Consider the following 57,671-nt stretch of genomic DNA (forward strand, 5'->3'; position numbering starts at 1 on the left):
TGTCGGCTCATCACATCCTGGGGCTGGAGCAGGTCCCAAGGGTTCGGCTGTTCGCCGATTAAAGTGGTACGTGAGCTGGGTTTAGAACGTCGTGAGACAGTTCGGTCCCTATCTGCCGTGGGTGTAAGAGACTTGAGAGGATTTGTCCCTAGTACGAGAGGACCGGGATGAACGAACCTCTGGTGCACCGGTTGTCACGCCAGTGGCACAGCCGGGTAGCTAAGTTCGGAATGGATAACCGCTGAAAGCATCTAAGCGGGAAACCAGCCTTAAAACAAGGTCTCATAGAGCCGTCCAAGACCAGGACGTTGATAGGTCAGGTGTGTAAGTGTGGTAACATGCTGAGCTAACTGATCCTAATCGCTCATATCTCTCACACATCAAAACACATGCACAGTCATCTTTTACTCAAAAACACACTAACAACTTCTCCTCAGACCTAACTTTGTTAGGGTGAGCGGGAAGACCTGGTGGCTATGGCAAGGGGATTAGACCCGATCCCATCCCGAACTCGGCCGTAAAAACCCTTAGCGCCTATGATACTGCACCTTAAGGTGCGGAAAAGTCGGTCGCCGCCAGGTCCCCTCGCTCACCCAACTCTTTACCCACCCCCGCGGGGTGGAGCAGCCCGGTAGCTCGTCAGGCTCATAACCTGAAGGTCGTAGGTTCAAATCCTACCCCCGCATCCAATAGCTCTGACAGATTCCTATCTCATATCTATATGATCTGTTACTCTCTCTCTTATTATCAATCTATATATACTTCCAATAAAATACTTCCGTATAAAAATATAAAAATTACACAATACCTCCCATAGCACATATCACTAAAATTATATCTCCGGGTTGGGATTGTAATTAAAAAAATAATTTCCTTACTACCGTTTCATTATATAGTTACGTTCCATTTTCGAGGTCAACGCGCCTCTAAAGCTCTGATCCTTTTTAGAAAAATAAGTCCCTAAATTTATTGTTTGCATTAAAGCTGCTTATCTCAAGATCACCATGGCGCTCTGTTGCTCTTTTTTAAAGACTTCTCTTTAAAACATTTTTCCTGTTAGTTTTAATTATAACCAATTGCCTAAATGAGTGATCTTTATAAGCTGGAAAAGCGGCTGTGTTACGTTAAATAATGTAATTTAAAGGTCCCCCACTCGTCCTCTTAATATAAGAGACTGCCCAACTGCTTTACGCGCTTTATCAATGGGCTAAAACTTACCAACCAAGTTGGTATTTTGCTTTTGAGGTTTTTCTTGGGAGCTCTATTAAAGCAGATTACGTCCCTGAAGATCCGAGACAGAAAAATGCTTTTAAATCATATAAAAATAAGCGTGTTGATTTTCTTTTAATTAATTGCCGCAGTGAGCTGGTGTTGGCAATAGAATATTACGGCTCAGGCCTTAATCTCTCGTCTGATGCTAATGATCGAATGAAAGTTAAAAGGTTAGTTTTACAGAAAGCACAAATATCACTTCTTGAGATTCCTGAAAAAGCAAAAAAGGCTAAAATCATGGAATCTATTTAGTATATTTTAATATTTAGCAGCATCGAAAATCTATTTATATGAGAAGATACAAATAGATCTTCATTATATCTTCTCATATTTTTTAATTTAAATTATTGAGTTGGACCTTTTACAGAGTGCCCACTATGCCATACTTCAACGATATTATTCACATCACTGATGTTTTTGCTTGGGTCGCCTGATACGACAAGTAAATCTGCACGTTTTCCAGGCGCTAAAACGCCCCTGTCTTTTAAGTCCAGAAGTGCAGCCGCATTTTCGGTTGCTATATGAATAATAGATAATGGCGGTAAGCCGGCTTCTTTATATAATGCCAGCTCTCGATGCTCAGCAACACCAGGAATTCTTAAAGGTTGAGCGCCGCTATCTGTCCCAAATCCTAAATTGACGTGTGCTTCATATAAACGTTTTAGATTCTGAAGGTTTATATATAAGGATTTCCGAGCAAAAGCAGCTTCTTTCCCTTTTTTATGTGCATTTCTCCATGCCGGGTCATTAATTTGTTCTAGAAACTCCTTACTTAATCCTGCTTTGTAAAAAGCTTGGTTAGTCCATGTCTGCTCTTCTGCCCAGGCTGTTGTGGCTTCATCAAGCTGTAGGGTGGGGATATACCAAATATGACGTGCTTTCATTTTCGCAATTACGTCATTGGGGATTAATTGATCACGCACACCGTGAGCTATAATATCAGCGCCGTCATTAATAACTTCTTTTGCGTCGGCTAAATCATGAATATGCGCGGCCACACGGATATTATGCCTATGTGCCTCTGCAATGGTGGCTTCTATGACTGAAGGGGACATCTTTTGTGGGACTGACCCATTAAAATCATCCACCCAAATCTTTACTAAATCGGTTCCTTCCTCTGCCATTTTATCAACGGCTTCTTTAGCTTCTTCGGGGGTAGCAGGGCGGAAAATTTGTTGAGTGCCTATTTTAAGGGGAGGGGCGCCATCAGGCACGCCTATTCCCTGCTCCACGCCAAAAAGATCGGCGGGAAGTTTTCCTTCATGGGCTTCTTTGCGTATTGGATTAAAAACAGCAGGCTTATTAAGTCCCAAAGCCATAACTGTGGTAACGCCATAGCGCTGATATTGAGAAAGGGCAGCTTTGATATTATCTTTAGTGTAATATTCTGGCCCTGTCTGTATATTTTTCATTAAGCCAATATGTGAATGGTCAGAAATTAAACCAGGTAATACGGAATCCCCTGACCGATCTAGAATTTTGGTATGGGGAGGTAAATCGATATTATTACCGATGGCAATGATCTTGTCTTTGTCGAATAACAAAGTGTCGTCTTCTACAGGAAGATTTCCTGTACCATCAATAACGCGAATATGGGTTAAGGCGATAAAATTATGAGTTTCGGCAAAGGCCGTGCCTGACAGCAAAATTGAAGCTGCTGTAAAAATGCCAAATAGTTTTTTGTTTTGATTTTTCATTAGTACAGCCTTTTATTTAAGTAGTGAAATTAAAAAAGGCTCCTTGTTAGATGGGAGCCCTTTAAAGTTTTAATGAAAAAATTATGCGCTTTTTGAGCCAAAATCGATGACCATTCGACCCCGGATTTTCCCTTGTTCCATCTCCTCGAAAATATCATTAATATCTTCAATAGGGCGCATGGTAGTTTTGGGCACAACCTTTCCCTCAGCTCCAAATTGGAACGCTTCGGCAAGGTCCTCTCTTGTGCCTACCAATGAGCCAATGACCTTAATTCCATCAAATACAAGGCGAGGGATACTTAAATTCATTGCTTCAGGTGGAAGACCTACAGCAACAACACAACCTCCGGCACGTACGGCATCGACAGCTGAATTAAAAGCGACTTTTTGAACGGCTGTAACAACGGCAGCATGGGCGCCACCGCACTTTTCCTGTATGATTTTAGCAGCATCTTGCTCACGGGAGTTTATAACCATGTCCGCTCCCATTTCTTTTGCAAGAGCGAGTGCGCCGTCATTAACATCTATAATAATTGTTTTGGCATTGAACACATTTTTAGCATATTGCATGGCCAGATTGCCGAGGCCACCTGCTCCATAGATAGCAATCCATTGACCAGCTTTTACGCCAGAAACTTTAATAGCCTTATATGTTGTAACGCCCGCGCAACTAATACTGCTTGCTGCTGCAGAATCTAATCCATCAGGTACTTTCACAGAATATTTAGCGGTGACGATGCATTCTTCTGCCATAGCACCATCTACCGTATAGCCAGCATTTTTTACGCTACGGCACAATGTTTCATTGCCTGAAATGCAATATTCGCAATGACCACATCCTTCAAAGAACCAGGCCACACTGGCTCTGTCACCAACTTTTAACGAGTTTACACCGGGTCCAACTTCTTTGACAATTCCTATGCCTTCATGGCCTAAAACAACGCCGGTTTTGTCACCGTAATCACCATTTTTAACATGAAGGTCGGTGTGGCAAACGCCGCAACATTCAATGCTTAAAAGGGCCTCTCCATATTGCAAAGGACGAAGCTTTTTATCAACAACCTCTACCTTATGGTCTTTTCTAGTAATGGCAGCTTTCATAGGAATTTCTCCCAATATCGAGATATAGAATCTTAGATTACAAATTAAAATTGTAATTTCTTATTATCATAAATATAATATATTAATTCTAATTATCACAGTAATTTGTTCTTTAATAAAATTTGAGTGATTATCTTACAAGTAATCACTCAAATATGTGTGTATTAATTCTTGGCTAAGCTTATTGTTGTTTTTATATTATTTCTAGTGGCATGAGCGTAAGGGCAAACTTTTTCAGTTTTTTGTAATAGCGAATCAGCCTGACTGTGATCCATACCGGGTAACGATACTTCGAGAGAGACTTCAATACCGAAACCGCCATCTGAGCGAGGACCTAGCCCAACAGTTGCCTGGACACTGGTTTCTTGCGGTAAAGATAATTTTTGTTCATTTGCAACGTATTTCATCGCACCAAGAAAACAGGCAGCGTATCCTGCGGCAAAAAGTTGTTCAGGGTTGTTGCCACGGTCATCTCCGCCAAGCTCTTTGGGCACGCCCAAGTCGACTTTGAATCGACCATCCAGGGTTTCAGCGTGGCCATCACGCCCCCCTACAGCACGAGCAGTTGTACGATATAAGACATTTACAGACATAATAGACTCCATCGCCTTGGCAAAAGATCTGCATGAAAGACTCTATTAAAGACCTTATTTATTGTAAATTCCTTAATAAAAAGGCCGTTCTCAGGAGAAGGAACGGCCTCAATAACTTTTCTATAGCGAAAAGCGTTAATCGTTTTTAAGTGAAGACATATCAATTACAAAGCGATAATGAACATCACCACGTTCAAGCCGTTCATATGCTTCGTTGATGTCTTCTATTTTGATAATTTCACAGTCAGGAAGAATATTTTTCTCTCCGCAAAGATTTAGCATCTCCTGTGTTTCAGCAATACCACCAATAAGTGATCCTGCAACGCGACGGCGTCCCATCACGAGAGGCACAGAAGAGGTCTCAGCTAAAGGACCAATTTGACCAACAATGACTAAGCTCCCATCCACATCTAAAAGTGGAAGATAAGGATCTAAGTCGTGCTTGTAAGGTACTGTATCAATTATCACGTCAAAGTGGTTAGCAGCTTTCTGCATTGCGCTTTCGTCACTTGAGACAAGATATTTGTGGGCTTTAAGCTCTTCAGCGTCAGTTCTTTTTTTGTCTGAACGGCTAATGATAGTGACTTCAGCACCCATCCCGACAGCAAGTTTTACAGCCATATGGCCGAGGCCGCCCAGGCCAATAACACCAACTTTTTTTCCAGGTCCTACATTCCAGGCTCGTAAGGGAGAATAAGTAGTAATACCAGCACAAAGAAGAGGGGCCGCACGTGAAAGATCAAGGTTTTTTGGCACATGAAGCACGAACTCTTCCCGCGCGATCATATGCTTTGAATAGCCACCATAGGTGTTTTGTCCATCAATTCTGTCGGGGCTATTATAGGTTTGAGTATTACCTTCCCGGCAATATTGCTCATTCCCCTTATCGCATTGATCGCAATGTTGGCATGAATCGACCATGCAGCCAATGGCAACGATATCGCCTTGCTTAAAGTGTTTTACATCTGGACCTGTTTCAGTAACGCGTCCAATAATTTCATGACCGGGGACGATAGGGTATACAGAACCTCCCCAATCATTGCGGGCCTGATGAAGATCTGAGTGACATACGCCGCAGTAAAGTACTTCCATAGCAACGTCATTATGGCGTAAAGCGCGACGTTCAAAAGAAAAGGGTTTTAAAGGTGCGTCACAAGACGTGGCCGCATATCCAATAGTTTTCATAATATGACTCCGAAGAATAATGATTAGCTCTTCTGTCCAAAATTATAGAGCATCTTAGCCCATGAGGAAGAGATAAGGGGTCGAGAAACAAGAAAAGTGATTTCTGCCCAGAGCAAAAGAGGGGTTTTTCCATAAAGTATTAACCGCCCTATTGGTTTTACTCATGATGAGTGAAAGCCAACAGGGAGCTTTTTTACTTTCGTTTTAAGAAAGAGGCTTTTCGGTTATGTACGTCATGGCATCAGGACAAGCTAGGACAGCAGCTTTTTCCTGAGTTGTTAAATTATCAAGAGCCGCCTGCAAAGAAGGGCTTTCCTGTAATTTGATCATTCCGGTCAGTAAAGGGATGTTGATTGGTTCACCTGGTTTGCGAGGTGGTGGCAAAGCACGTTTGTGCGCCTCTTTTAATTCAGGGTCGTTATGCATGGCCTCGAAAGCTTCTATTGCTTCATTACTTAATAGAGGTTTTGATTCCTCATCAACAAGTTTAAGCACTTCAGGAGGGTGCGTTTCTTCTGGAATTAAAAGGAACTTTGCCTGACGTGTCTTTTCTCCTGCAACGCGGCTCGCCGTGAAGGCCACTAAAGGAATGGCAAGCACAAGTCCTACCAAAACAGGTAACATCCACAAAAATAGCGAGGTTGATACAGACCAGGCTGCTATGCTCAAAATGACGCCGAAAGCTGTATAAATCCAGTAACGATGAGTGACTTCCTTGATAGAAACGCGGCCATCAACGCGATTTTGCGTTTTCCAGCCTGAATCACGACCAAGCAAAATAGACAAAATTGCCGAGGTCTGGATTAACATAGCAATGGGAGCGATGAAGCCACCAATAAGAGTTTCAATTAAAACCGAAATACAAAGCCGAAAACGGCCACCAACCTTAGAAATTGTTTCAGAATCAAAACAGGTTGCGATAAGAGCAAGCAATTTCGGCGCTAAAAGAATAAACATAGTGCCGATAAACACATTCCGGGCCTGAATAGGGTCAACATGTGGCCAGTGGGGGTATAATGTGCGCTCTGTGCTAAAATATTCAGGGTGATAGAAATGTGATTGTAATGAGATCAATATACCGCAAAGTAAAAAGAGCAACCATAAAGGCGACATGACATAGGCGCCCATCCCTACAAGCATGTGGGAACGGCTAACCCAATGAAGTCCTTTAGAAAAAAGGATACGGCCATGTTGCAAGTTTCCCTGGCACCAGCGGCGGTCACGAATAGCAATATCAGTAAGTGACGGTGGGCTTTCTTCATATGATCCAGCAAGGCCTGGGACCATATGAATAGCCCATCCACCACGGCGCATTAGAGCGGCTTCTATAAAATCATGGCTTAGAATATGACCGCCAAATGGGGGCCTTCCGGGTAAATGTGGCAAGCCAGCTTGCTCAGCAAAGGCCTTAGTGCGGATAATGGCGTTATGGCCCCAATAATTTCCTTCAGAGCCGTGCCACCATGCTACGCCATGAGCAATGAGAGGCCCATAAATTCGGCCAGCAAATTGTTGCATCCGTGCAAAAAGCGTATGGCCTCCGACGATCGTAGGGAGACTTTGAATGAGGCCAATGCCAGGGTGAGCTTCCATCGCAGCTGTAAGACGAACAATAAGCGCGCCATCCATGACACTGTCAGCATCGAGAGTCAGCATATGGTCATAGCCGCCTCCGAAATGCTGTACCCAATCACCAATATTACCTGCTTTACGATCCGTATTTTTAAAGCGCCGGCGGTAAAAAACGCGATTTTGGGCGTAAGGCTGTTTTCGAAGAGATAAAAAAGTGCGTTCTTCTTGCACCCAAACGTCGGGGTTGGTTGTATCAGACAGGATAAACACGTCAAATGATGAAGCTTGTCCAGTTTCCTGTAAGCTTTTGAGTATGGCGCGTAAATTAGTAACGACCGTTTCAGGAGGCTCGTTATAGGTCGGCATTAAAATAGCGGTGCGCTTTGTCAGCTTGGGAAGAGGGCCTTCCCGTTTAATGCCTAAACCAAGCCCTCCGTGTTTTAAAAGTGATACAAACCCGCCTAGAGAAGAAATGAATGAAAGACAGATCCAAAAGCTCAAAATTGAGAAAAGGAAGAGGATAAGAATTCCTAAGGTTGAATAGCCAAAGGAATTAAAAACCCTGTTGATTTTCTCTACACTGTAAAATGTAAGAAGCAGAGAACCACCGAAAACAAAAAGTCGTCTTAGCCATAACCACGAAGGCGTTGTTGGCAAAGACCAAAAAGGACGCCCATGACGCTCCGCCTTTTGGCGGAGGTTCTGTGTGGGCATCACTAAGGGTGATTCAGGCGGTAAAAAATCGGAAGCTGAATTAACAGAAGATGGGCCGCTCATGGTGTCCAACGATAGAGCCATGTTTCAGAAATAGGTCCTTGATCAGTGGCAAGTTGCACCTGGAGTTCACTCAATTTTGCATCGCCGGGTACAAGCTCAAATGTTGTACGCACACCCTGAATATAGGGATTGCGTTCAATTACGATATTTCGAATCGCCCCTGGTTTAGCTTCGGCAATGAGATGAAAGTTCGTGTCTTTGGGAAGAGACTGGAAAGGCTCTCCATTGAAATCAATAACAAAGAGGCGTGCTTCTGGATGATCGACAACGGCGCCTACACGTGTGGCTACAACACGCGCTAAATGTGTCGGCCAGGGTGTATCCCATCCCCAATACATCCGATATGTGAAATTATAGCTTTTGCCTGCCTGTAATGGCTGTTTTGGGTGCCAAAAAGAGACAATGTTATCATTAACTTCACTAGGGCTAGGAATTTCGACCAATTCAACTTCGCCATCTCCCCAGTTTCCTACAGGTTCTATCCAAAGAGAGGGGCGCTGTTCGTAGTGCAGAGCTATATCTTCGTAATCGCTGAAGGATCTTTTGCGCTGCATTAGTCCATAACCATAAGGACCATTATCGCTAAAGCCAGAAATTTGTAAGTCGGTTGGGTTATTGAGAGGACGATAAAGCTGCTGTTTGGTGCCAGTCCATACTTGTAAAGCTTCGCTATCATGTGCCGCAGGGCGCCAGTCATCAACGTGATCATGGTTATTGGCATCAAAATAGAACATTCCTGTTAAAGGAGCGATCCCACCATTAGCGATATCCTGTCGAGGGAAGATTGTTGATTGTACGTCAAAAAGAGTGGTTTCACCTGGGCGGATTGTGAAACGGAAAGCCCCCGTAAGAGAAGGGCTATCCATGAGAGCATGTACAACAAGTGAATCAGACCCGGCTTGAGGTTTTTCAAGCCAGAAAGAGCGGAAGAATGGAAATTCTTCTCCCTTGAGAGACCCTGTATCTTTAGCAAAACCACGGGCAGATAGGCCGTAAATTTGCCCTTTGGCAAAAGCGCGGAAGTAAGATGCCCCTAGAAAAACGGCGCATTCTTCCATGACACCAGGTGTGTTAAGGGCGTAGCGTATACGCAGTCCAGAAAAGCCAATATCGCCCGAAACCTTTAGGGAAGGATCAGCATAGTGATAAGAGTCAGGGTCATAGGCGATAGCTGTGGCTTTGCCACCAATCACCTCATACATGTCTACCCGTGGTTTATAGAGATAGCCACGTGGAAAGAATTCAACGTCGAAGGCGAGTTTATCACTGTGCCAGAGGGTTTTTTCTGGATCATAAGTAATAGAGCTAAACTGGTCGAAATCCATATTGGCTAAAACAGCAGGCAGCTCATGTGAGGGGGCTGAGAAAGCTTTGCGTGATAGATTTCGGGCAAGGGTTCTAACAGTGCTTTCGTCAAAGGGACGAGAAGCATGAGAAGAGGAACGAGCGCTTGCTTTGGGTGTTTTGAGACCCAGAGCAGAAAGTCCAACCCCAGCACTGAGACTGGCTTTCATAAGATCGCGTCGGAGTATCTTCATAAGAACCTTCAATCCTCATTTATGAAAACAATTTAAGTCAGCCCACTGCACTTTTGGAAATATGAAAAAGTGCCCTCGTGACATACTAAAACCAGGTCTAATTTTCTTTTAAAAGCTTTGTAGCGAAAATTCGGCACTTCTTCCATAGCTAAGACGGTCTAAAGGTGGCACTAAGTGTGCCAGCTCTGAAATTAAGGCCGGTTCTAGCGTGTTGTAAGAAGGTAGGTGAAAAAGGCAGCTCGTTTTGCCGATATGTTCGATAACATGCCGGTTTTCAGGATTATCACCTTCATTAAAAACAAAGCCCAAAACGGCAATATTACGGCGTGAAAGGGCATCAATGCTCAAAAGAGTGTGATTAAGAGTGCCTAAATGAGGCCGTGCTACAAGCACAACGGGCAATTTTAACTGAGCGATAAGGTCAATCATGAGGAAGTCGGGTGTAATAGGCACCATCAAACCTCCAGCCCCTTCAATGATTAAAGGTGATTTTACATCAGGCAGAGTGAACTGCTTAATATTGATTGTAACGTTCTCTTTTTGTGCGGCCATAAGGGGGATAAGGGAGCTTTTAAGGCGTAATAAGGGGGGATGATGCGATCTGGAGATAACTCTGCCAGATGCTGTACCGTTGCCGTATCGCCCTGTTCTTCAGCTAGACCTGTTTGTAATGGTTTCCAGTAACAACCCTGCCATGCTTTTGTGAGAACAGCACTGATAAGAGTTTTCCCTACCCCTGTATCTGTTCCCGTAATGAAAACACCTTTAATGGGCATTATAATCTATCCTTGCGAAAAACGCCGAAAGCAATTTCATAGGTTATTTCGGTATGGTTCCTGTCAAAAAGAGTCATCGCACGTTGTAGAGCCGTAATTGAAACAGGCTTATGTTCTGGATGGGGTAGCGAGGCGCCAATATGCTTTAAATTGCGCAAAAATGCCAATGCCGAGGGCACTGGCTCTCTAATGGTACAAAGCGTCCATTTTCCTACACCATTGCCAGGCCAATCATTTTCTAGAACTGCAAGGCTGGGATAATCAGGAATACCACATGCAGCATTAGCGTCGGTACAACTTTCCTGCCATTCTTTAAAGCTACCCTGGGCAATGGTTGACATAATAAGCAGTCCAGAGGGAGATAAAAGTCCCGATAAGCGCTTTAAGGCGGCGGGCCGGTCAGTGAACCACTGAATACATAAATTAGAGGCAATCAGGTCAAATTTTTCTTTTGAAGGAGGGGGAGGATCCAGTTTTTCTCCATCCATGAGGTGGAATTTGATTTTTAAGGATAAATCCTCTTCCTGTTTTATCTTACATTCAGCTCGCTGGAGCATTTGGGGAGCAAGATCGGAGAGAATAAAAGAAGATTCAGGATAAAGCTTTATAAGTTTTTGACTTAGATGTCCCGTACCACATCCTATTTCCAGAATTGAATGAGGCTTATGGTCTGCACTCTGTCCATTAATGAGCAGGGCTAGATGGTGAGCGCTTTCTCTCTGTAAATAGGAGGCTGAGTCATAATGGTCAGCTTTATTAAAATGTTGGGTGATAATCTTTTTACGTGAGGGCCTCATAGGTCATTGGCTATATCACGAATGAGCCTTGCAGCTCTAGTGCTATGGGTTTGGGGTAATAAATGTCCGCCCTGCCAAATTTCCTGCAAGGAGCAGGGGTGTTGAAGTCCCTTCTGAGAAGGGAGCAAAGGGTCAGTGCTTCCTACGATATTAACGAGTAATTTATCCCAGCCCAGTAGCGATAAACGGGCATCTTCATCTATAAGATGCTGTAAGCCTGCTATTAGGCGTTCCTGGTTAAAATGGGCTGGTAATGCAGGTGGGTCTTCTCCGCAAAGGCGACGAAAAGAGGAGATTACATCCTCTGGATTTTGTGAGAGTTTGGTCATCATACGCTCTAAAACGCGTGCGGTAATTCCTTCAGGATAAGAAATATCGCTGCTAAAGCGTGCAAATCCATTAAAAGAAATAAGCCCTACGCAGCGTGATAAATCTCTTTTTAAAAGGTTCATGACCCCCGCGGAGTGGCCTATGGCAATATAGGGACTTTGGGGCAGCTTACAGGAAGGGGAGGCCCCAAAATATCCTGCTTCTTCATAATGGCAGGAAAATTCTGCTAGATTTTTTATAACTGGCTGCCAGAAGGATTGGTCATAACTCCAACCATGAGCAAAATATAGCAATGGTCTGGTCATGATATATTATTTTCCAAAGATATTTTAAGCGCTTTTATAAAATGGGTTACGTCCTGCTGCGTATGGTCGGCATTAAGAGTTACGCGTAATCTGGATGTGTTTTGTGGGACTGTCGGAGGGCGGATAGCACCACAAAAGAAACCTTGCTCTTTCAATGATTGTGCAACAATAAGAGTTTTTTCGGCACTGCCAATATGAATAGGAATGATTTGAGTTGAAGATGGTTCTGTTACAAAACCAAGTTTAGCTATTTCTTTTCGTAGGAATGAAGCTTTTTCCTGAATGGCTGCGCGTTCTGGCTCCATGTCTGGCATTAAATCCAGAGCAGCATCAAGAGCGCCCAGAACAGGAGGGGGAAGAGCGGTACTATAAATAAAACCAGACGCAAAATTTACCAAAAAATCACATAATTTTTGTGATCCCGTGATAAAAGCACCCATACCCCCTAGTGCCTTACTCGCCGTGCTCATGGTAATATCAGCCAAGCCTTGGCTTAAGCCTCTGCCTTCCTTTCCTAAGATACCGGTTGCGTGGGCTTCATCAATATAAAGGGCGGCATCAAATTTATCTGCTAAATAACGCAAAGCAGGAATATCGGCACGATCTCCATCCATTGAAAAGACACTTTCAGTGACAATAAATTTCAGGCCAGCCTGATGAGAGTGCCGCTTTAAGAGCGTTTCAAGGTGGGCAAGGTCATTATGCCGATAACGATTTTGTCTTATGCCTGCGGCAGCACACCCTATATGCAAGCTCGCATGATTGAGTTTATCCGTAAAAAACAAGGCATCTTGGCCTGTTTCTTGCTGGGATAGAAGATTTAAGGCGGGAATGAGTGAGGCATTTGCCTGCCAACCACTCGCAAATAACAAGGCTGCTTCACTATATTTAAAGCGGGCTAATTTTTCTTCTACAAGCTTATGAAGCTCTAATGTTCCATTAACCAGGCGAGAAGCACAACTTCCTGTGCCATATTTTTCTGCCCAGGATGCTGCTCTTGTGCGTAATAAGGGGTGATGTGACAAAGCTAAATAATCATTAGAAGCAAAATCTAATATCCATTGGCCATTATGGAAAAGCTTGCCCTCTTGCCTCTGAATAGCATGTAACTGGCGAAAATTATGATTGGATCGTCGTTTATTTAGAGCTTTTTCTAAGATTGTCTCTAATCGAGATTGTGACGTCATAGTAAATTTGTTTCAAGAACATCATAAATAGCTGAAGTAAGCATAGAGAGTTCGTCTGTTTTAATTGTAAAGGCTGGCGTGAGGTAAATAATGTTGCGAAACGGACGAATCCAGACATTTTTTTCTATAAAAGCCTTATTGAGGCGTGCACTATCCTTAATGGCGTCAAGTTCTACAACGCCTATGGCACCTTTTACACGCACATCCTTTACGTGCGGGAGAGCTCGGCACGGCTCAAGCTCTTTTAGAAGCTGTTTTTCAATGTGCTGGACCTGCTGAAGGCGAGGTTCTTTTTCAAACAGATCAAGAGAAGCGTTAGCAACAGCGCAGGCTAATGGATTGGCCATAAAGGTTGGACCATGCATCAAAGCATGGTTAGGATTGTCTGATAGAAAAGTCTGATAAACATGTTCCCGTGCTATAGTCGCTGCCAGGGGCATGGTTCCACCTGTAAGGGCTTTTGACAGGGCAATAATATCAGGCACAATATTAGCTTGTTCATATGCAAACATTGTTCCTGTGCGGCCAAAGCCTGTAAAAACTTCATCTAAAATAAGTAAAATGCCAAACTCATCGCATAAATTGCGCAAGTTTTTTAAAATTTCTGCATCATGAAAGATCATGCCGCCTGCACCTTGCACCAAAGGTTCTATAATCATGGCAGCAATCTGAGTAGAGTCTTTTTCTAACAACATTCTCAAATTTTTAAGGTCGGCAGAGGTTTTAGGAATATCAGCCAAAACCTGCTTCGGTAAAGTTTGCCCAAAAAGAGAATGCATACCTTCTTCGGGATCACAAATAGACATCATCATTAATGTGTCTCCATGATACCCACCCCTGAAAGAAAGGAGCTTAGAGCGTGTTTTTTCTCCCCTGTTTAAATGAAATTGCAAGGCAATCTTGGCCGCGACTTCCATGGCGACAGAACCAGAGTCAGTGAAAAAAACGTGGTTCAGATCACCTGGTAAAATTTGTGAAAGTCGTTCTGATAATCGTGCCGCTGGCTCATGGATCATCCCTCCGAACATAATGTGCGGCATTTTTTGCGCTTGTTCGATGAGGGCGGCCTGTAAGTGGGGGTGGTTATAGCCATGACAGGCTGTCCACCACGAAGCTATGCCGTCGATTAGTTTTTGACTGTTAGAAAGTGTAATAGTACTGTCTTTTGTAGATACTGCCTCAGCCGGATAAGGAGCTGTTTTCATCTGGCAGTAAGGAAGCCATAAATGAGGTAAAGAAGCCGCTTTGAGCCGTGAGGAAGGAGGTGCAGTAAAAGACATAATTGTTATTTACGCGTATTCATTCACGTTCTGCAAGGCTGGCTATATTAACAAAATGCTTTCTAAATCATGACAAAATATATAATTGCCTTTTTATGCTTCGACATTATGTCTCTGACTTAATAATGGCCCTGCTTAGAAAGGTTCAGGAAGTAAGGTTGATAGGGCCTTTGCGAGTCATGTCGTATCTATAATCAAACGGTGTAGTTGCCGTGATAGGGGTTAAAAGATGACTAAGAAAATTGGGTTTGCAGCGTTCGGCTTGACATCTTTGCTGGCTTTGGCTGCCTGTCAGACACCAGGTGTAGAGTCACGCCCTGATGTTTATGGCCAATCACAAGTAAATACTGTGCAACGTGGACGTGTTGTCACAATTATTTCTGTTTCGCCAACACGCATTAACGTTGACAATAGCGCTAGCAAGAAAACCGCACAAATCGCCGGTGGCATTTTGGGAGCTGCTCTCGGTAGTGGGCTTGCTTCTGGTGTTGGTGGCTCAGGCTGGGGTGGCGGACTTGCAGCAGGTGCAGGCGGTGCCGCCGGGGGTGCACTCCTTGGAGGTGCAATTGCCGGTAATAATACTCTTGTCAATGGCGTAACCGTTGCTTATCAGGACCGCGCTGGTGGCGAAGCTCTCATGAGCACACAAGTTGGCCGTGTTTGTGAATATAAAACTGGTTCAGCTTTGTTAGTGACTACAGCCAATAATGAGACACGTGTGCAGCCTAATGCAACTTGTTCCAAAAAATAATATTTTTTCGTTAAGGAGCATATAAAGAGTGTTAAAGAAAATTGGCTTTAATTCGCTTTTGGCTGGATGCTTCTGTGGAGCTGTTCTGTGGGAAGGGCAAGCCCTTCCCGCTTTTGCTCAAACAGCAGATGATCAAATAGAAGCTTTAGGCCATGTGCAGGATGCTCAAGATGCTCAGCGTCTAGCGGTACAGCGTGCTCAGCAAGAAGCACATGCAAAATCTCAAGCTCGGATAGCCGCGCGCCAGCGTGCTGCACAGCAGGCAGCTAGAGCGCGTGCTGCTGCCAGAGAGAAGCAGGCTCGGGTGGCTGAGCAAGAAAAAACGCTGGATCGCCAGGCTAAGCGCGAATATGAACAGGCGTTACGTGAAATAGAAATTGAAAAAAAACGTGCTCATCTTGAGCTGGATATAGCTAAAGCAAAACACTCCGAAGATTACGTTAAAGCCGATTTAGACAAAAAGCGTTCTGAAACTGATTCTGTCTCTGCTCGAAGTGAGGCAGTGCGAAGTTTATCTTCTGGCGGACAGCATTTATTAGAAGATGCCGGGAAGGCCACAAAAATGAGCCAGCGTCATTGGTGGGAATCAAAAGATTAAGTGCCTCGATGGATTAATTCTAACATTTTTTTTAAATTTGTGTTAGAAGATAGCTGATAGATTATAAGAGCATCTTACAAATAAGGGCATACGTTAGCGTTGTCCTTATTTTTGCCAAAAATGTCTCTTATTTTATTGCTAGAGTATTTTATTCACAGTTTTTAAACTTCCATTGTCGTGTGAGGGAATTGGTGCGTTCTTTTACTGCAAATCAATCTTTTGCCGAGAAAGTTGATAGCTCTACTGCTTTTGTAGAGAAGAAACTTTTAGGGATTAGAGTTAAAAATAGATGTGCCAATATTCTTTCTGCCTTTTTATTAGGCGGGACGTCTCTGGTTGCTGTCGGCGGTGCATCTTCTGCTATTGCAGCAGATAATGACCCAGCTGATGGCAGTCAGGCCCCTTTGTACTTTTATGTACCTAAGGGTGAAACAGGGTCTACAGAAGAAGAAATGCGTACTCCTTCTGCTTTCGTGAAAGATGGTGAAGGTAATTTTGTTGTCTATTCAAATGTTAGACTGCAAGCATTAGATCCTAACGCAGTTTTCCCGGTTAATCCCAATGATAATCCTTCGCCTGGTGCTGCTTCCATTCAGGGAGGTACATTAACCATCGATGGTAGTCGTAATGTCGAGAATGGGGGAACAGGGAATATTGTCGCCGCAAACGGATACGTTGTGGTCGGGCGTGGTGAAGGGTCTGACGGTACTCTGGTCATTAAAGAACAAGCCAAACTTGTTGCCGGTTCTGCCCAGGCGAGTGATAAAGTGCCCAGTAGTGTGGGTATTGCTCAAGGTGGTGGCAGTAAAGGTAATATCAAAGTTGCTGGCGATGGTTCTGTTTTGCTGGCATATGGTCAAAATGGCGTTATTACTGTCGGTAACGGGGACCAGCAATATGGTCAGGGCACGGCAAACGGCCAGTTAAATGTCAGTGAAGGTGGCTTTGTTTATTCTGATCGTGTCGTAGCTGGTAACTATAGGCAGGGAACAGGTGTCATTAATGTTTCCGGCAAGGGTTCCATTTTAGCTGCAGGTGGATATACCATGCAGACACCTTCTGGACAGGCTACTCGTTTAACATCGAATTCTGGTTTGTGGGTTAATTCTGGTGGTAACGGGACCGTAAATGTCAGTGATAACGGCGTTTTAGTTGTTCAGGGTCGCATACATTTTGGTGAAGAAGGTAAGAAAGATACAAATAAAGGGCGTGGTGAGCTCAATGTTAACGATAATGGTATTCTTTTTGTAGGTGACTTTGCTCTTCCTAAAACGGGTGATGCTTCTAAAGATGCGTCCTCTAAGGGATACCTTAATGGCATTGTTAGTGACGAGAAGGATTATGCCTTTAATGTGAATGGCGGTGTAATAGTTGTTTCAGGTCCGCAACTGACAACTGACGTTGATATGAACTTGTCCAAAAAAGCGACAATAGATACAAATACTGGAAATGCCTATTTCTCCGGTGTGTTAAAGGGTGATGGTACTCTTGTTAAGACAGGCAAGGGGACGTTAGTTTTAAGTAATGCTAACACCTATAAAGGCGACACAAAGGTTTACCAGGGGGAGCTCCAACTTAATGATGGAGGTTCTATCAATAATAGTAAAAATATTTATCTGGGATCATCTAATAAGCCGCAGGATAAGTACACATCATCAATTCCAGGCCATGAACCTAATGACGGATCTAAACCAGCAAAAACTGGTCCAGTCCTAAAAGGGACATTAGTTCTTAATAAAAAAGAGAACGCAGTTTTAGATCAGACCATTTCGCACCTTAATGACTCTTATGATGATACCGATGGCGGTATTATTCAGCAGGGAACGGGCACGATCGTTCTGACGGGTAATAATAGCTATCATGGTGATACCTTAGTCAATAACGGCACCCTCCGTATTGATGGTGATCAAACAAAAGCGACAGGAAATACTAACGTTGCCGGAGGGGCGACATTAGCAGGTAATGGCACACTGGGCGGTAATGTTACCGTTGCTGATAAAGCTGTTCTTGCCCCTGGGGCATCACCTACCGATAAAATGAACGGTAAGCAGAGCAATTTAAAAATTAAAGGTAATTTGGCATTAAATAGTGGCTCAACGCTCCATATTAATGCTGGCCAGGGAAATACAACATTAGACGTTATCGGTAAAAACGGTCAAAAGACAGGCCAGAAATATCAGCAAAGTGACAGCGTTACAGTTAACGGAAATGCTTCTATGCAAAATGGAAGCAAAGTTAACGTTGATATTGAGAGAGGTTCAAAGCTCCGTATTGGCCAGGCTTATCGCTTAATTTCGACAGATAAGGGTATTTCTGGTAATTTGGGCGAAGTCCAAACGACTGTAAATAACGGTAACACCCCTTATGTCTTCCTGACGCCAAGCTTCTATTTTGTTGATGGTGCAGGTGTAGGAAGTAATACGGCTTTAGACTTCTCGTTAGAGCGTAATGACGTTAAATTTGAAAGTGTAGCACAAACTCACAATCAACATGAGGTGGGTGGAGCCCTTGATCGCCTACCAATTAGTTCTGATATTATTCAAGCAGTCAGTCAGGTGGCAACTAAGGACGAAGCACGGGCCGCACAAAAAGCCCTATCGGGTGAGTTACATGCGTCACTTCGTACTGCTTTAATTCAGGATAGTTACTACCTTCGCGAAGCGGTAGTAAATCGTCTTGCTCAGTCCTTTTGTGACGATTCTGTAGCCAGCGCTTCAAATATCAGCACCGCTGATTTAAGAACACACAGAAAAACCAATGGCCGCTGCATAAAAGATCGCCCTGTTCTTTGGGGTGAGGCTTATGGGAGCATGGGCAATAATTCCGGTGATGGTAATGCTTCTGGATTACATCACTCCACAGCAGGTTTCATTATGGGGTAGATGCTCCTATTTCTGACAGTGACTGGCGTGTTGGTGGTTTAGTAAGCTATGGCCGTTCCATGTTTAATGTGAAAGGCGATAGTTCATCAGGAAACAGTAACAACATCTCTGTCGGTGTTTACACTGGGACCCATTGGAACAATCTCTTCTTACGTATGGGCGCCGACTATAGCTGGAATTTGATGACAACAAATCGTCGTCTTAATGTTGGCGGTTATGGAAGCCATCTTCACGGCAACTATAATGGCGGCACTGCGCAGGTTTTTGGTGAACTTGCTTACAGATTCCATTTAGATCGTTACTCTCAGATTGAGCCTTTCGCGAATGTTGCTTATGTCAATCTGCATACGAACCATTTCCGTGAAACGGGCGGTTTTGGTGGCCTCGAAGGGCATGGCACAAATACAGGTGTGACCTTTACAACATTTGGTCTGAGAGCTGCCACAAAAGTTATGGTCGGTGATACTATCGTGACGCCTTATGCTATGGTTGCATATCGACATGCCTTTGGCGGTTTACGTTCACGCTTCAAAAATAACTTTATTGAAGGTGGTGGAACGATGGATATTCGTGGTGTTGCACTTTCTGAAGATGCTGCGGTTATGGATATCGGTTTCCGGGCCAAATTGGCGGATCAAATTGATGTAGGGCTCGCCTATATTGGTCAGTACGGCAACAGGTCGAATGATAGCGGTGCAAAAGCCGATATAAGGTTCCACTTCTAAGAACAGACGTTAAAGGCCTCCTTAAAAAGAGGCCTTTAATTTTTGGTGGTAAGCCGTATGGAATTTTCATTAAGTGATGTATGGCAAAATCTGCCAATATAACCGATTGCATTAGTGAGTAGAGACTAATCCTATAGATTAAGTGAAAGAACTGACTCGTAAATGATAACTGAGCCGTTTATTACGATGTCTTAAATAGGTTAAAGGCATCTTTTGGGGTGCAGTGGATGGTATGAGGAGTTATCGTGTCTGTCAGGATTGCTTTTAAACAAGTCTTTAAAGGACTCTTTCTGCTTTCGTCCGTAGGGTCTGCCTTTGCAGGAACCTTACCCAATGGGGCTTCATCAATTAATGAGAGTTACCAAAACTGGCATCTTATCTGCCAAAATACAAAGTCGGGTGTGAAATGTAATATTTTGCAAGAGATTTTGGAGGGGCAAACGCATCAACTATTTTTTCGTATAGAGTTCAAGCCGGCTGAAAGCCAAACTCATGGTGTTATGATAGCGCCATTTGGCCTAAATCTTACTGACGGGATAACTATCGCAACAGAGGGTGAGTCCGTTGGGGATGTCTATCCCTTCAATACATGTTTGCCTGTAGGTTGCCTGGCGCCACTTGACCTAGATGAAGGGCAGTTCAGTAGCTTTTTGAAAAGCAAAAAAGTGAAAGTTTCCTTTACAACCCTAAAAGGTAAGTTACTTAAATTTCAATTGCCAATCAGCGGGCTTGATGAGGCTTTGAACCGTGCACGTGTACTAACTAAATAATTATAAAAACCTCTTTTTTGTGAGATGCTTGAAAGCAGGCATAAGGTGGAACGCGCTTTGAAAAGTCCCGAGCAACGATTTTTGCCGTTATATATTTTGGTATCCATTGTTTCTTGGGCGAGCGCTTATCCAGTTGTGCGGCTGGCAATGAGGGATATTCCTCCCATCCCCCTAGCGTCTTTGCGCTATATGCTTGCGGCTACCTTAGGTTTGTTATGGCTTGCCTGGAAAAGACCAGCCTTACCAAGTCTGAGAGATTGCCCACGTCTTGTTTTATCAGGAATTTTGGGGATTACGCTTTATAATATTTTTTTCAATCTTGGCGAGCAAAGCGTTTCATCAGGTGTGACGAGTCTCATTATTGCTTCTGCACCGATTATGGCTGGCCTCATGGCTGTGGCTTTTACAAAAGAGACATTGTCCTTATTTGGATGGCTGGGTTCGCTTCTTGGTTTTGGTGGTATTGCCCTCATTGTTTCCGGACAAAAAGGGGATTCTCTATAGATTCTGGCGCTGTGTTAGAAGTGTTAGCAGCATTTTGTACAGCAAGTTATGTTGTGCTTCAGCGCCCTCTGTTACATCGTTATGGCGGGCTGACTGTTACAGCATGTGTATTGATTATAGGGGCTATTTTTCTGTCTCCATGGTTGGGAGAGGGGAGTAAAATATTATTGAATGCTCCACCAAGAGCGTGGCTTTGTGTCATTGAGCTTGGGGTTTTTCCTGCTGCAATTGGCTATGCTTCATGGAGCTATGTGATCCATGCCCTAGGTGTAGCGAAAGGCACGATATTTCTTTATTTCTTACCACCTATGACGTTCTTACTCGCCTTTTTTCTTGAAGGGAGCTGGCCTGATTTATATACCATTCTGGGAGGTGCTATCGTTATGATAGGGGTGGCTTTAGCTCACAAGAAAAAGAGGCCTTCTTTGAAGGCCTAAGTCTTATCAAACAAAGCTGAAAACGCATTATGCAAGGGTAAATAAAAGAGTATTTTTCATTTAAGGTCTTTTAAATTCCTTATGATAAATTTTTCTATAATTATGAGCTCTCTAAAAGAAAAATAATAATTTGAACCTTTTTGCTGTATGGAATAGTTTTACGGCTCAACGAAGTCGAAATTATATATCTTAACATTACGATCTTATAAAAAGCTTGAATATGTAGCACGCTTTAGGTTGTAGGGTTACTTAATGGTGTCATTAGAAAACGACGAAGGATAATCTGTGGAGCAGCAATCCTCGCCTGGAGATGAGCATTCTGAGAATGTGAATCCTGTTTATATTCGCTTACGGGCGGTTATAGCGGCAGCGCATTTTCACGGTCTTGATTTAGACATACGCGATTTTGCAGCCGAATCAGGGGAAAAATTTCCTTCTCCCGCTACTCTGGCACGTTGGGTACGCGCTCAGGGTGGTGTAGCAAAAGGCATGCGCCTCCGGTGGAATTATCTCATTCGTTTGGGAAATACGCCCCCTGTTGTGCTGATGTTCCATGATGGTTCAGCCGGGCTAATGGTCGGTACTGATCCTTCACGCGGTGTCGTTTGGTTAAGAGACCCTCTCAAAGGAGAGGGCGAACCGCCAGTTCCCATTGACAGATTACGCCTGGCCCAGGTCTGGAACGGCGATATCCTACTGATAAAGCGGCGGCGTGACGAATCAGAAGGCGAAGCCCGCTTTGACCTGCTTTGGTTTGCAAAGTTGGTTTTGCGCGAGAAGAGAGGGCTACGTGATGTCATATTCTCTTCAATGGTCTTAAGTATCTTACAGATCTTTCCTGCCTTAATTGTTATGCAGGTTATAGACCGTGTGGTGAATTATCACTCAATGGCCACGCTCGTCTCTTTGACGGGCTTTGTCGTCATACTCAGTCTTTACGAAATCTTGCTATCATATGGGCGACAAGAGCTTAGCTTGGTTGTCAGTACGCGTTTGGATGCCCGAATTTCGCTCCATGCCTTTAATCGTTTGCTTGCCTTGCCGCTGGAATTTTATGAAAGACAACAAACGGGTGAGATTTTAGGACGGTTTTCTGCTGTTTTCCGTGTCCGTGACTTTATGACGGGCCAACTTTTAACAACAATGTTAGACTTGTTCGTGCTTTTTGTTGTCATGCCCGTGCTCTTTTATATGAGCCCAACAATGGCGTGGCTTACTTTGGCTTCGGCAGGTTGTATCGGTCTAATCGTTGTGATCATGCTTCCTGCAGTGAGCCGTGTGGCAGGGCAGCAAATCAGGACAGAAATGCGCCGTAATGCGACATTATATGAAACTGTTGCCGGTATCCGCACTGTAAAAACGCTGGCATTGGAAAATACGCGCCGTGAAGAGTGGGATGAACGTACAGCTGATGTTGTGCAATGGCGTTTGGCAGCAGGACGTATGTCCAATTGGGCTAATACCCTCGTCATGCCGCTTAATCTCTTTATCAATCGTGGTATTATTCTAGTCGGCGCTTATTTAATCCTGACGGGCTCTAATAGTATGCAGGGTGGGGCCCTGATGGCCTTTATGATGCTAGGTGGTCGTGTTGCATCTCCTCTTGTCAGTCTGGCACGTTTGATGGAAACGGTAAATGAAGTGACCGTCTCTTTGAATGAAGCTGGTATGGTGCTGAACCAGCCCACTGAAACAAGAGCTCTAACGACAGGCATGCGCCCAAAAATTGTTGGTGCTCTTAGCTTCTCGGAGGTTAATTTCTCTTATCCGGGTTCGACAACCAAAGCTCTTATTGATGTTAATTTCTCAATTCCTGCCGGTACAATGTTGGGATTGGTGGGGCGTTCTGGTTCAGGTAAATCGACGATTACCCGCCTATTACAAGGGGTAAGTCGAAGCTATGAGGGTTATCTCCGTCTTGATGGTATAGATTTAAGAGAAATCAACTTACATCATTTACGGCGCTCTTTTGGTGTTGTGCTGCAAGATAACTTTCTTTTTCGTGGGACCATTAAAGATAATATTACAGCAGGCCGTCCAGGTTATACGATTGATGATGTTGTGCGGGCTGCCCGTATGGCAGGCGCTGAAGAATTTATCGAACGCATGCCAGCAGGTTACGATACCTGGATTGAAGAAGGCTCAACCAATATTTCCGGTGGGCAACGCCAGCGTCTGGCGATTGCGCGTGCGGTCATCTCTGATCCGAAATTAATGATCCTGGATGAAGCAACGTCTGCCCTCGATCCAGAATCAGAAGCTCTGGTGAATGCTAACTTAGAGAGAATTGGTAAGGGGCGGACAATGGTTATTGTCTCTCACCGTCTTTCATCACTGGTAAATTGTGATCAAATTGCCGTTATGGACCATGGTAAATTGATCGATATCGCCTCTCATGAGGTTTTGTTAGAGCGATGTGACATTTATCGAACATTATGGTTACAGCAGAGCCGTCACGTTAATTCCGGTTCTTCTGGTAAAGAAGCAGACAAACAGAAAGAAGATGAGCAGGAGCAGGGGCAACTTCCTGGAGGAGGCGGGGAGCAATGAGCGAGCATGATCTAGTTCCTCAAGCTGAACAAAAGCCTTCACCGGAGGGACCTCCTGATACACCTGATACATCCGAAGTTCATAATGTACCCCCCAAGGCAACAGATCCGTTCGCTCCTGATGGAATGCCTTTGGCATTGCTGGAATTTCACTCACCAACGCGTGCGCTGGTCAATATGCCAGCGACACCTTCAGCTCAATATATTGTCTGGATTGTGGGGAGTTTATTGATTGCCTGCCTGGCAGGCATGGCCTTTTTTCCCGTTAATAAAGTTGTTTCAATTACAGGTCGTTTAATTTCGACGCAGCCCACGGTTTTGGTTCAGCCTTTTGAACAGGCTATTATCAGGTCGATCGACGCAAATGTTGGAGACTATGTCCATAAAGGCCAGATTCTGGCTCGATTAGACTCAACACTGAGTCAAGCCGATATGGATAATCTGGTCCAGCAAATGCAGTCATTACAAACGGAAGTGGCTCGTTTAAAGGCTGAGGCGAATGGGCAGATTTACGAACCAGATACCAATGTTCCGGCATCGGTGCAGCAAGGTGAGGTCTTTTTAAGACGTCAGAGCGACTATAAAGCTCACATGCATGATTTTGATCAGCGTATTGCTGCTATGGAGAGTGATCTTCAGGGGGCAAGAGCAAATAATGCAATGTATGCAAGTAAATTACGCATTGTATCTGCTGTACTCGAAATGCGTAAGAAAGAGCAGAAAGAGCAGGTTGGATCTCGCTTGTCCACTTTAGGGGCGCAGGATGCCGTCATGGATACTGAGCGCCTGCTCATTACGTCGCAGCAAATGGCTAATTCGCTGGTCAATAAATTGTCAGCACTTAAGGCATTGCGAGACGGTTATACCCAAAATTGGAAAACAGAAGTCTATGCAGAGCTTACTAAAGCTGAGCGTCATTTAGATGAGATGAGGAGCAATTACCGTAAAGCACGTTTGCGCCAACGTTTAATTGTTCTTAGAGCGCCAGAAGATGGTATTGTACTCACAAGAGCAGAATTTTCTATTGGTTCTGTAATTGATGCCGGTATGCGCCTTATGACGCTTGTGCCGACAAGCTCAGGTATAGAAGTTGAAGCTATTATGCGGGCTCAGGATAGTGGGTTTGTCAAACAAGGAGATCATGCCCTCATTAAATTCGTGACCTTCCCCTATGATTTATATGGCGGTGCCGAAGCGACTGTTCGCGTGATAAGTGCTGATTCATTTTTGCCGACAGATGCAGCGACGAGCAATATTAAAGCTGGGGTTGATTTGCAGTCTTTAGCTGGTGTGAAAGGAGTTCCAGTTTTTTATCGCGTGCGTTTGCGTGTTGATCGATATACACTTCATGGACAACCTTCTTTTTTCCATCCTGCTCCGGGGGTGCCGGTTACCGCGGATATTGATGTGGGTAAAAGAACAATTCTCAAATATCTTTTCAGCCGGATTGTCCCCACCGTCAGTGATGGCATGCGGGAACCCTCGTGAGATAAATAAGTCTTATGCTTGGCAAAAAAGATTTCGCACCCTTTAGCTTTAAAAACCGGAAACTGGCGCGTGGTTTTCGGCTTTTAGAGCAAAATAAACCGTTTGAAGCTTTTGCGATTTTTGCCGATCTGGCTCAAACGGGGTTACTGAAGCTCAGTATCAGGTTGCACAATGTTATTTGCGTGGTCAGGGCACTCCGGCTTCTTTAGAGGAAGGTGCACGATGGCTCTATCGTGCTGCTACGGGAGGGTCGGTAGAAGCGTGCTTTAGTCTTGGAACTATGTACGCAATGGGGCTACCGGTAGGGTTTGATCCGGCATCCCCTGCACGCTTAGTATCTTGTAATGATAACATCGTAGAAAGAAAGCCTGATTTTGAAAAGGCTCTTCATTGGGGGCTTAAAGGGGCAGAGGGTGGTAGTGCCGAGGCAAAAGCGCTCGTAGCACATTTATATTCTCACGGTCCTGCGCATATTAAAAATGCTCAATTAGCCCGTCAGTGGTATGAAAAAGCAGCACATGCAGGGGCGCCACAAGGCTATTTGGGTTTTGGTTTGATCCTGTTGCGAGAAGCAAAAACATGTGAGGATCAAAAAAAAGCCTTTTCATATCTTAAGCAGGCAGCGGACAAGGGTGTTAGCACAGCCTATGCCACTTTGGCGTGGATGTATGAAGGTGGCGTCGGTGTTGAAAGAGATTTAAAGCAGGCTGCGCATTATTTTGGTGCAGCGGCCGAGTTTGAGATAGCACCTGCACAGGCGCGTTATGGCCTGATGTTACTAAAAGGTGTTGGTGTAGAAAAAAATGTCACCCAGGCAGAAACATGGTTGAGAAGGGCTGCCCAAAATGGGCATTCCGACTCTGCTGCAATGTTGGGTGATCTCTATATTCGTGGTGATGACGTTTATAAAAGCAGCAGTGAAGCTGCTAAATGGTACCAGATGGCTGCAGAAATGGGTCATACGAGTGCTATGCGCGCTTTAGCCGTGTTTTATCTTACCGGAACGGGTATAGAGCGTGATGAAGATAAAGCAGCTTACTGGTTTAAAAGAGCGGCATTACAGGGAAATTCTCAGGCTGATGCTGATCTGGGTAATTTGATTTTAGCTGGTGTTTCACTAGAGCCCAAAGAGCAGGAAGCTTTGCGCGAAAGATTACAAAAACGCGCCGAAGCAGGTGATCCGTTAAGTGCTTTTAACTTTGGCGTTTGCTTAGCCAAACAGGTAGGAGGGCGTCTTGATGAAGCCCAGGCACTTTATTGGATGAGTAAGGCCCTCGATAGTGTTGTTAATGCTCAATATTGGTATGGAAAAATGCTTTTTGAGGGGCGAGGCACTGATGCGCCTAATCCTATTGAAGGGCTAAAATGGCTTAAAAAAGCCGCAGCTGCCGGAATGGCTGAGGCTTGTATTGCGGTGGCACAAATTTGTGTTACGGGTCAGATTGATGGCGAAAAGGACCATGATCGTGCCCTGAAGCTCTATCATCAGGCTGCCGAAAATGGAAATGTCGATGCTCTCTTTTCTCTTGGAGCAATGTATGGCGGAGGGCATGACGTTCCAGAAGATCGTGAAAAAGCACTTTATTATTTCGAAAAGGCAGCTATGAGGGGACATGCTTTGTCTCAGGCAATGTTAGGGCGATATCTGGTGAACGGAATCGCAGGAAAAGCTGATAAGGCAAAGGGCAAAATGTGGCTCGAAAAAGCTGCACAACAAGGGATAGAAGAAGCAAAACAAACGCTTTGTGAAATGGAAGAAAACTCAACTCCAGCATTAGAAAAAAAGGCCTCTCATGAGGGAGTTTGACCGATTTCTGGGCAATTATGGCACTTCTTTAGATCTGAAAGCGGAACGGTTCTGGCTTAAAAAACGCTCTCAACAAGCTCAAAATGCTTATGAATGTGGTCAGGACTGCTTACAAAAAAATTTGATGTCGTCAGCCTTTTTTTGGCTAGGCCGTGCTGCCAGATTGGCTGTTAACGACCCAAAAGTAAATTTTGCTTATGCAATGACAGCCCTAAAAATGGGGTATTTTGAAATTGCATTAAAAAGATTAAGGGTTTTAAGAGAGCGCTTTAATCTAAAAGAAGTTGTTTTTTCCGAGATACTAGCCCTCTGGTTTATGAAACGTCAGGAAGAGGCAGCCAATCTTCTTGAAAAGGCGCTCTCTTATTACGTACCACCTGCTGAAATTTACTCTTTTATTCATGATATTGTTGCTCAACAAAATAAAGGGGGATGGGCGTTTCTTTCAAATACGGGTCTCTTAAAAATCTTTTCCAAACAAAAAGTATCTATTGTACTTGATGGGCGGCGTTTAGGGCAGTTTGAGGCTGGAGAGATTAATTTAGGTTCGGTTTTTCAGAAGGGAATAGCACCTGACTGGATGCGGGGGCATCGTTTGTCTGTAAAGCTGGGTAAAGACCACTTATTTGGTAGCCCTTTTGATATTAGAGCCCTAACACGATGTGAGTCCCTGGTTTGGCCTACAGCTTCGGCAATTGAGGGTTGGCTGTGGTACCCTGCCGAGCCTGAATATATACCTCACATCAAAATCAATGACGGTCCTTGGGTAAAAGTTGAGACGATTGCCGAGGTAAATGCACAAAATCCTCTGGGCCAGTTTCGCTCTTTTTCCATAGCTTTAAATGAGCTTCCCCAAAAAGGGCGACAGACCCTTCATATCATAAATGATCATGAAGTGCCTCTTATGGGCTCTCCGCTTGAGCCTAAATTGGGGCGCGTTCTTGATGGCAAACAGCCTTACCCAGCGCGCTTCTTGCCTGCTCCTGTTCAACCCAGGCCGGCACGTTCCTCATTACCACGATTAACAAAGCCATCCTGTGCTGTCATAATTCCAGTTTATATTGACTATCAAACAACAATGACGTGCTTGAGAAGTGTTTTAGAAAACACACCCTCAGCAGTAGAAATTATAGTTATTGATGATGCCTCTCCAGAAAAATCAATTGTCAGAGCGCTAGATCTTCTGGCTAAAGAACGCAAAATAACGCTTTTAAGAAATGAAAAAACATGTGGTTTCCCTGCAAGTGTCAATAAAGGGCTACATTATGCAGAGGGTTCAGATGTTATTTTACTTAACAGTGATACGATTGTTCCGAAAGGGTGGGTTCAGCGTTTAACAGAGTGGTTAACACCGCAAGATGTGGGCACTGTGACGCCTCTTTCTAATAATGGGGGTCTTTTATCTTACCCTTCAGTCGAAAAAGAAAACCCTTTTCCTGATTTGCGTGAAACAAGGCGTTTGGATCAGTTTTGCCGTGAGAATGGAACAAGCGTTTCTATAGAACTTCCTACAGCAAATGGCTTTTGCATGGCTATTTCGGCTGAGTGTCTGGCTGAAACAGGGTTATTGCGGGATGATATATTTGCTCAGGGTTATGGCGAGGAAAATGATTTTTCCATTCGGGCGACGGCGCGGGGTTTTCGGCATATAGCGGCTGTCAATCTTTATGTCCGACATAAGGGTGGCAATTCTTTTAAAGGTGCAAAGCAGCATCTCATACGTCGTAATCTCAAAATCCTAAATGCACTTCATCCTGGCTATGATTTGAGAATATTCGAATTTATGCGTCGGGACCCGCTGTTTCTAATAAGACGGCGTCTTGATTTGTTACGCATAATGCAGGAAGAGCGTCCCGAAGGGACGGTACTCCTTGTTAAACATAATTATAAAGGGGGCGTGGCACGCGCTGTAAAAGAGCGGGCTAAGCAGCTGAGCAAAGAAGGGTTCCTAGCCCTACAATTGAGGCCAGTGCCTCAGGGGTGTAGCCTGGAGCTTTGTTACAATCCCGATAAGCTCCCGAATTTAAAATTTACCTTGCCCGAAGAAGGGATGCTTCTGGGGTCATGTTTGCGCCGTCTTGGACTTAAGCATATAGAGTGGCATCATTTGAGAGGACATGCGCCGTGGGTAAGGCGCTTACACTCATTTTTAAACGTACCCTATGATATTTATGTCCATGATCACGTCTGGTTTTGCCCTCGTATTATTTTACTAAATAAAGACGGCCATTATTGTGGTGAGTCTGATTCCAAAGTTTGCGCAAACTGCATAAAGCACAACAACAGGGACTTTAAAGAAAACATAGAACTAAATGAGCTTCTTGATCGTTCTCAACAAGAGCTTTTGGCAGCGCGCTATGTAAAGGCACCCACCCACGATGCTGCCAAGCGACTTTTAAGGCATTTCCCGTCTTTACCTGAAATCATTATTGAACCTTTAGAAGATGAAATAACCGTTCCTGCCAGATCAAGGCCACAAAGACAGCATAATGGGCGTTATCGCATAGGAGTTTTGGGTGGAATAAGCCGCTGGAAGGGCTATGATATTTTGCGTGATTTAGGGCGTTATATCCAGGATCACGATTTACCGCTTGATCTTATTTTGATTGGAAGTAGTAAAGATGACGAAACATTAATAGCTTCTGGTGTTCAGGTAACTGGGCCTTATGAGGATAAAGATGTATTATCCCTAATTGCCATGCAACATCTTGATTTTGCTTTCATACCCTCTGTTGCGCCTGAAACATGGTGCTATGTATTAAGTTGGCTTTGGAAGGCAGGATTAGAAGTATTATGTTTTGATATAGGTGCTGTAAGTGAACGAATTAAAGAAAAAGGTAATTATGAAGGAAAAATCATTCCTTTGGGTATCCCTATTCCACGTTTAGCAGAGTATCTTTTGCATTATGCAAAGCGTTCCAGTCATTATTTATAATAGCTTTTTGGAGCCTATATGTATTATTTTCATGTTAGCCAGAAAAATGATATTTAGTGCCGTTAATAGACTTTTTTGTAACTCTTTTAAGTTGTAAGTATCTTAATAAAATTAAGTAAAATAATAACATTGGCGTATAATTAGTGAGGCGTGATGTCTAAAGTTCTTGAACAACAACGACATAATAGTGTGATAGATCTGAAAGTTGGCGCACATGTTATTTTTTTAGACACAGGCCTTTATTGTGTTCTTCATGCTCCTGGCCAGGCTGAGGCAGATGGAGCTGGCTTTCCAGGTGTACGTATTTCACGGGCCCCTTCTGTTAAAATAGAGGATGTAGAAATTAGTACTTTCTCTCCAGAAGGATGGTTAGGGGCTAATGATAATGCTGCGCTTATAAGGGTTAATAATGGTCCCGCGGGTGTTTTAGTAACAACCTATCAAAATCCCTCCAGTTCGCATGAAGCGCCACGTCTTCAAGTGATGCGGCTTTTTTCCGGGCAGCATGGAGATGGAACCCAGCCGCAAATGGTGCATCCAGCTGTTCAGGGTAAAAAAAATGAAAATGAGCTAAAGGAAATTAGCGCACATATTCAAAGAGAAGGCGATGTTGTCAAACCCATAGGGACTTGGGTCGGTACTCCTGGAAGTGGTCTATGGATTGAGGGTTTTTCTATTAGCCCCATGCAGGATGTTGGGGTTGAGGATATTGAGTACCAAGCTGTATTGGGCAAAGGATGGCTTTCTCCTTGGAGTGATGGTGGCTCTTTCTGTGGCTCAAGGGGAATGTCCCTTCCTATTTTAGGTATGCGCATCCGTTTAAAAGGCGATACAGCCAAAAAAATGACTTTACGTCTGACAGGATGTTTTACAGATGGTACCCGTCTGGGACCTGTAGCAGGGGTAGAAACCATGCTAGAAAGTGAAACATTAGCTCCACTTGAAGCGTTTCAATTAGAACTTGTCTCTGTCGAAGGGAAAAAATCCCCTATTACTACAGAAAAAAAGACTAAAAAGCAGATGAAGCGTGGTGATCGGTCTGACTAGAGATCAGGCTTGGGAATGAAAGTGTAGGTTAAGTGCGTGCGATATCTTTTTGTACATCAAAGCTTTCCTGCGCAATATTACCACCTTGTAAAGCACCTGGCCCGGCAGGGTAAGCATGATATTATCTTCATTACCAGCCAGAAAAAGGCTGAAATAGAAGGTGTAAGGCAGATATATTATGGTATTCCCTCAGTATCATATGAGGGGGTTCACCCTTACGCAAAAGAATTTAATCATGCCTTATGGCGTGCAGATGCTGTTGCTGCGGTTGCGCAATCTATCAAAAATCTAGGTTTTATTCCTGATATTATTATCGGGCATCATGGCTGGGGAGAACTTCTAAGACTGATAGATGTCTTTCCTGATGCACCAATTTTAGGTTATTTCGAATTCTATTATAGCATTTTAGGTCAAGATGTTAATTTTGACCCTGAATTTCCATTCGATATGAAATTAGCAGGATATGTGCGGACTAAAAATGCCATTAATTTGCAGGCATTAATGCTTCCTGGGTGGGGGCAGACACCAACCCTTTTCCAAAAAGAAACTTATCCTGAGTGGGCACAACAAAAAATTGATTTATTACGGGAGGGAGTCAATTTAGGGCTCTGTCGTCCTGACCCCAACTGTAAGAAAAGCCCTTTTGATCTAGAAGATGTGCATATTTCTCCGAAAGAGAAAATTGTTACATACGTAGCGCGTAGTCTCGAACCTTATCGTGGTTTTCATAGCTTTATGAGGGCTCTACCAGCTCTATTAAAAGCGCGGCCAGATGTACGTGTTATTATAGTCGGTAGAGACACAGTCAGCTACGGTATGCCCCCAAAGATGGCGGTACATGGCGGGAAAAAATGCTCAAAGAGCTTGAGGGAAGGCTTGATCTTACTCGTATAGATTTTATTCATTGGTTGCCTTATGACGGCCTTATTAAGTTATTGCAGCGCTCTGATGCTCATGTTTATTTGACATATCCTTTTGTGCTTTCATGGTCGTTGAGAGAGGCTATGGCGGTTGGATGTCCTTTAATTGTAGGTGATACAACACCTGTGAGAGAGTTTTTGGAAGATGATAAAACCGCATATTTTGTACCTTTTTTGGAGCCGGACAAAATTGCGGAAGGAGTTATGGAACTTTTAGAGAACGAACCTTTAGCGCAACGTCTTGGGGCTAAGGCTCATAAAGAGGCTTGTGCCGTGTTAGATGTGAAAAAATATTTGCGGGAGTATGAACGCCTTATTGCCCGTGTTATTGGCTAAATAAACTAGGCATATTTGTTATAAGGGAGTTGCCCTATGTCACTTGAGATATTACCTGCCTTAAGGTTGCTTGTAGAGCATTGGGTCGTTAAAAAAGCCCCTTCTGTTCCTCCTGGTAAACTGACACCTGAAGACCTGGATCAGTTAAGTAAAGCCAGTATTGAAACATTGAGCCAGAGGGCTTTGGGAACGGAAGCAAATGAGTGGGGTAGCCTAGAAACACTGACCCGTGGCTGGGTTGTGCAGCGCCAGCGTGGTGAAATGCCCACTCCCTTGGTAGAGGATGATTTTCGTCGTTTCGTTCGCTTTGTTCTTGAAGGGTTCGCTAAGCAAGAACTTACAACTGGAACCGAGCCCACATCTATGACCGAGCTTGAGTCCTTTATTCCCAAAAAGGATATAGTGCTTCCTGACGGGCGCAAAGTGATCGACGTATTGAAAGATGATCCTTTTTATTTCGCGCGCGAACATTTGGCTCAATCTTTGTAAAATAAAAAAGAGCGTGAGATTATCTCTCACGCTCTTTAGACAAGATCTCTGGAAGAAAATCTTACCCTTTAGTGGTTTCTTTTTTGTCCTGTAAATGAGCTTCCATGAACCAAAGGTTCTTATCAAGCCCACGAGAAACTTCTGTGAAGAGGTCGGCCGTGTCATCATCACCTGCTTCAGCAGTGGTTTTGATCGCTTCACGAATATTGTTACCAACCTGGCCATAACGCTCAATAAGCGCCTTGAGGTGATCCTCAATTTTGTAGATGTCGGTTGGATAAGGTTTGCAGGTTGTCTTTTTATCGACGGTCTGCACGGTGCCAAAGGCATATCCACCTAACTGTACCGCACGCTCTGCTGCCATGTCAGCGAAATTATCAACCTGAGTACGGAACCCATCAAGCATTAAGTGAACACCGATAAAGTGTGTTCCTTTTAAGTTCCAGTGGGCTTGCTTTGTAACAAGAGCTAAGTCAATTAAATCGGCTAAGCGCGCATTAAGAAGTTCAATTGAAACAGCCTTGGTGTTGTCAGGCGTGTTATTTTTTGTGCGGAAATGAGTCGTTTTAGCCATAAAAATGTCCTTTCTAACAACCTATCTCTATAGAGATGGTAGGCAAGGGCCCACTACGGTATTATCTCACATAATAGTTTCAAGAGTGCGAAGATCAAAAAAAGTTTCTCCATCCTCTCTAAAGTAACGTGGGTAGGATGGATCATTTTCAAAGAGGGGAACACCCCTCCAACGCTCTTTTATTTGTTCCATCTCATGAAAAAACCTTTCTTCGTGCTCTGGACGGTCATCACTTTTGCGAGAAAGACTTTCATAATGTTCTGCAACAGCCTCAGCACAATAAAGAATATGCCAGCCTTTTTGTCTTATTTTTAAGCAGAGATCGACATCATTATAAGCGACAGGAAGGCCGATCTCATCAAACCCGCCTACTTGCTGAAACAGGTCGCGCTTAATGAGCATGGCCGCTCCCGTGACGGCAGTGACCTCATGACTCAAGCGAATTCGCCCTATATAACCATAGTCATTGCCTGGTTTTCCACGATGCATGTGAGCGCCGATAATGTCAGGTCCTACTGCGACGCCTGCATGTTGAATTGTTCCATTGGGATATAAAAGGCGGGCCCCGACAATGGCCACTTTGGGGAAAGAAACAGCTTCTAGTACGAGTTTTTTGATAAAATCCTTTTGATGAACAAAGACGTCATTATTTAAAAATAAAAGATAGTCACTAAAAGATTGAGCAGCGGCAATATTATTAAGCCGTGAGAAATTAAATTTTTCTTCTAAACGTATGACGTCAACTCGAGGATCGTTTTTGATATTTTCCAGATAAGATAATGTTTCTTCCTGAACAGAAAAATTATCTACTAACATCAAACGCATATTACGATAATTTTGTTGCTCTAATAACGTATCTACACAACGTCTTGTCACGTCCACTTCATCGCGGAAGGGAATGATGACTGTAACGCTTGGTTGAGCACGGCTAGTCCAGTCAATTTTATAAATACTTAATTTATCTATGGAAGAGACTTTTCCCTTCATATTCTGACGTTTTAGGTGGTCCTGAACGCAGTTAACTCCCGCCATAATGGCATAATTTTTATTTGTAAGAGTCGCTGCCGTTGAATTTTCTGCTTTACGCCAATGATAAAGTATCTCTTTGACGTGAAAAATCGCGTCTTCTGGTAAATGCTCTACCAGCCTTAAAATGAGATCATGATCCTGGGCACCGTCATAGATTTTTAGAAGAGGGCCAACTTTACGCAGCGTCTGGCTTTCTACCATCGTGAGGTGGCATATGTAATTGCATCCCAGAAGATAACGGTAATTAAAATCCGGTTTTAAATTGGGTTCGAGAAAATAACCGGCCGGATCAATTTTATCCTCATCTGAATAAAGTAATTTTGCCTGCGTAGTGAGGGCAGCACGGAGCATAATTTCAAGAGCAACGGGGCTGAGTAAATCATCGTGGTCAAAAAAAGCAATATAAGCTCCTTTTGCATAGCTTATGGCTTTGTTTGTAGCTTCAGCGATACCGCTATTTTGCTCTAAGAAAAAACTCTTAATGCGCTTATCTTGTTGGCTATAGGTGCGCATAAGAGCATGTATCTCGGCGTGATCGCTGCCATCCTCAACTAAAATAAGCTCCCAGTTTGAGTAAGTTTGATGAAGCACCGAGTCTATAGCAGCGCGGAAATCCGTAAGTTGTGGCTTCCATACCGGACAAATAACACTAATAAGGGGCTGGCGAGATAAGGGGTTGGCCAAACGCAAATGTTCTGTACGCTCCCTTAAAGCCCTTTGATAAGCACGTGCCCATTCATCATATTGTGTTAAATTTGGAGGGCGTTTTGGAATGAGATCTTTTACATTACGCCGCAAAGTCGTTAACTGCCGATGTAAATTGCCGATGGTTGCTTCAAGCTCAACCAGGCGGGCTTCAAGATCGTCGCTGACGAGTGATGTTTTAAAAGGGCTGTTTCTAAGAGGAATGTTTTCTGGAACGATTTTTACATCAAAATGATGTAATTTATGGTCTCTAAGAGAAACAGGAAGCGGAATTTCAAAACCGCAATTTGGTTCGCTTTTTAAAGATTCAGCAACATCTCCACGGTAGTGATTGGCGCGGGCTGTTGCCAGCGACATACCGTCAACCGTGGCTGAAACAATAAGGTTACCTCCCCACTTTTCATAAGGCGTGGAACGTTTTGTTACCCAGCCTCTGAGCATATTGTTAAAAACACCGTCTATAAAACTGCGATACTCACTTTTTGCTTTTCCAGGAAAGATGATCGTTTCACAAAACTGGTTGGCTTGATGATTAATTGGAAAAGCTAGAACGGAGCGATCTGGAAAACGCAAACCAATTTGATGAGGCTGATTATCAAAACAAAATGCCGGTAGGTTAAATTTAAACCCAACAATATCTGTTGTAAGATTAAGAGCTTTACTTACATCTGGGCGTGGTTGATCACAGGGAAATTGTGCTACCTCCTGCTGATCTACAAGGAGGTGGATTATTACGGGGTTAGAAGGTGCGTTAATGTTAAGGGCCCAGCCACGGATGAGGCCATTAGAAAATTCCTCCACATACCCCCTAAAAGTACTCATCTTGCCAGCTGAGAGAGAAGCGTTAGAAGAGAGCGCTTTATGAGACTGTTCTGCCACGGAGTAAATTCCTTACGCCTGAGCCTAAAGGCCTTTTATAAAAGAGACTATATTAAAATCAGAGCTGAAAATAGCCTACTGAAGAATGAAGTTCTTTTCATCCCACTTCATTTTGTTTCTTCCTTTACAGGAAATAAGGTTGTCCTTTGAGATTAGGAACGCTAAAGCACAAAAGAGCATGTCATTTCATGGCATCGTTTATATATTGTCGGGATACAAGGTTTTAAGCCATGAAATTGCCGCTTGAGCCACGATCTAAAAAAAGCATATTAGACTTAGACGCTTTTTTTCATTGGCTTTTTTGGATAAGTGCCGCTTTGGTGCTTTTGGTCTTGGGCGGCCTTATTGTGCTTATGGCCGTTGGTGGCGAAAAAGCTTTTGCAACTTTTGGGTTGGGTTTTTTCTATCACGCTCATTGGAATCCTGTCACAAATCAATATGGTGTTCTAGCGCCCCTTCTCGGAACAGTTATTAGCACGATCATAGCCATTATCTTGGCTGTACCCTTAGCTTTTGGTACGGCATTTTGGCTAACGTCTATTGCTCCTACACGTATAGCAGCCATTATCGGAACAGCAGTTCAACTCTTAGCAGCTGTGCCATCCATCATTTTTGGTATGTGGGGATTTTTTACGATTGTCCCTTTCATGTCGGGGACGGTTCAGCGCTTTCTAAATCATCACTGTGCCGATCTCTTTCTCATTGGTCCCTTATTAAAAGGTATTCCTATCGGAACAGGTCTTATGACCTCGGGTATTATTTTAGCTGTGATGATTGCTCCCTTCATTACAGCTGTCATGTGCGACGTTTTTAGCGCCGTTCCGCCCATGTTGAAAGAAAGCGCCTATGGTCTTGGTGCTACGCGTTGGGAGGTTATGCGTAAAGTGATTGTACCATGGTCACGAAGTGGTATGATAGGGGCAATCGTGCTGGGCATGGGGCGTGCCTTGGGTGAGACCATGGCTGTTACGTTCGTTATCGGAAATGTGACATCTATTGGTTGGTCTCTTTTTTCCCCACGTAGTACAGTGGCATCTCTTATAGCATTGCAGTTTCCTGAAAGTCCCGAAGGGTCTTTACGGCTTTCTGCGCTAATGGCGTTAGGGTTCGTTTTGATGATTCTTTCGTGTCTGAGTCTAGCGTGTGCGCGTCTTTTAAAAGGCAAGCGTCAATGAGTGTTGAAAAAAATGCTCAGACCCGGTGGCGCGGTGATAGGCTAACGTCATATCGGCGCGTGATGAGTAAATTAGCTACAGTGATGAGTACCCTAGCTGGTATTATACTCATTCTCACGCTCCTCTCCATTTTATATATGCTTCTTAGCAAAGGAATTGCAGCTTTATCGCTAACAGTTTTTACAAAACCGATGGGCCCACCGGGTAGCCATAGCGGATTGGGTAATGCGATTTTAGGGAGCATTATTCAGACGGGCCTGGCACTTTTAATTGCAGCACCTTTGGGGCTACTATGTGGTGTCTATCTCTCTGAATATGGTTCGAAAACTAATCGCTTTGCGACTATTGTGCGTTTTGTTTCTGATGTGCTGATGTCAGTGCCTTCCATTTTAGTGGGGTTATTTATTTACCAGCTTTTAGTAGCACCTTTTCGGCATTTTTCAGCCTTTTCAGGGGCGGTTGCATTAGCTGTTTTGGCTGTGCCTGTCATTATTCGTACAACCGAAGATATGCTGCGTTTAGTTCCAACAGCCATGAGAGAAGCTGGCGCGGCCCTTGGTGCGGCAAAATGGCGGGTAACTTTTTCTCTTTGTTTACGTTCTGCGAGGCAAGGTGTTTTAACGGGTGTTTTACTCGCTCTGGCCAGAATGGGCGGTGAAACAGCGCCTTTATTATTTACATCTTTAGGTAATCAAAGTTGGTCATGGGATTTGTCCAAACCGATGGCGAGTTTGCCTATTGCAATTTACCAATATGCCGGGGCCTCTTATGACGATTGGGTTCAGCTTGCATGGGCCGGTGCTTTAATTGTTACTGTTGGGGTGCTGATGATTAATATTGTAGTGCGGCTCTCTTCACGTCGTTAGTGATCAAAAAGAGTAAATTCATGAATCAAGGCCCAAGAATGTATCTTCCTGAGAACGATGAGCGTGAAACAGCCCTTGCTGTTCAAAATCTTAATTTCTATTACGGCAATCATCACGCTTTACACGATATATCGATCAATTACCCTGCCAAGCAGGTTACGGCCATGATTGGCCCAAGTGGTTGTGGTAAATCGACATTATTGCGTGTTTTTAACCGTATGTACGACCTTTACCCTGGGCAGCGCGCTACAGGTAAGGTCATGTTCGACGGAAAAAACATCTTAGATAAAACAATGAATCTGGATGTTTTAAGGGCTCGGGTCGGAATGGTCTTTCAAAAGCCAACACCCTTTCCTATGTCTATTTATGATAATATCGTCTTTGGAGTACGTCTGCATGAACGCTTAAGCCGTACAGAGATGGATGAACGTGTACAAGATGTCCTGACACGTGTTGCTTTGTGGAATGAGGTAAAGGATCGCCTGAAAGCTCCAGCTTCTGGGCTTTCTGGTGGACAACAGCAAAGGCTGTGTATCGCTCGCAGTATTGCAACACGACCAGAAGTTTTGCTGCTTGATGAGCCAACTTCGGCTCTTGATCCAATTTCTACGGCACGCATAGAAGAGTTGCTTGATGAACTCAAAGAAGAATTTACTATAGCAATTGTGACTCATAACATGCAGCAGGCAGCCCGTTGTGCTGATCGTGTTGCCTTTTTCTATATGGGTCGTTTGATAGAAGTTGACCAAGCCGATCGTATTTTTACGAATCCTCGTCAGAAACAAACCCAGGATTATATCACGGGTAGATTTGGATAAAAGTTATGCCTCTTGACCGTTCACACATTGTAAGAAGTTACGAGCACGAACTTGACCATCTTCGTGAGTTAATGGCGAAAATGGGACAGTTGGTTGAAAGCCAGGTTGATCAGGCCTTAACCGCCATTGCTGATCATGATGAGGAAGCAGCCAATAATGCTGTCACCCAAGATCCTGAAGTAGACGACATTGAACGTGAGGTCGAAGGGCTTGCTATCCGTCTTTTAGCTCTTAGAAGTCCAATGGGCGGTGACCTTAGAGAGATCGTTGCTGCTCTTAAAATAACGGGTGATCTTGAGCGTATTGGTGATTACGCTGCTTCTATTGCGCGTAAGGCCATTAAGGCTGCTGCCGAGGGGGGCATATTTCTCTCTCTGGTTTGTTGAGTATGGGCCGATTGGTAAAAGAAAATTTCCAGAGAACGGTTCAGGCGATTAATAGGTTAGACCCGGATTTAGCCGTTGCGGTATGGCAGTCTGATAAAGGGGTGGACGAATATTATACGACGCTTTTTCGCGAGCTCGTAACTTATATGATGGAAGATCCACGAAATATTCGCCCCTGTACCGAGCTGCTTTTTATTGCGAAAAATTTCGAGCGTATCGGTGATCACGCTACTAATATTGCTGAACGGGTTTATTATGCTGTAACAGGCGATAATTTACCGGCTGCTATGCGCCCTCGTGGAGGGTCAAAGAAAGACACATCACGGAAATAGCCTATATCGCCCTAATATATCCAAAAAAACCTCGGAATATTCCGAGGTTTTTTTATAGAATTACCAGCTTTTCAAACGGTAAAAACCATTTTTTATGAGTGATTTTTACGTTTGAGAATGTACCAGCCACCACAAAATATTGCTGCTAAGAGAGGAATGCTTGCTACAGAAAGCGTTCCCGATGGGTAATCAAATACCATCATAACAACGACAAAGATCAGAAAGCCGAGTGTAATCCAGCCACTATAGGGAGCTCCAGGCATCGTAAAGCCTGTAGGGGCGATTTTACCTTCACGAATCTTTTTATGAAGTTGAAGTTGGCATAAAATAATAGAAGCCCATGTTCCTAAAACGCCAAGTGAAGAAAGACTAAGAACAACCTCAAAAACCTGGGATGGAATAAGGTAATTTAACCCCACACCGATAAGATAAATCGCTAAAGTCGCCAAAATTCCGACATAGGGAACAGATTGCCGGCTAAGCTTACTCATGGCTTTGGGCCCTGAGCCGCCTAATGATAGAGCACGTAAAATACGCCCTGTGGAGTACAGTCCTGAATTTAAGCTGGATAATGCCGCAGTGAGTACGACAAAATTCATGATATTATCTGCACCTGGCACACCAAGCTTTTCAAAGAACGTCACAAACGGGCTTACACCTGCTTCATATTCTGTCCAGGGAAGAAGGCAGACTAAAAGTGCTATAGAGCCAACGTAAAAGATTAGAATACGCCAAATAACGCTATTGACCGCCCGAGGGACAATTTTATGGGCATCTTTGCATTCCCCAGCGGCAACGCCAATAAGTTCAGTTGCGGCATAAGCAAAAATAACGCCCTGGATCAACATAAGTGGTGCAATAAATCCGTGTGGAAAAAAACCACCACTTTGTGAAATCAGGTGAAGGCCGGGTTTGTGCCCACCTACATCGACCCCCATAAAGAGAATCGTAATTCCAACAACCAAGAAAGCTGCAAGAGTCAGCACTTTAATGAGTGAGAACCAGAACTCAATTTCGCCAAAATAACGTACGCCTGTAAGATTTACCCCACCCACTACAAGGAGCGCTCCAAAGGCGATAACCCATTGCGGAATATCACTGAAGATGGGCCAATAATGCATGTAAAGAGCAATGGCTGTAATATCAGCAATACCCGTCATGGCCCAGTTCAGAAAAGAGAACCAACCCGCAGTATAAGCGGCCCATTCTCCCAGAAATTCCCGCGCATATGTTACGTAACTGCCACTTGTTGGGCGATACATCACAAGTTCGCCCATAGCGCGGAGAATCATAAAAGCGCATAGGCCGCAAATAGCATAGACTATGACGAGCGAAGGGCCAGCTTCTTGAAGACGAGAGCCCGCACCTAAAAAGAGCCCGGTGCCAATTGCACCGCCTAGAGCGATCATCTGTATATGACGGCTTCCCAGATCTTTATGGTAGCCTTCTTCGCTAATAGCTCCGGGATGTGACCCTTTTTTGTCATCTGTCAATTGCGTCATAGAGTGATCCTGACACTGGTACAAGATAGACTAAGCCGCATTGGCATAGGACTCCCTCAAAAAAAGCTTGGCTGCTATGTGTTCTAGGCATGCATACCATAAGCTAACTTGTCTTTTTTGCCAATCTATTCCTGCTTGAGGCCTTAATGTCCTGGAGCAATAGGTGTGCAACCAAGTCCCTTTATGCGTAAATTTCTGCATGATTGTCTGGCATTTTTCTCGCTTAAACCCTGCAAACGAGAGCGCCACAAAATAATCTTAGATTTTTTTACCTGTTGAGTCACGATTCGTGTACCTTGAAGCATTTTAAAATCAGCCTGACGCGCTACAGTTGCTGCATAACGTGCTTGTCCCAGATTAGAAAAAGCTCCGATCTGGATGGTCCAGTCGCCATAATGAGCTGCATAGGCCGCCAATAAGCTTTCCAAATGTGGTGCTGCGGCTGGTTGCTTATTGTTTCCAGGGTTGCTGACAGATTTCTGAGCAATATAGTGCTGAGTAGGGCTGTAATGTCCCTGTCTTTGGAATTTAGTGCCATAACGGGCTAGGGGGCCAGTGAGTGGAGCATAATCACCTAAGTGAGGTGTTATTGCGGCGACATAATTTCTGGTCTCTCGAGGAAGAGTGCGTCCATAATTTAGGTAATTTTCTAGAGCAATGGGCCCTGCATTATAAGCGGCTAAAAAGCTGGGTGCTCCATATTTGTCATAAAGCACTTTCAAATAGCCTGATCCTGCCATGATGTTATCATATGGCTCGAAAGGATCAGAGCCCAGGTTAAAGCGTTGCTGCATGTCGGCATAGGTCGTGGGCATGAGTTGCATGAGCCCCATAGCCCCAGCTGAAGACGTTATAGGCTGTCCGTTGCGATATTGATGGCCACCTGATTCTTGCTGAATTACGGCTCTTATCCAGTGTTCCGGGATATTAAAGCGATTTGCTGCTGCTTGGATGTAGGGTTGCCATGGATCATTAATGGGCCCAGGTGCCTTATAGGCATTAGGAGCATTTGGGTAATAACGGTTATAAATAGAGCGGTGCGAAGAGGTGCATCCTTGCAATAAGGCAAGGGCTGGCAAAATCAGAATGCTTAAAATGATGAGGTTAATCTTTGACACGATAGGCGGCCAGAAAGATATGAATGCCTTCTTTCACAAAGCGGGAAAAATCTTCCTGGTCCCTCTGTGGGCCACAATGGGCTAGTTGAGACAGCATAGGCACCCCCAAGGTTAGACCGAAAAAATAATCAGCAGCATCTTTAGGAGAGGTAATCTTCAAAAGTCCTTTTTCTTTTTGAACTGCGAGCCAGCGCTGTAGGCCAAATTTAGGACCAGAAAGGTGAAAAAGCTCTGTCATAAGGCGTTGAACTGTAGCCGAACGGGTTGTTTCACCAATGATAGCCCGTAACAGTCCCAAGCGTTTTGTGTCTAGAATTTTACGGGCGAGATCATAACAAAAATTTGTGAGCTGTGTTTCAATATCACCTTCATAATCTGGAGAAGTTTCCAGGTGAGAAAATAGCCTTTCCAGGAGCAGTTGTTCCAAAAGAGCATGCTTGGAAGGAAAATATAAATAAAGCGTCTTTTTGGACATACCAGCTTTTTTGGCAATATTATCCATGGAAATATCTCTGTAACCATGTGACTGCAAAAGAGTGCAAGTAGTATCGAGAATATTTTGGCGTTTCAGCTCATCTCCTGCATTTTTTTCAGAAAAATCCAAGAGTGTTGACTCCCCGAGGCTGTTACTCTCATTGGCGTGTTTTATGAAAGCAGCATTGCCGGTTTTAGCGTGCGGAGACAAAATTAAATCCTTGTAAGACACACAAATCTAATTGACCTTTAGCGAGGAAACCAGATAGTTTCCATGCTTAAGTGAAATAAATCATCAAAATTCCGTGGTCTTTTTTGTGAGTCATAGTGTCCCAATGGCCGTTTACAATTTATCTTATAGATCAGTTTCTGCTTTTCGTAAGTCTTGGGGCTATAACAGTTTAGCTCTTCTTGCGGGGGTTGCTCTGCTTTCTGGATGCCAGAAAAAGGCCTCTCCTCCGCCCAAGCCTCAGACTGTTGATGTTATTAAAATGCATCCCCAGCAAATTACGCTTGAGACGTCATTGCCTGGCAGGACAAGTGCTTTTGAGCAATCTGAAATTCGTCCTCAGGTTGATGGTGTGATCGTATCGCGCAATTTTGAGCAGGGAAAAGATGTTAAGGCTGGACAGCAGCTTTACCAAATCTACCTTCCGCCTTATCAAGCAGCTTATGACCAGGCTAAAGGTAAGTTGATGGAAGCAAAGGCGACTGCCGCCCGTGCAGAAGCGCAGTTAAAGCGTTACCGCCATCTGGTTGGACCCCGCGCTGTCAGTCAACAGGAATTTGACAATACTTTAGCTGCTGCCCGTGAGGCAGAAGCACAGGTTGTACAGGCTAAGGCGGCGTTAGAAACTGCTGCGGTTAATGTTCGCTATACGCATGTTCTATCTCCTATAGATGGCCGTATCGGGCGTACTCTTTATACTGAAGGCACGCTTGTCACGGCAGGTCAGGCTCAGCCTATTGCAATTGTCACAAGGCTCGATCCTATTTATGTCGACGTTAATGTCGCTGCTAAAGATATGCTTCGCCTGCGGCGTGAGCTGGATAAGGGACAAATCCAGCGCGTTAATGAGAAGGATGCAGCTGTAACTGTCGAGTTATCCGATGGGTCCACCTATGAAAAGACAGGTAGTTTGCAATTATCTGAAGTTACTGTTGATCCTGAGACGGGAACTTTAGTCATGCGGGCTGTCATGCCAAACCCTGATTATCTTCTTTTGCCAGGTATGTTTGTACATGCTCACATTAAAGAAGGTATTGATTCTTCGGCACTTTTGGTACCCCAGGTTGCTGTGCAGCGTAATACTAAAGCACAGCCTTATGTTATGGTCATTGATGACGAAAATAAAGTCGACATTCGTATCATCGAAATTGCCCGCTCCATCGGGGCCTCCTGGCTGGTGAAGTCAGGCCTTAAGCCTGGAGATCGCGTTATTATCAGTGGACTTCAAAAAATCAGGGTTGGGGCAAAGGTTGCCCCCCATTTCGTTGATTTTAAAGAAGTTGAGGCGGAGTAATCACTGATGGGTCTGTCTCGTTATTTTATTGATCGTCCGATTTTTGCATGGGTGATCGGCCTGATTATTATGCTTGTGGGTGGTGTTTCCATCTTCAAGCTGCCAATCGCGCAATATCCAAGTATTGCGCCTCCTATGATTGCAATCACGGTTACTTATCCTGGAGCTTCGGCAGATACGGTTAATAACGTCGTTGTTCAGCCTATTTTGCAACAAATGACCGGTATCGATCATTTGGAATATATGTCCGCTTCCTCATATGGAAGCGGCAATATGGAAATTGATATCACCTTTGCGCAGGGCACTAATCCAGATATTGCTCAGGTGCAGGTACAAAATAAGCTTCAATTAGCGCAGCCGCGCTTGCCACAGGAAGTTACAGCACAGGGTATTAGCGTTACCAAAGCTGTTAAAAACTTCATGATGGTTCTGGCGTTCATTTCTACCGATGGTAGCATGAACAATTATGATATTGCGGATTATATTGCGTCTAATATTTCTGACCCATTATCTCGCGTTTCAGGTGTTGGTGATCACCAAATTTTTGGTGCCGAATATGCGATGCGTGTTTGGCTCGATCCTGATAAGCTCTTTAATTATGGGCTGACAGTTGCTGATGTTAAAACAGCTATTGAAAATCAAAATATTCAGGTTTCTTCGGGTGAGCTTGGGGGCTTCCGGCAGCAAAAAATATTGGTTTTGATGCTACCGTTATTGGTCCAACGCGCCTTAATAACCCCGATCAGTTCAAAGAGATTCTCTTAAAGGTTCAAAAAGACGGAAGTCAGGTTCGCTTAAAGGATGTGGCTCGTACAGAGTTAGGCGCACAAAATTACGCCACCACGGCATTTTATAATAATAAACCTGCTGCGGCTATGGCCCTCAAGTTGGCTCCTGGGGCAAATCAGCTGACAACTGAAACCGCTATCCGTGAAAAACTTGACGAAATGTCACAGTTTTTTCCGCCAGGGCTTAAACTTGTTTATCCGTTAGATACTGAGCCATTCATCACCCATTCTATTAGTGAAGTCGTAGAAACGCTGGCTGAGGCGATCGCGCTCGTCTTCATTGTGATGTTGGTCTTTTTACAGAATTTTCGAGCGACCCTTATTCCTACGATTGCGGTGCCTGTGGTGTTGCTGGGCACATTTGCGGTGCTTGCAGCTCTGGGTTACACCATTAACACCCTGACCATGCTTGCAATGGTGCTCGCGGTGGGGCTGTTGGTCGATGACGCCATCGTGGTTGTCGAAAACGTTGAGCGCGTTATGTCAGAGCAAAAGCTCTCTCCCAAGGAAGCGTCACGCGTTTCTATGGATGAGATTTCGGGTGCTCTTATTGGTATCGTATTGGTGCTTACGGCGGTGTTCCTGCCAATGGCTGCTTTTGGTGGTTCAACTGGTGTGATTTATCGCCAGTTCTCAATCACCATTGTTGCAGCTATGTGGCTTTCCGTTGTGGTGGCTGTGATCATGACACCAGCTTTATGCGGCTCAATGCTTAAACCTGGTCATCATGAAGTAAAATTTAAGCCAGCTATTTGGTTTAATAAATGGTTTAGCCGTTTCACAGATCGTTATGTGAATGGGGTGGAGCATATTTTGCATCACCGACGCCTGAGCATGATAGGTTTCGGTATTTTAACGATTATTGTGGCATTTCTTTTTACCAAAGTACCTCATGGCTTTTTACCTGATGAAGATCAAGGCCTGATCTTTGGTCAGGTTGCCATGCGCCCTGGTGCAACCAATGCTCAAACTGCCGAAGTCAATCATAGAATTTCAAACTATATTCTCAAAACTTACGGCAAAGATGTAGAAGCTGTTTTTTCTGTTAATGGTTTTAGCTTTGCAGGTCAGGGGCAGAGTGCTGGTGCATTCTTCGTGCGTATGAAGCCCTGGGACGAGCGTCCTGGTTATGAACATACGACAATGCATATTGCTAGCCAGATCATGAAACATTTTGCTGGTGATCCAGGGCATTAATCTATGCTCTTAATCCGCCTGCCGTGTTGGAGCTGGGTAACGCAACCGGGTTTGACATCGAGCTGGAAGATCGCGGCCATATAGGGCACGCTGCCATGGTAGCAGCGCGTAATCAGCTTTTGGCAAAGGCTAACAAAAACCCGCTACTTTCGGCAGTCCGTCCCATGGGGATGGAAGATGCCCCACAATATGTGTTGGATCTTGACCGTGAAAAGGCGAATGCTCAGGGGATTACAAACGAAGATATTAACACAACAATTCAGGGTGCTCTTGGCTCCATTTATGTGAATCAGTTTACGCGTAATGACCGTGTTAAGCAGGTTTATATTCAGGGTGAGGCCTATGCGCGTATGCGCCCAGAGGATTTAGCACGTTGGTACATTCGTAATAATCAGCGACTTCTGGTTCCATTTAACACTATTGTGGATGGGCATTGGGTTGTCGGTCCACAAAAGGTGGAAAATTATAACGGTAATAGTGCTTTTGAAATTCAGGGTCAGCCTGCAGCGGGAGTAAGTTCTGGCCGTGCTATGGCAGAAATGGAAAAGATTATTTCTGAACTCCCTGCTGGCGTTGGTTATGAATGGACGGGGCTTTCTTTTGAGGAACATGCCTCGGGCAATGCGACTGGGCCACTTTATGCTCTGGCAGTGATTGTTATTCTTTTCTGTCTTGCTGCTCTTTACGAGAGCTGGGCTATTCCTATCTCAGTCCTTTTAGTGTTGCCATTAGGTGTTCTTGGGGGATTTTGGCCACTTTAGGGCGCGGTTTGAGTAATGACGTTTACTTCCAGGTTGGTCTTTTAACAACCGTTGGGCTTGCGGTGAAAAACGCTATTCTGATTGTGGAGTTTGCTAAAGAGTTCTGGGAAAAGGGCGATACACTTGATGTTGCCGTGTTAAAAGCAGGGCGTGAGCGTTTGCGCCCTATTTTGATGACCTCTATTGCTTTTGTCTGTGGTGTGTTTCCGCTTGCCATTGCTACAGGGGCAGGATCGGCGGCACGTGTTGCTATCGGCACCTGCGTTGTCGGAGGTATGATTACGGCCACTATATTGGCAATCTATTTTGTGCCGCTTTTCTTTGTCGTTATTTTGCGCTTGTTCCGTGTCAAACGCTTAACGGAAAAGCAGGCTCTTGAAGAAGAAAGAATAAAATTAGCCCAGGGAGGGGATCAAGAAAATGCTTCGTAAAGCATCATCTTTTGGGCTGAGTAGTTTGTTCTTGCTGGCGTCATGTAATTTGGCGCCAGATTATCACCGCCCCGATGGTAAAATTTCAGCCAAATATCCTGCTGATACAAGCTCGCAGAATCAGAAAGCCTTGCGTAAGGTGACTGATCTGGGATGGGAGGATTTCTTTACAGATCCTCGCTTAAAGCGCCTTATTGAGCTGACATTGACTAATAACCGTGATTTAGCGTCTCAAATGGCTGCGATTGTTGAAGCACGCGGTCAGTATCAGGTCCAGAATGCAGCTCTTTTCCCTCAGATCTCTGTGGGGGGAAACGGTATGTATAACAGCCCGTCTGACGCAGCCGGTTTCTCTTTTGCTCCAGGGCAGGGTGAGAAAGCGGGTATGATACGTTTTTATCAAACGTCTATCGGCTTTTCTGCTTATGAAATAGATTTATGGGGCCGTATACGCAATCTCACGCGTAATGAGAAAGAGCTTACCTTAAGTGCTGCCGAAAATTTGCGTAATCTATGGATTACGACAGTTTCGCAATTAGCTGAGACTTATATTCAGTGGCTTTCTGACAAAAAATTATTGGATTTAGCACAACGCACTTACAAAACGCGTGAAGCAACATTGAAGCTTACGCAGCTTAATTATGATCATGGCCAAGCTAATGCTTTGACATTGGCGCAGGTTCAATCACAATTAGAGCAGACAAGTTCTGATATTGCTCAGCAAACGCGTGCTGTTGCTATAGATGAACATGCTCTACAGCTTATTGTAGGCAGGCCTTTGCCCGACGATTTGCCACCACCTGCGCCCATGGGGCAGCAAACAATGATTGGGGATTTACCAGAAGGTTTACCCTCTGATCTGCTGTTGCAACGCCCTGACATTCAGGCTGCTGAACATAATCTTAAAGGGGCTAATGCTGTCATTGGTGCGGCTAGGGCTGCTTTCTTTCCAAAGGTTTCTCTTACAGCTTCTGAAGGGACAAGCTCTCTTCAATTTCGAAAGCTCTTTAGTAATATAGCTCAAACCTGGAGTGTTTCGCCCAATATCAGCATACCCTTATTAACATGGGGGCAAAATACAGGTAATCTTCGTTCTGCCAAGGCAAGAGCCCAGGCTGCTGCTGTTCAATATCAAAAAACAGTGCAGACGGCATTCAAAGAAGTTTCAGATGCTTTGACAGCGCGTGAAACTTATAAAACGCAAGATACCCATATGAGTTCATTGGTTGGACAATCAAAAAAAGCATATGATTTAGCTTATATGCGTTTTCGTGCAGGTATCGATGATTATTTGACGACTTTGGTTCAGGAACGGCAGTTATATCAGGACCAGCAATCACAAATTATTGTGCAAGCTGCCCGCTTCCAGAATATGGTTACGCTTTATCGTGCCTTAGGGGGAGGGTGGAGCCGAAAAACTGAGCCTCAGCAAGTTCCTAAAACTGTGCTAAAAGTAGCTCAATAGATATATGTAGAGTGAGAGGATAGAGAAACATGAGCAAGCCCCTTATTTTTAAAATTTGTGCTGCCTTGCTTGGTGTTGCTTCAGTCTCACTCTCACATGTGAGTTTTGCTGATTCCGCCCCGACTTTTGGCGATGTTAAGAAAAAACCAACCCTTGATCAGCTCTATCGTTCTTCGCAATTAGTGCATAAATATGCAGATTTTAGCATGTTTCATTATGTACCAAAGGGCGATGACGTCGTTGAGCAGCCTGAAAGATCACGCCTTTTATTTCGTACTAAACACGGCTCACCTGACGGCTATGCTGAAAGAAAAGGAGAGGTCATCTTTTACTATAATGCAGCCGGCAAGCTCATACGTGTTCAAAAACTCTCCGGAGAGTCTTAGATTTTATTTTTAGCTCTGCGGCCCCATTCTATATAGCCGTAAATTGATAGTAAGACGAAGCCAGCAAAAAGGGCAGATGTTGGATACAGGGCGCGATTGATAAATAATCCGCAATAAAGTGTATCAATCACAATCCATAAAAGCCAGTTGGCACGATAGCGTTTTGCGGTCCAATATTGTGCCAAAAGGCTACTACAACTTAAGCCAGCATCTATAAAAGGGGCAGGATCATCTGTCCATTTATAAAGGCTCCACCCCCATAAATTTGTGCCTATGATGATGAAGAGCATTCCTATAATTAAAGCAGGGAGTGTAAGTGGCTCCAGCACTAAATATGTCGTGTCCTGCTGCTCTCTTTTTTGCTTCTTATATTGCCCTATCCATGAGTACCAGGTGTAAATTGTAGAGGTAAAAAAAATCCCCTGTAGAACCATATCGGCATAAAGCTTGGCGTTAAAAAAAATCCAGCCATAGACAAGGCAGGCTAGCATTGCAAAAGGGCCATTCCATAAAGAACGGCGTGTGGTGAAGAAAACACCAGTGGCGCTTAGAAAAACGCCAATATATTCAAGCATGATTATTCACTGATTGATGTAGAGGGGAGAGAGTTCAAAATTGTCTCAAGGTGAGACAGGCATGATTGGCCATCTTTTGCCAAAAACCATTTTAAATGGCCAATGAGATATTTCTTATAAGCAATTTCGGCTCCCGCCTGGTCATTAAGAAAAAAGCCGTAATAAGAAATCTCCGATAAAGCAAAAGCAATATGTGCCAGAGGAAGGCTAACTTTAATGAGAGTTCTTTCGTCTTTTGTTAAGGGTCTTGAAAGCGTATAGCCCTTTAAAAAGGCAGAGAGCAAATCATAAGAAACGGCTTTCGGATTTTTAATATCAACCCAGCGAATAAAACTGCGCTCAATTGCAATGGCTATGTCAAACGCTGCAAAGCTTTGGTCACTTAACCCAAAGTCAAACGCCATTATGGCTTGATCATTTTTCCAAGCAAGATTTGAACCATGCCAGTCACCATGGCCCCATAACGGCGTTATGGAACTAAAAAACGGGCGTAACTGGGCATGAAAAGGCTCTAAATAAGTAAAGAGCTCTTCTTGCCAGGGCCAATTCTCTAATATTGCCGCAAGATGCGGTTGGGTTTCGATCCAGCTTTCCAAACTCGTTTTTAAGTGAGATGAAAGTAATGGTTTAGGGGTGGATAGTAAAAGGCAGTCTTTTTTAGGAGGACACTTATAAGAAGCACTGGCTTTATGAAGCTGGGCTAATAACTGCCCTGCAGAAAAAGACTGAGCCTCTGAATGATAGGGCTCCCAGGAAATGGTATCGCGATATAAGTCCCGGCCAGGGAGCGGGGGGAAAAGTTCATAAACCCATTCTTTAGTTACGGTAATCGTACTTTCATTCTTATTTTTTAAGGGCTGAAGAACGGGAAAATTTTTCTGAACTAGATGACTTATAAAATTGTGTTCTTGCTGTAGCGACTGAGGTGAACGAATGAGAAGAGATTGCCGCTTGAGAAAAAGCTGAGTGCCATTAGTAAGTTTGATCAAGCCTGCTGAAGAAAAAGGCCTTGGACTGTGCCAACTTATAGTGTCGATAGCCGCGCTTAATCCATAAGCATTGACTATAGGTATGACTTCTTTTTCTGTAAGGTAGGGCCAATCTCTTGCTCTGGTCTTATCATCTATACCTAATGAGTTTGTCATTGGTTAGAAACCTGATCGTGCAGAGAAGAGAAGAGCAAAACCGCCCCCTATGTAATATTGCGGGGCCTGCCCTGCTATGACTGCACCACGGCGTCCGACAACATTATGAGCATTAAGTTGAGTGGAAGCCACGCCTGAAAGATAATGCTGATTGGTAATATTTAAAAAATTCAGCATTAAGGTTGGCTGCTTTAAACGGTCATAATCTGCGAAGCGATAGCCCAGATTCAAATCTGCTGTAATATAAGACGGAATTCTTTCGTCATTCATAAAACTAGCATATTGCCTGCCAGTGTAACGGGCAGTGAATAATCCAAAAACATGGCTATCATCATAACGCACCCCTATGGCCGCCTGCACATGAGGGCTTCTTACAGCTGTTTTACCTGCCGTAGGTAAATAGTCACCATTGACGGGAAGGTCATTATCAATCGTTGCATGAAGATACTCGAAAGACGCATAGGGACTAAAATGATGAAAGGGGCGTGTGCCTAATTCTATATCGACACCACGGGATGTTTGTCCCCTGCATTTATAGTCGAGGAAATTTGCGAGCCATTTTGCTGGATGATGGTGGAAATTTGGCGGTTGGTAAAATTATAGTTGAAAAAGGTAATGCTCCCTGTAATCCAGTCTCCTGTACGGCGATATCCAAATTCTTCTGCGATTGAATATTCATTTTTTAGTTTGGTGGTCCCTCTGCCCAAAGGCCCGGAGATGTGACATCGTAAGTGTCGTAATAAGTTGTTACTGCTGGAGCGCGAAAATTTGTAGTTGCGTTAAAAAATAGCTGATCCTGCGGTGTGATATTCCATCTTAATCCAAAACGTGGAAGAGGTTTGGCGCTATTTTGACTTACATTATATTGCGGACCTGGGACATTATTTGTGCCGACCCGCGATAACATGACTTCCTTAAAGCCAATATCCATGGCCAGTTTATCATGAAAAAGAGAGATATGATCACCGATAAAAATGGCGTTTATTTGGGCTGTCGTATGGAAATCAGCTCCTATAAGGCGTCTGCCATCTTTTAGGTGAATATGATTTCCATGTCCCCAGATTGATCCTGCTGATCCATTTGCATCAACAAACCGAAAAGCTTGCTGTTCATGATCGTCGGAATAATCGTACCAGTAGCCCAGAGTAAAATTATTCCATCCTGCTTTTGCATGTAAGGCCGCCGTAAAACCTGAGCGGTAACTTTTTTGCTTGTAATCACTACGGACAAGAGACGCATCTTGCCCTTCTGGAAGGGGTAAGGGCCGATCTATGGCCTCATGACCTAAGTAAATATTATCGTTTTCGAGCACCATACCGCCAGGTGCACTTCCGTAAGCACGCTGGGCATATGGTGTGACATCAAGAGAGAAAACGTCATCAAATTTTACATGAACCGGCGCTCCTACATAAAGCGTTTCCATCGGTTCACGCCACAACTTCCAGTAATTTTCATTACTAAGAGGATGTGCCTTATCGTAATGCTTATTTAAATTATTGTGGATACCGTTTTGCTTCCAGTCATCAAGTGAAACTTGTGGGTAAAAGCTTGTAATGGCTCTGTTCCAAGAGCCAAGAAAACTAGCTCGATTTTCTTCTCCCCATTCTTTGAGGAATTTGAAATCCACATGTTGCCGTGTGTCATGACCGGCACCGCGCCAATTATCTGTATGGCTATTAGAATAAGAGACGAAGCCTCTCACACCAGTTTGACCAATTTCACCTGTTTCCAAGCGAATAAAGCCACGGCGCATATTATTTGAGCCATAAGAAAAAGAGGCTAATCCACCTGATTTGAAAGAAGGATCAAGATAGTGGATTGATAATAATCCCCCTACAGCATTCAGAACCGGGCTGTCTAAATCAGCTGAGCCTTGTTGTAAGGCAACTTCTGCGTAATTTTCTGTATCGGCAAATTGTCCGGGGGCTATGTCATAATAGGCCAGATCATTCATGGGCATGCCCTCAAGGACAGCTCCAATAGAGTTTGAACCTAAACCACGTACACTCAAATTAACATGGGGTGATATGCCAAAAGGGTCTGACATAGCCACATTGGCACCAGGTAACAGAGCTACTAGTTGGTAAGCATTATTGGTTGGTGCAACGACATTTATATAAGGGCGCCCCACAACACTCTTTGCCTGTGTTCCATGTTGGGAACGGATGAGACCACCACCACGTACATTTGCTGTAGAGCTTCGTGTTGTGATGACCTCTACTTTAGCCGCTGTAACGGTGTTATCTTTAATTTGCGTCGATGTGTTAGAGGACTTACTTTTAGCCCAGGAAGAGTTGTAATGTAACAAACCTAAGATAGCGACACAGCTATAAGAAATAAAAGACGTGCGCAAGAATCTTCTCCTCGAAAAACGATGGGGAAGATCCGGTGACGCGACGTTAGTTCAGGGGCTAAATAGACATTTCCAGACTATTTTAGCATTAATTCCTGTCCCTTCGCCGGTATGAGCCGGATCAGGTTCAAAGGGTCCGGTATAACCATCTCAGCCTCACAGTTAGGAGACACCCCTCGGAACGCTAAAGTGATAAAACAAAGATAATAATCTGTCCAGAAAAAGCTTTTATGTCAGGAATAAGGCAATACTATCTTGTAAGTCATTGTAATAAGGACAATATAAGATTTATGGGAATACCTCAAAATTATTTTATAAGCTAATTGGAGCAAACATGCCGATTATAGCACCTAGCCTTTTATCGGCGGATTTTTCAAATTTGCGTCATGAGCTAAAGGATGTGAGTAGCGCTCCTTGGTTGCATTTGGACGTTATGGATGGGCATTTTGTGCCTAATATATCGTTTGGAATGCCCGTTATTAAAGCGTTGCGGCCACATAGTCAGGCCAAGTTTGACGTTCATCTTATGATTGAACCAGTTGACCCATATTTAGAGGCTACAGCTCAGGCAGGGGCAGATCATATCACCGTTCACTGTGAAAATAATCCGCATCTCTACCGTACATTACAAACGATTCGTAGCCTAGGCTGCAAAGCTGGTGTTGCAATTTGTCCGGCAACTCCGCCTGAGGCTTTGTCCCAAATAATGGATATTGTCGATATTATTTTGGTTATGAGCGTTAATCCTGGATTTGGCGGGCAAAGCTTTTTGGAAAGCCAGTTACCAAAAATCCGCACATTAGCTGATATGATCAAGCAAAGTGGTCGTTCCATCATATTAGGTGTTGATGGGGGAATTGATCAAAACACAGCACCGCGCGTTTTAGCGGCGGGGGCTACCATGCTGGTGGCTGGCTCTTCTATTTTTGGACAACCAGATCGTAAAGCAGCCATTGAAGGTTTGGTAAAGCTTTCTCATGTATCATAAACTTGATGAACGAAGTTAATTTATGGCGTCGGTTAAAGGTTGCTGTTGCTCATCTTCCTATCCATCATAAATCATCGGTGAAACCTAGTTATGTTTATCGAGATTTAGGGCAGGGGGATGTAGAGCAAGGCGCTTTACTGGTTGAAGGTCGTTTCCAGTTTGATCAAAAAGACTATGCCATTTCTCCGCAGAAAGGCTGGCATGAATCCTGGCCGGCTGAGCTGCAAAAGGTGCTTTTTACTTTTGGGTGGTTGCGTGACTTAAAAGCATTAGGAACAAATGAGGCACGTCTTTGCGCGCGTGGGCTCATAAATGCCTGGTGTGAGCGTCCACAACAAAATGACATCGCGCAAGACGGCGTCATTATGGGCCAAAGACTAGCAAACTGGCTCGCTCATTATGAATTTTGCCTTGAGACCGCTGCTGAAGAAACGCAAAAACGTGTTTTAGATGTCATGCTAAAAGAAGGGCGTATTTTAGCAGCTTTGTTGCCACTTCCTCCTCATGGATGGGAAGGGCTGGCGGCCTTGCGTGGTCTTTTGGCTGCTTTTATGGTTTTGCCGGAACAGCAGGGATTTTTATTACGTTTTCAGCGCTATTTACAGCCTGAATTAGAGCGCCTCATTTTATCAGATGGAACCGTCACTGAGCGTAGCCCTGAAGCTCAGTTTCAAATCGTGAGAGAGCTTTTAAGCTTGGTTTCGATGCTTAATGCGCTTCATATTTCAACACCTCCAATTGTCTCGCAAGCTCTAGAAAAAACATGCTCGGTTTTGAGGGCCCTCTGTCATGGTGATGGAAAATTAGCTCTTTTTAACGGCTCATTTGAGCGCAGTGCGTCAGAGATACAGACACTTTTAGAGAGAGCAGAGCGCTACAGGGTCATTACGCCTATTTTGCCGCAAGGTGGGTTTATAAGACTTACCTTGGGACGTTCTCTTTTGCTCGTAGATGCAGCTGTTCCCCCTCCTTATGGTTTCGATTATCGCGCTCATGCAGGAACATTATCATTTGAATTTTCCTATGGTCCTCAGCGTTTATTTGTAAATTGTGGTTCGGCTCTTGGTGGGGGGTGGAAAGGGGCATTACGTGTGACAGCGGCACATAATGCACTAACAGCCGAGGGAGAATCGTCTAGTGAGTTTGGTAAGGATGGCCACATAACCCGGCGGCCTTCTCACGTGAGTTATGCCCATAAAAGCACAGCAAAAGCTCACTGGGTTGATCTTTCCCATGACGGTTTTCATGCACCTTTAGGTGCTGTCTGGTCCAGAAGCCTTTATCTTGGCGCAGATGGTGAGGATCTTAGAGGTCAAGAGGTTGTCGAAGGGGAGCGTGATCTTTCTTTTAAAATAAGATTTCACATCCATCCCAGTGTTCGTGTTGTGCAAGAAGACGAAGATGTTATTTTACACGCTGAGGGTTCTATTTGGAGGTTTAGACAAAACGGGGGCAAATTAAAGGTAGAAGATGACCTTTATCTCGGTCAGAGACGTCCAGAAAAAACGCGCCAAATTGTTCTCTTATCCGAACCAGGCAAGACAATAGATAGTCAGGCAAAAAAACTGTTGCGCCGACAGAAAATTATTTGGGTGCTTGAGCGAGTACCTGACTGAAAAGGAGGGGCTTGTCTTTTAAAAAGATGCCCCTCTCTTTTGATCACGGATTATATAAGACGAATGAGAATGTGTTTTTTCTTACCTGAAGAAAGTTTGAGCACATTATCTTGAAAATAATCTTTGGTAATGATGAGGTTCTCGTCTTCAATAGCCTGATCATTTAAACGGGCACCGCCGCCGCGAATCAAACGCCTTGCCTCACCACCGCTATTAGCAAGTCCTGCTTCTGTCAGAAGACGAAAGGCAGGAAGGCCACTTTCTGAAAATAAAGACTTTTCAAGCTGCTTTTCTGGCAAAGCTGCCTGAAGTGCTCCCTGCTCGAAAATCCTTTTAGCAGCTTGTGCAGCTTCATCAGCGGCTTCGCGGCCATGACAAATGGCTGTGGCTTCAGTAGCGAGAATTTTTTTGGCTTCATTAATATCAGCACCTTCAAGGCTGCCGAGTCGTTCGCACTCTTCAACAGGAAGATCAGTAAACATTTTAAGAAAACGCCCCACATCTGCGTCTTCAGTATTGCGCCAAAATTGCCAGTAATCAAAAATAGGTAGTTTTTCAGCACGAACCCAAAGGGCCCCTTTGGCTGATTTACCCATTTTGGCACCAGAAGATGTTGTGACCAAAGGTGTAGTCAGGCCAAATAATTTTGCATTATCTGTGCGACGGGCCAGATCTATTCCTGAGACGATATTGCCCCATTGGTCAGATCCTCCCATTTGCAAGACGGCTTTATGGCGCCGGTTTAACTCACGAAAATCATAAGCCTGCAAAATGGAGTAATTAAACTCCAAAAAGGTCAGACCTTGCTCACGGTCTAATCTTTGTTTGACACTTTCAAAAGAAAGCATCCGGCTTACAGAAAACTGAACACCCACATCTTGCAATAGCTCAAGATAAGAAAGGCGATCTAACCAGTCAGCATTATTAGCAAGAACGACTTTTTGACCATCAATGTTCAAAAACTGTTTAAGAGAAAGCTCAATGCCAGCAAGATTATGGGCAATTGTTTCTGCCGAGATAAGCGAACGGGCTTCATCACGGAAAGAGGGGTCACCTATTTTCGCTGTACCACCCCCCATGAGCGCAATGGGGCGATGTCCATGTTTTTGCAGTAGGCGCAGCATCATAATCGATAAAGCATTGCCAATATGCAAAGAATCAGCCGTTGGGTCGAAACCAATATAAGCCGTAATCGGCCCAGCAAGCAGTGCCTCATCAAGGCCCTGAGGATCAGTACATTGGAAGATCATGCCCCTGGCTTTAGCTTCTTGTAAAAAAGAGCTTTTGGGCGAGAAATCAAACGTCATTGAGCAAACTCTCTCAGATTTTAACCTGCTGCCTGTGCGGTCGCGCGGAACTCAGCCTGACGGACAAGCACGTGATCTTCAAGAGCATCTGCAACCAGATCAGCCTGTTTGGCAAAAATATGATCGGCCTGGTCAAAAATACGATAATCGACAGTGACATTCTTTTGTGTATTGAGTTTTTCAACAACCTTACGAATACTGCCTTCTGGCGCCATGGTATCCTTGCCGCCAGCAATCATTAAGCCGCTACACGGGCATGGTGCCAGGAAACCAAAGTCATAGTCATTTGCTGGGGGGGCAATGCTGATCCACCCGCTAATTTCTGGCCGGCGCATTAGAAGTTGCATACCTACAAAAGCACCAAAAGAATAACCACTAATCCAAAGCTCAGTAGAGTTTGGATTTACCATTTGCATCCAGTCGAGGGCAGCGGCTGCGTCGGAAATTTCTCCAATACCGCCATCATAACGGCCCTGAGACCGACCTACGCCGCGGGAATTGAACCGCATGACTGAAAAGCCCATTTCCTGGAATCGGCGGTACATCGTGTAGGTGATGCGGTTATTCATTGTTCCCCCGTGCAGGGGGTGCGGATGAAGAACTAGGGCCAATGGTGCATTGGCATTTTCA

43 protein-coding genes, 1 tRNA gene, 2 rRNA genes, 4 pseudogenes and 1 riboswitch (2 of these 51 running past the window's edge) are annotated in these 57,671 nt (G+C 44.2%); of the genes and pseudogenes, 29 read left to right on the forward strand and 21 right to left on the reverse strand.

All coding sequences use genetic code 11. From position 1 onward, the window contains the following. From GT348_RS00550 to GT348_RS00565, 4 genes are all read left to right on the forward strand, one after another. A 23S ribosomal RNA gene (locus GT348_RS00550) occupies positions 1–381 on the forward strand (it extends 2,360 nt beyond the left edge of the window). A gap of 85 nt (positions 382–466) precedes the next feature. Then, positions 467–581, forward strand: a 5S ribosomal RNA gene (rrf, locus tag GT348_RS00555). A gap of 31 nt (positions 582–612) precedes the next feature. Then, positions 613–689, forward strand: a tRNA-Met gene (locus GT348_RS00560). A gap of 574 nt (positions 690–1,263) precedes the next feature. Next, a complete protein-coding gene (locus GT348_RS00565) occupies positions 1,264–1,524 on the forward strand; it encodes a DUF2726 domain-containing protein (RefSeq protein ID WP_236646582.1) in 261 nt (86 codons plus the stop codon). A gap of 92 nt (positions 1,525–1,616) precedes the next feature. Here the strand turns inward: GT348_RS00565 and GT348_RS00570 are convergent, their stop codons facing one another. The 11 genes and pseudogenes from GT348_RS00570 to GT348_RS00620 all read right to left on the reverse strand — a co-directional run bounded on the left by GT348_RS00570 (position 1,617) and on the right by GT348_RS00620 (position 14,410). After that, on the reverse strand, positions 1,617–2,969 hold the full coding sequence (locus tag GT348_RS00570; protein WP_160618083.1) for an amidohydrolase family protein: 1,353 nt from the start codon (positions 2,967–2,969) through the stop codon (positions 1,617–1,619). An 81-nt stretch (positions 2,970–3,050) separates the two neighbouring features. Beyond that, a complete protein-coding gene (gene adhP, locus GT348_RS00575) occupies positions 3,051–4,070 on the reverse strand; it encodes an alcohol dehydrogenase AdhP (RefSeq protein WP_160618084.1) in 1,020 nt (339 codons plus the stop codon). 164 nt (positions 4,071–4,234) lie between these two features. Then, a complete protein-coding gene (locus GT348_RS00580; RefSeq protein WP_160618085.1) occupies positions 4,235–4,663 on the reverse strand; it encodes an organic hydroperoxide resistance protein in 429 nt (142 codons plus the stop codon). 135 nt (positions 4,664–4,798) lie between these two features. Beyond that, on the reverse strand, positions 4,799–5,851 hold the full coding sequence (locus GT348_RS00585) for an NAD(P)-dependent alcohol dehydrogenase (RefSeq protein ID WP_236646583.1): 1,053 nt from the start codon (positions 5,849–5,851) through the stop codon (positions 4,799–4,801). Positions 5,852–6,052: 201 nt separating this feature from the next. Next, a complete protein-coding gene (gene mdoH, locus GT348_RS00590; protein WP_160618087.1) occupies positions 6,053–8,218 on the reverse strand; it encodes a glucans biosynthesis glucosyltransferase MdoH in 2,166 nt (721 codons plus the stop codon). After that, positions 8,194–9,735 (reverse strand): glucan biosynthesis protein, encoded by a 1,542-nt coding sequence (locus tag GT348_RS00595; protein ID WP_160618088.1) that lies wholly within the window; start codon positions 9,733–9,735, stop codon positions 8,194–8,196. Before GT348_RS00595 ends, mdoH begins: the two co-directional genes overlap by 25 nt. Positions 9,736–9,843: 108 nt before the next feature. After that, positions 9,844–10,511: pseudogene (gene bioD, locus GT348_RS00600) on the reverse strand (dethiobiotin synthase). After that, the gene (locus GT348_RS00605; protein WP_160618089.1) at positions 10,511–11,308 is read right to left on the reverse strand and encodes a methyltransferase domain-containing protein; all 798 of its coding nucleotides are present in this window, start codon (positions 11,306–11,308) and stop codon (positions 10,511–10,513) included. The pseudogene bioD and the gene GT348_RS00605 overlap by 1 nt, the downstream one beginning before the upstream one ends. Continuing rightward, a complete protein-coding gene (locus tag GT348_RS00610) occupies positions 11,305–11,943 on the reverse strand; it encodes an alpha/beta fold hydrolase (RefSeq protein WP_160618090.1) in 639 nt (212 codons plus the stop codon). Before GT348_RS00610 ends, GT348_RS00605 begins: the two co-directional genes overlap by 4 nt. Next, positions 11,940–13,130, reverse strand: a complete 1,191-nt coding sequence (locus GT348_RS00615) for an aminotransferase class I/II-fold pyridoxal phosphate-dependent enzyme (RefSeq protein WP_160618091.1) — start codon at positions 13,128–13,130, stop codon at positions 11,940–11,942. The genes GT348_RS00610 and GT348_RS00615 overlap by 4 nt, the downstream gene beginning before the upstream one ends. Then, a complete protein-coding gene (locus GT348_RS00620) occupies positions 13,127–14,410 on the reverse strand; it encodes an adenosylmethionine--8-amino-7-oxononanoate transaminase (RefSeq protein WP_160618092.1) in 1,284 nt (427 codons plus the stop codon). Before GT348_RS00620 ends, GT348_RS00615 begins: the two co-directional genes overlap by 4 nt. A gap of 229 nt (positions 14,411–14,639) precedes the next feature. Between GT348_RS00620 and GT348_RS00625 the strand changes: the two genes are divergently transcribed. The 15 genes from GT348_RS00625 (at position 14,640) to GT348_RS00685 (ending at position 32,648) form a co-directional block, all read left to right on the forward strand. Continuing rightward, positions 14,640–15,161 carry a hypothetical protein gene (locus GT348_RS00625; RefSeq protein WP_160618093.1) on the forward strand — a complete coding sequence of 174 codons (522 nt, stop codon included), beginning with the start codon at positions 14,640–14,642 and terminating at the stop codon, positions 15,159–15,161. Positions 15,162–15,189: 28 nt separating this feature from the next. Beyond that, positions 15,190–15,759, forward strand: coding sequence for a DUF5384 family protein (locus tag GT348_RS00630; protein WP_160618094.1), 570 nt, complete (start codon positions 15,190–15,192; stop codon positions 15,757–15,759). Positions 15,760–15,950: 191 nt separating this feature from the next. Beyond that, the gene (locus GT348_RS00635) at positions 15,951–18,641 is read left to right on the forward strand and encodes an autotransporter outer membrane beta-barrel domain-containing protein (protein WP_160618095.1); all 2,691 of its coding nucleotides are present in this window, start codon (positions 15,951–15,953) and stop codon (positions 18,639–18,641) included. An 8-nt stretch (positions 18,642–18,649) separates the two neighbouring features. After that, positions 18,650–19,366 (forward strand): autotransporter outer membrane beta-barrel domain-containing protein, encoded by a 717-nt coding sequence (locus GT348_RS00640; protein WP_236646584.1) that lies wholly within the window; start codon positions 18,650–18,652, stop codon positions 19,364–19,366. Positions 19,367–19,611: 245 nt separating this feature from the next. Then, on the forward strand, positions 19,612–20,136 hold the full coding sequence (locus GT348_RS00645; protein WP_160618096.1) for an invasion associated locus B family protein: 525 nt from the start codon (positions 19,612–19,614) through the stop codon (positions 20,134–20,136). Positions 20,137–20,181: 45 nt separating this feature from the next. Further along, on the forward strand, positions 20,182–20,640 hold the full coding sequence (locus GT348_RS09250; protein ID WP_236646522.1) for a DMT family transporter: 459 nt from the start codon (positions 20,182–20,184) through the stop codon (positions 20,638–20,640). Between the two features lie 53 nt (positions 20,641–20,693). After that, complete coding sequence (locus GT348_RS09255) at positions 20,694–21,077, forward strand: DMT family transporter (RefSeq protein WP_236646523.1); 384 nt, start codon at positions 20,694–20,696, stop codon at positions 21,075–21,077. Between the two features lie 285 nt (positions 21,078–21,362). Continuing rightward, on the forward strand, positions 21,363–23,627 hold the full coding sequence (locus GT348_RS00655; protein WP_408865149.1) for a peptidase domain-containing ABC transporter: 2,265 nt from the start codon (positions 21,363–21,365) through the stop codon (positions 23,625–23,627). Next, on the forward strand, positions 23,624–25,114 hold the full coding sequence (locus GT348_RS00660) for an HlyD family type I secretion periplasmic adaptor subunit (RefSeq protein ID WP_160618097.1): 1,491 nt from the start codon (positions 23,624–23,626) through the stop codon (positions 25,112–25,114). The genes GT348_RS00655 and GT348_RS00660 overlap by 4 nt, the downstream gene beginning before the upstream one ends. A 178-nt stretch (positions 25,115–25,292) precedes the next feature. Then, positions 25,293–26,921, forward strand: coding sequence for a tetratricopeptide repeat protein (locus tag GT348_RS00665; RefSeq protein WP_160618098.1), 1,629 nt, complete (start codon positions 25,293–25,295; stop codon positions 26,919–26,921). After that, positions 26,908–29,856 carry a glycosyltransferase gene (locus tag GT348_RS00670; protein ID WP_160618099.1) on the forward strand — a complete coding sequence of 983 codons (2,949 nt, stop codon included), beginning with the start codon at positions 26,908–26,910 and terminating at the stop codon, positions 29,854–29,856. Before GT348_RS00665 ends, GT348_RS00670 begins: the two co-directional genes overlap by 14 nt. Before the next feature lie 153 nt (positions 29,857–30,009). Beyond that, complete coding sequence (locus tag GT348_RS00675) at positions 30,010–30,903, forward strand: hypothetical protein (protein ID WP_160618100.1); 894 nt, start codon at positions 30,010–30,012, stop codon at positions 30,901–30,903. 36 nt (positions 30,904–30,939) lie between these two features. Further along, entirely contained in the window at positions 30,940–31,797 is an 858-nt protein-coding gene (locus GT348_RS00680) for a glycosyltransferase family protein (protein ID WP_236646524.1), read from the forward strand. Then, complete coding sequence (locus tag GT348_RS09260) at positions 31,755–32,159, forward strand: glycosyltransferase (RefSeq protein WP_236646525.1); 405 nt, start codon at positions 31,755–31,757, stop codon at positions 32,157–32,159. The genes GT348_RS00680 and GT348_RS09260 overlap by 43 nt, the downstream gene beginning before the upstream one ends. 36 nt (positions 32,160–32,195) lie before the next feature. Continuing rightward, on the forward strand, positions 32,196–32,648 hold the full coding sequence (locus GT348_RS00685) for a hypothetical protein (protein WP_160618101.1): 453 nt from the start codon (positions 32,196–32,198) through the stop codon (positions 32,646–32,648). Between the two features lie 61 nt (positions 32,649–32,709). On the opposite strand, the gene dps is transcribed toward GT348_RS00685, so the two are convergent. Beyond that, entirely contained in the window at positions 32,710–33,222 is a 513-nt protein-coding gene (gene dps, locus GT348_RS00690) for a DNA starvation/stationary phase protection protein Dps (RefSeq protein WP_160618102.1), read from the reverse strand. Positions 33,223–33,288: 66 nt separating this feature from the next. Beyond that, positions 33,289–35,835 carry a glycosyltransferase family 2 protein gene (locus GT348_RS00695; RefSeq protein WP_236646526.1) on the reverse strand — a complete coding sequence of 849 codons (2,547 nt, stop codon included), beginning with the start codon at positions 35,833–35,835 and terminating at the stop codon, positions 33,289–33,291. A gap of 230 nt (positions 35,836–36,065) precedes the next feature. Between GT348_RS00695 and pstC the strand changes: the two genes are divergently transcribed. The 4 genes and pseudogenes from pstC (at position 36,066) to phoU (ending at position 39,412) form a co-directional block, all read left to right on the forward strand. Further along, positions 36,066–37,010 carry a phosphate ABC transporter permease subunit PstC gene (gene pstC, locus GT348_RS00700; protein WP_160618103.1) on the forward strand — a complete coding sequence of 315 codons (945 nt, stop codon included), beginning with the start codon at positions 36,066–36,068 and terminating at the stop codon, positions 37,008–37,010. After that, the gene (pstA, locus tag GT348_RS00705; RefSeq protein ID WP_160618104.1) at positions 37,007–37,876 is read left to right on the forward strand and encodes a phosphate ABC transporter permease PstA; all 870 of its coding nucleotides are present in this window, start codon (positions 37,007–37,009) and stop codon (positions 37,874–37,876) included. The genes pstC and pstA overlap by 4 nt, the downstream gene beginning before the upstream one ends. A 20-nt stretch (positions 37,877–37,896) precedes the next feature. Then, positions 37,897–38,694, forward strand: a complete 798-nt coding sequence (gene pstB / locus GT348_RS00710) for a phosphate ABC transporter ATP-binding protein PstB (RefSeq protein ID WP_160618105.1) — start codon at positions 37,897–37,899, stop codon at positions 38,692–38,694. A 5-nt stretch (positions 38,695–38,699) separates the two neighbouring features. Further along, a pseudogene (gene phoU / locus GT348_RS00715) lies at positions 38,700–39,412 on the forward strand (phosphate signaling complex protein PhoU). A 92-nt stretch (positions 39,413–39,504) separates the two neighbouring features. Here phoU and GT348_RS00720 read toward each other — a convergent pair. The 3 genes from GT348_RS00720 to GT348_RS00730 all read right to left on the reverse strand — a co-directional run bounded on the left by GT348_RS00720 (position 39,505) and on the right by GT348_RS00730 (position 42,717). After that, the gene (locus GT348_RS00720; protein ID WP_160618106.1) at positions 39,505–40,914 is read right to left on the reverse strand and encodes an amino acid permease; all 1,410 of its coding nucleotides are present in this window, start codon (positions 40,912–40,914) and stop codon (positions 39,505–39,507) included. 143 nt (positions 40,915–41,057) lie between these two features. Then, entirely contained in the window at positions 41,058–42,032 is a 975-nt protein-coding gene (locus tag GT348_RS00725; protein WP_160618107.1) for a lytic transglycosylase domain-containing protein, read from the reverse strand. Beyond that, positions 42,019–42,717: a TetR/AcrR family transcriptional regulator gene (locus tag GT348_RS00730; RefSeq protein WP_160618108.1), complete on the reverse strand. Its 699-nt coding sequence runs from the start codon at positions 42,715–42,717 to the stop codon at positions 42,019–42,021. The genes GT348_RS00725 and GT348_RS00730 overlap by 14 nt, the downstream gene beginning before the upstream one ends. Before the next feature lie 124 nt (positions 42,718–42,841). Here GT348_RS00730 and GT348_RS00735 point away from each other — a divergent pair, with 124 nt between their 5' ends. From GT348_RS00735 to GT348_RS00750, 4 genes and pseudogenes are all read left to right on the forward strand, one after another. Next, positions 42,842–44,029 (forward strand): efflux RND transporter periplasmic adaptor subunit, encoded by a 1,188-nt coding sequence (locus tag GT348_RS00735; protein WP_160618109.1) that lies wholly within the window; start codon positions 42,842–42,844, stop codon positions 44,027–44,029. Between the two features lie 6 nt (positions 44,030–44,035). Beyond that, a pseudogene (locus GT348_RS00740) lies at positions 44,036–47,206 on the forward strand (efflux RND transporter permease subunit). After that, a complete protein-coding gene (locus GT348_RS00745; protein ID WP_160618110.1) occupies positions 47,196–48,671 on the forward strand; it encodes an efflux transporter outer membrane subunit in 1,476 nt (491 codons plus the stop codon). The pseudogene GT348_RS00740 and the gene GT348_RS00745 overlap by 11 nt, the downstream one beginning before the upstream one ends. A gap of 29 nt (positions 48,672–48,700) precedes the next feature. Next, a complete protein-coding gene (locus GT348_RS00750; RefSeq protein ID WP_236646528.1) occupies positions 48,701–49,057 on the forward strand; it encodes a hypothetical protein in 357 nt (118 codons plus the stop codon). Here the strand turns inward: GT348_RS00750 and pnuC are convergent. The 3 genes and pseudogenes from pnuC to GT348_RS00765 form a co-directional block, all read right to left on the reverse strand. After that, complete coding sequence (pnuC, locus tag GT348_RS00755; RefSeq protein ID WP_160618111.1) at positions 49,054–49,632, reverse strand: nicotinamide riboside transporter PnuC; 579 nt, start codon at positions 49,630–49,632, stop codon at positions 49,054–49,056. The two genes, GT348_RS00750 and pnuC, sit on opposite strands and share 4 nt — an antisense overlap. A 2-nt stretch (positions 49,633–49,634) precedes the next feature. Next, positions 49,635–50,777 carry a phosphotransferase enzyme family protein gene (locus GT348_RS00760; RefSeq protein ID WP_160618112.1) on the reverse strand — a complete coding sequence of 381 codons (1,143 nt, stop codon included), beginning with the start codon at positions 50,775–50,777 and terminating at the stop codon, positions 49,635–49,637. Positions 50,778–50,780: 3 nt separating this feature from the next. Further along, positions 50,781–53,028: pseudogene (locus GT348_RS00765) on the reverse strand (TonB-dependent receptor). A 182-nt stretch (positions 53,029–53,210) separates the two neighbouring features. Next, positions 53,211–53,317, reverse strand: a riboswitch (TPP riboswitch). 147 nt (positions 53,318–53,464) lie between these two features. Here GT348_RS00765 and rpe point away from each other — a divergent pair. Together rpe and GT348_RS00775 are read left to right on the forward strand one after the other, a co-directional pair. Further along, positions 53,465–54,118, forward strand: coding sequence for a ribulose-phosphate 3-epimerase (rpe, locus tag GT348_RS00770; protein WP_160618113.1), 654 nt, complete (start codon positions 53,465–53,467; stop codon positions 54,116–54,118). Positions 54,119–54,123: 5 nt separating this feature from the next. Then, on the forward strand, positions 54,124–55,734 hold the full coding sequence (locus tag GT348_RS00775; protein ID WP_160618114.1) for a heparinase II/III family protein: 1,611 nt from the start codon (positions 54,124–54,126) through the stop codon (positions 55,732–55,734). Positions 55,735–55,784: 50 nt separating this feature from the next. Here GT348_RS00775 and tyrS read toward each other — a convergent pair whose 3' ends face one another. Further along, positions 55,785–57,041, reverse strand: coding sequence for a tyrosine--tRNA ligase (gene tyrS / locus GT348_RS00780; RefSeq protein ID WP_160618115.1), 1,257 nt, complete (start codon positions 57,039–57,041; stop codon positions 55,785–55,787). Between the two features lie 20 nt (positions 57,042–57,061). Beyond that, positions 57,062–57,671, reverse strand: partial view of an alpha/beta hydrolase gene (locus GT348_RS00785; protein WP_160618116.1) — the 3' portion only. 59 nt of this gene lie beyond the right edge of the window; only the last 610 of its 669 coding nucleotides appear in the window; the start codon falls outside the window, past its right edge; it ends in the stop codon at positions 57,062–57,064.

Origin of the sequence: Aristophania vespae, assembly GCF_009906835.1 — a bacterium.
GTDB lineage: Bacteria > Pseudomonadota > Alphaproteobacteria > Acetobacterales > Acetobacteraceae > Aristophania > Aristophania vespae.

Bases quoted from the DNA above. Each gene is read 5' to 3' on its own strand.
- GT348_RS00670 (WP_160618099.1), top strand. From the start codon at position 26,908: ATGAGGGAGTTTGACCGATTTCTGGGCAATTATGGCACTTCTTTAGAT.
- GT348_RS00570 (WP_160618083.1), bottom strand. From the start codon at position 2,969: ATGAAAAATCAAAACAAAAAACTATTTGGCATTTTTACAGCAGCTTCA.
- GT348_RS00610 (WP_160618090.1), bottom strand. From the start codon at position 11,943: ATGACCAGACCATTGCTATATTTTGCTCATGGTTGGAGTTATGACCAA.
- GT348_RS00775 (WP_160618114.1), top strand. From the start codon at position 54,124: ATGAACGAAGTTAATTTATGGCGTCGGTTAAAGGTTGCTGTTGCTCAT.
- GT348_RS00660 (WP_160618097.1), top strand. From the start codon at position 23,624: ATGAGCGAGCATGATCTAGTTCCTCAAGCTGAACAAAAGCCTTCACCG.
- GT348_RS00615 (WP_160618091.1), bottom strand. From the start codon at position 13,130: ATGACGTCACAATCTCGATTAGAGACAATCTTAGAAAAAGCTCTAAAT.
- dps (WP_160618102.1), bottom strand. From the start codon at position 33,222: ATGGCTAAAACGACTCATTTCCGCACAAAAAATAACACGCCTGACAAC.
- pstA (WP_160618104.1), top strand. From the start codon at position 37,007: ATGAGTGTTGAAAAAAATGCTCAGACCCGGTGGCGCGGTGATAGGCTA.
- GT348_RS09260 (WP_236646525.1), top strand. From the start codon at position 31,755: ATGCTCAAAGAGCTTGAGGGAAGGCTTGATCTTACTCGTATAGATTTT.
- GT348_RS00760 (WP_160618112.1), bottom strand. From the start codon at position 50,777: ATGACAAACTCATTAGGTATAGATGATAAGACCAGAGCAAGAGATTGG.
- GT348_RS00745 (WP_160618110.1), top strand. From the start codon at position 47,196: ATGCTTCGTAAAGCATCATCTTTTGGGCTGAGTAGTTTGTTCTTGCTG.
- GT348_RS00625 (WP_160618093.1), top strand. From the start codon at position 14,640: ATGACTAAGAAAATTGGGTTTGCAGCGTTCGGCTTGACATCTTTGCTG.
- pstC (WP_160618103.1), top strand. From the start codon at position 36,066: ATGAAATTGCCGCTTGAGCCACGATCTAAAAAAAGCATATTAGACTTA.
- adhP (WP_160618084.1), bottom strand. From the start codon at position 4,070: ATGAAAGCTGCCATTACTAGAAAAGACCATAAGGTAGAGGTTGTTGAT.
- GT348_RS00580 (WP_160618085.1), bottom strand. From the start codon at position 4,663: ATGTCTGTAAATGTCTTATATCGTACAACTGCTCGTGCTGTAGGGGGG.
- GT348_RS00720 (WP_160618106.1), bottom strand. From the start codon at position 40,914: ATGACGCAATTGACAGATGACAAAAAAGGGTCACATCCCGGAGCTATT.
- pnuC (WP_160618111.1), bottom strand. From the start codon at position 49,632: ATGCTTGAATATATTGGCGTTTTTCTAAGCGCCACTGGTGTTTTCTTC.
- GT348_RS00620 (WP_160618092.1), bottom strand. From the start codon at position 14,410: ATGTCTTTTACTGCACCTCCTTCCTCACGGCTCAAAGCGGCTTCTTTA.
- GT348_RS00605 (WP_160618089.1), bottom strand. From the start codon at position 11,308: ATGAGGCCCTCACGTAAAAAGATTATCACCCAACATTTTAATAAAGCT.
- mdoH (WP_160618087.1), bottom strand. From the start codon at position 8,218: ATGGCTCTATCGTTGGACACCATGAGCGGCCCATCTTCTGTTAATTCA.
- GT348_RS00750 (WP_236646528.1), top strand. From the start codon at position 48,701: ATGAGCAAGCCCCTTATTTTTAAAATTTGTGCTGCCTTGCTTGGTGTT.
- pstB (WP_160618105.1), top strand. From the start codon at position 37,897: ATGAATCAAGGCCCAAGAATGTATCTTCCTGAGAACGATGAGCGTGAA.
- GT348_RS00685 (WP_160618101.1), top strand. From the start codon at position 32,196: ATGTCACTTGAGATATTACCTGCCTTAAGGTTGCTTGTAGAGCATTGG.
- GT348_RS00675 (WP_160618100.1), top strand. From the start codon at position 30,010: ATGTCTAAAGTTCTTGAACAACAACGACATAATAGTGTGATAGATCTG.
- rpe (WP_160618113.1), top strand. From the start codon at position 53,465: ATGCCGATTATAGCACCTAGCCTTTTATCGGCGGATTTTTCAAATTTG.
- GT348_RS00735 (WP_160618109.1), top strand. From the start codon at position 42,842: ATGGCCGTTTACAATTTATCTTATAGATCAGTTTCTGCTTTTCGTAAG.
- tyrS (WP_160618115.1), bottom strand. From the start codon at position 57,041: ATGACGTTTGATTTCTCGCCCAAAAGCTCTTTTTTACAAGAAGCTAAA.
- GT348_RS00595 (WP_160618088.1), bottom strand. From the start codon at position 9,735: ATGAAGATACTCCGACGCGATCTTATGAAAGCCAGTCTCAGTGCTGGG.